The sequence below is a fragment of the Stenotrophomonas sp. YJH_SMC_119 genome, assembly GCF_059368315.1.
In genome coordinates this window covers 55,981-109,574 of sequence record NZ_JCAFRP010000012.1, presented here as the reverse complement: position 1 = coordinate 109,574, position 53,594 = coordinate 55,981, and the positions used below count along the sequence as shown (strand labels likewise).

General features: G+C 65.2%; 61 protein-coding genes and 6 tRNA genes (2 of these 67 only partly in view). 15 read left to right on the top strand and 52 right to left on the bottom strand.

Annotated features, from left to right (window positions below; genetic code table 11):
• The 4 genes from lpxH to AC5P6S_RS16840 form a co-directional block, all read right to left on the bottom strand.
• Window positions 1-533, bottom strand: the 5' portion of a protein-coding gene (gene lpxH, locus AC5P6S_RS16855) for a UDP-2,3-diacylglucosamine diphosphatase (protein ID WP_049460293.1). 214 nt of this gene lie to the left of the window's left edge; 533 of the gene's 747 nt are visible here — the first part of the coding sequence; the start codon lies at window positions 531-533; its stop codon lies beyond the left edge, outside the window.
• A 93-nt stretch (window positions 534-626) separates the two neighbouring features.
• The gene (locus AC5P6S_RS16850) at window positions 627-1,166 is read right to left on the bottom strand and encodes a phosphatase PAP2 family protein (protein WP_005408251.1); all 540 of its coding nucleotides are present in this window, start codon (window positions 1,164-1,166) and stop codon (window positions 627-629) included.
• Entirely contained in the window at window positions 1,147-2,292 is a 1,146-nt protein-coding gene (locus AC5P6S_RS16845; RefSeq protein WP_005408252.1) for a glycosyltransferase family 4 protein, read from the bottom strand. The genes AC5P6S_RS16850 and AC5P6S_RS16845 overlap by 20 nt, the downstream gene beginning before the upstream one ends.
• 142 nt (window positions 2,293-2,434) lie before the next feature.
• The gene (locus AC5P6S_RS16840) at window positions 2,435-5,359 is read right to left on the bottom strand and encodes a TonB-dependent receptor plug domain-containing protein (protein ID WP_005408253.1); all 2,925 of its coding nucleotides are present in this window, start codon (window positions 5,357-5,359) and stop codon (window positions 2,435-2,437) included.
• Between the two features lie 143 nt (window positions 5,360-5,502).
• On the opposite strand from AC5P6S_RS16840, the gene AC5P6S_RS16835 reads away from it, so the two are divergent.
• A complete protein-coding gene (locus AC5P6S_RS16835) occupies window positions 5,503-5,676 on the top strand; it encodes a hypothetical protein (protein ID WP_154344324.1) in 174 nt (57 codons plus the stop codon).
• A 77-nt stretch (window positions 5,677-5,753) separates the two neighbouring features.
• Here the strand turns inward: AC5P6S_RS16835 and ppx are convergent, their stop codons facing one another.
• From ppx to AC5P6S_RS16810, 5 genes are all read right to left on the bottom strand, one after another.
• The gene (gene ppx / locus AC5P6S_RS16830) at window positions 5,754-7,280 is read right to left on the bottom strand and encodes an exopolyphosphatase (RefSeq protein WP_005408255.1); all 1,527 of its coding nucleotides are present in this window, start codon (window positions 7,278-7,280) and stop codon (window positions 5,754-5,756) included.
• A gap of 271 nt (window positions 7,281-7,551) precedes the next feature.
• Window positions 7,552-9,639 carry a polyphosphate kinase 1 gene (gene ppk1 / locus AC5P6S_RS16825; RefSeq protein WP_005408256.1) on the bottom strand — a complete coding sequence of 696 codons (2,088 nt, stop codon included), beginning with the start codon at window positions 9,637-9,639 and terminating at the stop codon, window positions 7,552-7,554.
• 4 nt (window positions 9,640-9,643) lie between these two features.
• Complete coding sequence (phoR, locus tag AC5P6S_RS16820; protein ID WP_495204677.1) at window positions 9,644-10,975, bottom strand: phosphate regulon sensor histidine kinase PhoR; 1,332 nt, start codon at window positions 10,973-10,975, stop codon at window positions 9,644-9,646.
• A gap of 106 nt (window positions 10,976-11,081) precedes the next feature.
• Window positions 11,082-11,771, bottom strand: coding sequence for a phosphate regulon transcriptional regulator PhoB (phoB, locus tag AC5P6S_RS16815; protein WP_005408258.1), 690 nt, complete (start codon window positions 11,769-11,771; stop codon window positions 11,082-11,084).
• A gap of 116 nt (window positions 11,772-11,887) precedes the next feature.
• The gene (locus tag AC5P6S_RS16810) at window positions 11,888-13,534 is read right to left on the bottom strand and encodes a M48 family metalloprotease (RefSeq protein ID WP_049395719.1); all 1,647 of its coding nucleotides are present in this window, start codon (window positions 13,532-13,534) and stop codon (window positions 11,888-11,890) included.
• Window positions 13,535-13,676: 142 nt separating this feature from the next.
• Between AC5P6S_RS16810 and grxC the strand changes: the two genes are divergently transcribed.
• The 5 genes from grxC (at window position 13,677) to AC5P6S_RS16785 (ending at window position 17,640) form a co-directional block, all read left to right on the top strand.
• Window positions 13,677-13,967, top strand: coding sequence for a glutaredoxin 3 (gene grxC / locus AC5P6S_RS16805; protein ID WP_004154541.1), 291 nt, complete (start codon window positions 13,677-13,679; stop codon window positions 13,965-13,967).
• Window positions 13,964-14,356: a carboxymuconolactone decarboxylase family protein gene (locus tag AC5P6S_RS16800; protein ID WP_005412372.1), complete on the top strand. Its 393-nt coding sequence runs from the start codon at window positions 13,964-13,966 to the stop codon at window positions 14,354-14,356. The genes grxC and AC5P6S_RS16800 overlap by 4 nt, the downstream gene beginning before the upstream one ends.
• Window positions 14,357-14,677: 321 nt before the next feature.
• Window positions 14,678-15,682 carry an isocitrate dehydrogenase gene (locus tag AC5P6S_RS16795; protein ID WP_447898994.1) on the top strand — a complete coding sequence of 335 codons (1,005 nt, stop codon included), beginning with the start codon at window positions 14,678-14,680 and terminating at the stop codon, window positions 15,680-15,682.
• Window positions 15,683-15,934: 252 nt separating this feature from the next.
• Window positions 15,935-16,678 carry a cysteine hydrolase family protein gene (locus AC5P6S_RS16790; protein ID WP_044569566.1) on the top strand — a complete coding sequence of 248 codons (744 nt, stop codon included), beginning with the start codon at window positions 15,935-15,937 and terminating at the stop codon, window positions 16,676-16,678.
• Window positions 16,679-16,731: 53 nt separating this feature from the next.
• A complete protein-coding gene (locus AC5P6S_RS16785; protein ID WP_012479263.1) occupies window positions 16,732-17,640 on the top strand; it encodes a LysR family transcriptional regulator in 909 nt (302 codons plus the stop codon).
• A 68-nt stretch (window positions 17,641-17,708) separates the two neighbouring features.
• Here the strand turns inward: AC5P6S_RS16785 and AC5P6S_RS16780 are convergent, their stop codons facing one another.
• Together AC5P6S_RS16780 and AC5P6S_RS16775 are read right to left on the bottom strand one after the other, a co-directional pair.
• Window positions 17,709-18,329, bottom strand: a complete 621-nt coding sequence (locus tag AC5P6S_RS16780; protein WP_012479264.1) for a flavin reductase family protein — start codon at window positions 18,327-18,329, stop codon at window positions 17,709-17,711.
• A 91-nt stretch (window positions 18,330-18,420) separates the two neighbouring features.
• Window positions 18,421-19,179, bottom strand: coding sequence for a Bax inhibitor-1/YccA family protein (locus AC5P6S_RS16775; RefSeq protein ID WP_012479265.1), 759 nt, complete (start codon window positions 19,177-19,179; stop codon window positions 18,421-18,423).
• A gap of 180 nt (window positions 19,180-19,359) precedes the next feature.
• Between AC5P6S_RS16775 and AC5P6S_RS16770 the strand changes: the two genes are divergently transcribed.
• The 7 genes from AC5P6S_RS16770 to AC5P6S_RS16740 all read left to right on the top strand — a co-directional run bounded on the left by AC5P6S_RS16770 (window position 19,360) and on the right by AC5P6S_RS16740 (window position 21,042).
• A tRNA-Pro gene (locus tag AC5P6S_RS16770) sits at window positions 19,360-19,436 on the top strand.
• A 39-nt stretch (window positions 19,437-19,475) separates the two neighbouring features.
• A tRNA-Arg gene (locus tag AC5P6S_RS16765) sits at window positions 19,476-19,552 on the top strand.
• 173 nt (window positions 19,553-19,725) lie between these two features.
• Window positions 19,726-19,802: transfer RNA gene (locus AC5P6S_RS16760), tRNA-His, on the top strand.
• 79 nt (window positions 19,803-19,881) lie between these two features.
• Window positions 19,882-19,957: transfer RNA gene (locus AC5P6S_RS16755), tRNA-Lys, on the top strand.
• Window positions 19,958-20,153: 196 nt separating this feature from the next.
• A tRNA-Lys gene (locus AC5P6S_RS16750) sits at window positions 20,154-20,229 on the top strand.
• 220 nt (window positions 20,230-20,449) lie between these two features.
• A complete protein-coding gene (locus AC5P6S_RS16745) occupies window positions 20,450-20,818 on the top strand; it encodes a hypothetical protein (protein WP_495204676.1) in 369 nt (122 codons plus the stop codon).
• Between the two features lie 137 nt (window positions 20,819-20,955).
• A tRNA-Leu gene (locus tag AC5P6S_RS16740) sits at window positions 20,956-21,042 on the top strand.
• 59 nt (window positions 21,043-21,101) lie between these two features.
• Here AC5P6S_RS16740 and AC5P6S_RS16735 read toward each other — a convergent pair.
• From AC5P6S_RS16735 to AC5P6S_RS16685, 11 genes are all read right to left on the bottom strand, one after another.
• Window positions 21,102-22,346 carry a tyrosine-type recombinase/integrase gene (locus tag AC5P6S_RS16735; protein ID WP_329750754.1) on the bottom strand — a complete coding sequence of 415 codons (1,245 nt, stop codon included), beginning with the start codon at window positions 22,344-22,346 and terminating at the stop codon, window positions 21,102-21,104.
• A 65-nt stretch (window positions 22,347-22,411) separates the two neighbouring features.
• Complete coding sequence (locus AC5P6S_RS16730) at window positions 22,412-22,786, bottom strand: winged helix DNA-binding protein (RefSeq protein WP_005412378.1); 375 nt, start codon at window positions 22,784-22,786, stop codon at window positions 22,412-22,414.
• A gap of 741 nt (window positions 22,787-23,527) precedes the next feature.
• Entirely contained in the window at window positions 23,528-23,668 is a 141-nt protein-coding gene (locus AC5P6S_RS16725) for a hypothetical protein (protein WP_005412379.1), read from the bottom strand.
• A gap of 241 nt (window positions 23,669-23,909) precedes the next feature.
• Entirely contained in the window at window positions 23,910-24,530 is a 621-nt protein-coding gene (locus AC5P6S_RS16720) for an antirestriction protein ArdA (protein ID WP_049397877.1), read from the bottom strand.
• A 63-nt stretch (window positions 24,531-24,593) separates the two neighbouring features.
• Window positions 24,594-24,854 (bottom strand): hypothetical protein, encoded by a 261-nt coding sequence (locus tag AC5P6S_RS16715; protein ID WP_032961791.1) that lies wholly within the window; start codon window positions 24,852-24,854, stop codon window positions 24,594-24,596.
• Window positions 24,851-25,009 (bottom strand): hypothetical protein, encoded by a 159-nt coding sequence (locus tag AC5P6S_RS16710; RefSeq protein WP_153643621.1) that lies wholly within the window; start codon window positions 25,007-25,009, stop codon window positions 24,851-24,853. Before AC5P6S_RS16710 ends, AC5P6S_RS16715 begins: the two co-directional genes overlap by 4 nt.
• A 20-nt stretch (window positions 25,010-25,029) precedes the next feature.
• Window positions 25,030-25,455 carry a hypothetical protein gene (locus AC5P6S_RS16705; RefSeq protein ID WP_049397875.1) on the bottom strand — a complete coding sequence of 142 codons (426 nt, stop codon included), beginning with the start codon at window positions 25,453-25,455 and terminating at the stop codon, window positions 25,030-25,032.
• On the bottom strand, window positions 25,455-25,778 hold the full coding sequence (locus tag AC5P6S_RS16700; protein WP_049397874.1) for a hypothetical protein: 324 nt from the start codon (window positions 25,776-25,778) through the stop codon (window positions 25,455-25,457). Before AC5P6S_RS16700 ends, AC5P6S_RS16705 begins: the two co-directional genes overlap by 1 nt.
• A 52-nt stretch (window positions 25,779-25,830) precedes the next feature.
• A complete protein-coding gene (locus AC5P6S_RS16695; protein WP_049397873.1) occupies window positions 25,831-26,430 on the bottom strand; it encodes a DNA polymerase III subunit beta family protein in 600 nt (199 codons plus the stop codon).
• A gap of 64 nt (window positions 26,431-26,494) precedes the next feature.
• On the bottom strand, window positions 26,495-26,665 hold the full coding sequence (locus AC5P6S_RS16690) for a hypothetical protein (RefSeq protein ID WP_004154558.1): 171 nt from the start codon (window positions 26,663-26,665) through the stop codon (window positions 26,495-26,497).
• A 68-nt stretch (window positions 26,666-26,733) separates the two neighbouring features.
• The gene (locus AC5P6S_RS16685; RefSeq protein WP_153643622.1) at window positions 26,734-26,895 is read right to left on the bottom strand and encodes a hypothetical protein; all 162 of its coding nucleotides are present in this window, start codon (window positions 26,893-26,895) and stop codon (window positions 26,734-26,736) included.
• Between the two features lie 1,914 nt (window positions 26,896-28,809).
• Between AC5P6S_RS16685 and AC5P6S_RS16680 the strand changes: the two genes are divergently transcribed.
• Window positions 28,810-29,196 carry a response regulator gene (locus AC5P6S_RS16680; RefSeq protein WP_049397870.1) on the top strand — a complete coding sequence of 129 codons (387 nt, stop codon included), beginning with the start codon at window positions 28,810-28,812 and terminating at the stop codon, window positions 29,194-29,196.
• Between the two features lie 21 nt (window positions 29,197-29,217).
• Here AC5P6S_RS16680 and AC5P6S_RS16675 read toward each other — a convergent pair whose 3' ends face one another.
• The 22 genes from AC5P6S_RS16675 to AC5P6S_RS16570 form a co-directional block, all read right to left on the bottom strand.
• On the bottom strand, window positions 29,218-29,670 hold the full coding sequence (locus AC5P6S_RS16675) for a hypothetical protein (RefSeq protein ID WP_004154560.1): 453 nt from the start codon (window positions 29,668-29,670) through the stop codon (window positions 29,218-29,220).
• Window positions 29,667-29,975, bottom strand: a complete 309-nt coding sequence (locus tag AC5P6S_RS16670; protein WP_111174102.1) for a hypothetical protein — start codon at window positions 29,973-29,975, stop codon at window positions 29,667-29,669. The genes AC5P6S_RS16675 and AC5P6S_RS16670 overlap by 4 nt, the downstream gene beginning before the upstream one ends.
• A complete protein-coding gene (locus AC5P6S_RS16665; RefSeq protein ID WP_329750759.1) occupies window positions 29,972-30,418 on the bottom strand; it encodes a lysozyme in 447 nt (148 codons plus the stop codon). Before AC5P6S_RS16665 ends, AC5P6S_RS16670 begins: the two co-directional genes overlap by 4 nt.
• The gene (locus AC5P6S_RS16660; RefSeq protein WP_049397867.1) at window positions 30,415-30,606 is read right to left on the bottom strand and encodes an LPXTG cell wall anchor domain-containing protein; all 192 of its coding nucleotides are present in this window, start codon (window positions 30,604-30,606) and stop codon (window positions 30,415-30,417) included. Before AC5P6S_RS16660 ends, AC5P6S_RS16665 begins: the two co-directional genes overlap by 4 nt.
• 9 nt (window positions 30,607-30,615) lie before the next feature.
• On the bottom strand, window positions 30,616-32,280 hold the full coding sequence (gene terL, locus AC5P6S_RS16655; protein WP_329750762.1) for a phage terminase large subunit: 1,665 nt from the start codon (window positions 32,278-32,280) through the stop codon (window positions 30,616-30,618).
• Between the two features lie 8 nt (window positions 32,281-32,288).
• The gene (locus tag AC5P6S_RS16650) at window positions 32,289-32,534 is read right to left on the bottom strand and encodes a DNA packaging protein (RefSeq protein ID WP_032961803.1); all 246 of its coding nucleotides are present in this window, start codon (window positions 32,532-32,534) and stop codon (window positions 32,289-32,291) included.
• The gene (locus tag AC5P6S_RS16645; RefSeq protein WP_005412393.1) at window positions 32,531-32,800 is read right to left on the bottom strand and encodes a phage holin family protein; all 270 of its coding nucleotides are present in this window, start codon (window positions 32,798-32,800) and stop codon (window positions 32,531-32,533) included. The genes AC5P6S_RS16650 and AC5P6S_RS16645 overlap by 4 nt, the downstream gene beginning before the upstream one ends.
• 125 nt (window positions 32,801-32,925) lie before the next feature.
• Window positions 32,926-34,926, bottom strand: coding sequence for a hypothetical protein (locus AC5P6S_RS16640; protein WP_329750763.1), 2,001 nt, complete (start codon window positions 34,924-34,926; stop codon window positions 32,926-32,928).
• Between the two features lie 115 nt (window positions 34,927-35,041).
• A complete protein-coding gene (locus AC5P6S_RS16635; RefSeq protein WP_329750764.1) occupies window positions 35,042-37,327 on the bottom strand; it encodes a phage tail fiber domain-containing protein in 2,286 nt (761 codons plus the stop codon).
• A gap of 40 nt (window positions 37,328-37,367) precedes the next feature.
• On the bottom strand, window positions 37,368-40,532 hold the full coding sequence (locus tag AC5P6S_RS16630; RefSeq protein ID WP_329750766.1) for a hypothetical protein: 3,165 nt from the start codon (window positions 40,530-40,532) through the stop codon (window positions 37,368-37,370).
• A 6-nt stretch (window positions 40,533-40,538) separates the two neighbouring features.
• Window positions 40,539-42,713 carry a hypothetical protein gene (locus AC5P6S_RS16625; RefSeq protein WP_049434061.1) on the bottom strand — a complete coding sequence of 725 codons (2,175 nt, stop codon included), beginning with the start codon at window positions 42,711-42,713 and terminating at the stop codon, window positions 40,539-40,541.
• A 3-nt stretch (window positions 42,714-42,716) separates the two neighbouring features.
• Window positions 42,717-43,115, bottom strand: a complete 399-nt coding sequence (locus AC5P6S_RS16620; protein WP_049434063.1) for a virion core protein, T7 gp14 family — start codon at window positions 43,113-43,115, stop codon at window positions 42,717-42,719.
• A 32-nt stretch (window positions 43,116-43,147) separates the two neighbouring features.
• Window positions 43,148-43,621 carry a hypothetical protein gene (locus AC5P6S_RS16615; protein ID WP_049434065.1) on the bottom strand — a complete coding sequence of 158 codons (474 nt, stop codon included), beginning with the start codon at window positions 43,619-43,621 and terminating at the stop codon, window positions 43,148-43,150.
• On the bottom strand, window positions 43,618-45,750 hold the full coding sequence (locus AC5P6S_RS16610) for a phage nozzle protein (protein WP_049434066.1): 2,133 nt from the start codon (window positions 45,748-45,750) through the stop codon (window positions 43,618-43,620). The genes AC5P6S_RS16615 and AC5P6S_RS16610 overlap by 4 nt, the downstream gene beginning before the upstream one ends.
• The gene (locus AC5P6S_RS16605; protein ID WP_005412402.1) at window positions 45,750-46,340 is read right to left on the bottom strand and encodes a phage tail tubular protein A; all 591 of its coding nucleotides are present in this window, start codon (window positions 46,338-46,340) and stop codon (window positions 45,750-45,752) included. Before AC5P6S_RS16605 ends, AC5P6S_RS16610 begins: the two co-directional genes overlap by 1 nt.
• Window positions 46,341-46,439: 99 nt before the next feature.
• Window positions 46,440-47,393, bottom strand: coding sequence for a major capsid protein (locus AC5P6S_RS16600; protein ID WP_049434069.1), 954 nt, complete (start codon window positions 47,391-47,393; stop codon window positions 46,440-46,442).
• A gap of 26 nt (window positions 47,394-47,419) precedes the next feature.
• A complete protein-coding gene (locus tag AC5P6S_RS16595) occupies window positions 47,420-48,205 on the bottom strand; it encodes a capsid assembly protein (protein WP_049434070.1) in 786 nt (261 codons plus the stop codon).
• Entirely contained in the window at window positions 48,205-48,348 is a 144-nt protein-coding gene (locus AC5P6S_RS16590; protein WP_004154577.1) for a hypothetical protein, read from the bottom strand. The genes AC5P6S_RS16595 and AC5P6S_RS16590 overlap by 1 nt, the downstream gene beginning before the upstream one ends.
• A 17-nt stretch (window positions 48,349-48,365) precedes the next feature.
• A complete protein-coding gene (locus AC5P6S_RS16585; RefSeq protein ID WP_005412405.1) occupies window positions 48,366-49,922 on the bottom strand; it encodes a portal protein in 1,557 nt (518 codons plus the stop codon).
• Entirely contained in the window at window positions 49,915-50,067 is a 153-nt protein-coding gene (locus AC5P6S_RS16580) for a hypothetical protein (protein WP_005412406.1), read from the bottom strand. Before AC5P6S_RS16580 ends, AC5P6S_RS16585 begins: the two co-directional genes overlap by 8 nt.
• A 20-nt stretch (window positions 50,068-50,087) precedes the next feature.
• The gene (locus AC5P6S_RS16575; RefSeq protein ID WP_049434071.1) at window positions 50,088-50,267 is read right to left on the bottom strand and encodes a hypothetical protein; all 180 of its coding nucleotides are present in this window, start codon (window positions 50,265-50,267) and stop codon (window positions 50,088-50,090) included.
• A gap of 64 nt (window positions 50,268-50,331) precedes the next feature.
• Window positions 50,332-50,868, bottom strand: coding sequence for a deoxynucleotide monophosphate kinase family protein (locus AC5P6S_RS16570; protein WP_049434072.1), 537 nt, complete (start codon window positions 50,866-50,868; stop codon window positions 50,332-50,334).
• 95 nt (window positions 50,869-50,963) lie between these two features.
• On the opposite strand from AC5P6S_RS16570, the gene AC5P6S_RS16565 reads away from it, so the two are divergent.
• On the top strand, window positions 50,964-51,281 hold the full coding sequence (locus AC5P6S_RS16565; RefSeq protein ID WP_150359514.1) for a hypothetical protein: 318 nt from the start codon (window positions 50,964-50,966) through the stop codon (window positions 51,279-51,281).
• Window positions 51,282-51,284: 3 nt separating this feature from the next.
• Here the strand turns inward: AC5P6S_RS16565 and AC5P6S_RS16560 are convergent, their stop codons facing one another.
• The 8 genes in view from AC5P6S_RS16560 to AC5P6S_RS16525 are tightly spaced (at most 28 nt apart) and all read right to left on the bottom strand, a layout consistent with a single transcriptional unit that may run on beyond the window.
• Window positions 51,285-51,491: a hypothetical protein gene (locus tag AC5P6S_RS16560; protein WP_049397854.1), complete on the bottom strand. Its 207-nt coding sequence runs from the start codon at window positions 51,489-51,491 to the stop codon at window positions 51,285-51,287.
• Window positions 51,479-52,312: a hypothetical protein gene (locus tag AC5P6S_RS16555; protein ID WP_004154583.1), complete on the bottom strand. Its 834-nt coding sequence runs from the start codon at window positions 52,310-52,312 to the stop codon at window positions 51,479-51,481. Before AC5P6S_RS16555 ends, AC5P6S_RS16560 begins: the two co-directional genes overlap by 13 nt.
• Window positions 52,309-52,458, bottom strand: coding sequence for a hypothetical protein (locus tag AC5P6S_RS16550; RefSeq protein WP_160314061.1), 150 nt, complete (start codon window positions 52,456-52,458; stop codon window positions 52,309-52,311). Before AC5P6S_RS16550 ends, AC5P6S_RS16555 begins: the two co-directional genes overlap by 4 nt.
• Window positions 52,455-52,745 (bottom strand): hypothetical protein, encoded by a 291-nt coding sequence (locus AC5P6S_RS16545; RefSeq protein ID WP_049434075.1) that lies wholly within the window; start codon window positions 52,743-52,745, stop codon window positions 52,455-52,457. The genes AC5P6S_RS16550 and AC5P6S_RS16545 overlap by 4 nt, the downstream gene beginning before the upstream one ends.
• Complete coding sequence (locus tag AC5P6S_RS16540) at window positions 52,742-52,990, bottom strand: hypothetical protein (protein ID WP_004154585.1); 249 nt, start codon at window positions 52,988-52,990, stop codon at window positions 52,742-52,744. The genes AC5P6S_RS16545 and AC5P6S_RS16540 overlap by 4 nt, the downstream gene beginning before the upstream one ends.
• On the bottom strand, window positions 52,987-53,112 hold the full coding sequence (locus tag AC5P6S_RS16535; RefSeq protein WP_258013034.1) for a hypothetical protein: 126 nt from the start codon (window positions 53,110-53,112) through the stop codon (window positions 52,987-52,989). The genes AC5P6S_RS16540 and AC5P6S_RS16535 overlap by 4 nt, the downstream gene beginning before the upstream one ends.
• A 28-nt stretch (window positions 53,113-53,140) precedes the next feature.
• Window positions 53,141-53,506: a hypothetical protein gene (locus AC5P6S_RS16530; RefSeq protein WP_005412414.1), complete on the bottom strand. Its 366-nt coding sequence runs from the start codon at window positions 53,504-53,506 to the stop codon at window positions 53,141-53,143.
• Window positions 53,503-53,594: the final stretch of a hypothetical protein gene (locus AC5P6S_RS16525; RefSeq protein ID WP_050483582.1), read on the bottom strand. The gene runs 247 nt beyond the window's last position; only the last 92 of its 339 coding nucleotides appear in the window; its start codon lies beyond the right edge, outside the window — the gene reads right to left on this strand; its stop codon occupies window positions 53,503-53,505. The genes AC5P6S_RS16530 and AC5P6S_RS16525 overlap by 4 nt, the downstream gene beginning before the upstream one ends.

The following is a 53,594-nucleotide window of genomic DNA, read 5'->3' as shown; positions in this document are numbered from 1 at the left end:
ACGGTCTCGAACTGCGCGCGATCACCCTGCTTCATTTCCGACTGGCGGGCCTGGCTGGCTTCGCGCGCCTTCTGCGCGAACGCGATACGCGCTGCCAGTGGCTGTGACAGGAACTGTGCCTGGAACGCCGGGTCACGCGTCTGTGCACGGAACTGCTGGTAGGGAATGTCATCGGTGCACAGCAGGTCACCGTGCTGCAGCAGCACCGGGCGACCGTAGAGGTCGATCATGCACGGGTCGGGCAGGATGCGCAGGCCGGCACGGCGCGCGTAGTCCTCGCCAAGCAGGAAATCACGGTTGCCGCGGATGAAGTACACCGGCACGCCGCTGTCGGACAGCACCTTCAGTGCATCGGCCACTGCGTCGGCGGCGGGCGAGGGCGTGTCGTCACCGATCCAGGCTTCGAACAGGTCGCCGAGGATGTACAGCGCATCGGCGCCGGGCGCCTGCTCGCGCAGGAAGCGCAGGAACAGGTCGGTGATCTCCGGACGGCTGGGGTCCAGGTGCAGGTCGGAAATGAACAACGTGGTCATGCGGGCATTCTAGGGCATCAACGATGACGGTAGCGCCGCCGGCATCGTGGGGATCAGATCCCTCCCCGAAGCAAAACGGATCTGACCCCGGGGCTACACCGGCAACGGCAACCAGGCCAGGCTGGCCGAGGCCAGCCCGATGGCGATGCCGGTGGCGGCCAGCACATCGGACGGGTAGTGCAGGCCGAGTACCACCCGCGACAGCGCCACGCCCGCGGTGAACGGCACCAGCAGTGGCGCCAGCCACGGGTAATAGGCCAGCGCCACGATGGTGAACGACACCGCGTGCAGGGTATGCCCGGAAGGGAAGCTGAACTCGTCCAGCGGTGCCACCCAGGCACGGATGCGCAGGTCGGCGGCATACGGGCGCGGGCGCCGGGTCCAGCGCTTGAGGCCCTTGTACAGCAACAGCGCGGCCAGGCCGGTGGCGGCCATGTGCACCGATGCGCGCAGGCCGTCGAAGCCATCAAGCAGCACCAGGGCGCCCATCAGCACATACCAGAACACGCCATCACCGAGCCGGCTGATGACCGCGAACAGGCGGCGCACACGGCGGCGGCGGCAGTAGTGGTTGGCCCGCCGGCACAGGCGTGCTTCGCGGTCGGCCAGCAGTTCAAGCCGCGTTGTGCGCATGGCCGGTCCTCCGCGACTGGGCCAGTTCGGCCAGCAGGGCGTCGAATTCCGCCACCACCTGCTGCGGATGCAGGCGCTTCATGGCGCGTGCGGCGTTGCTGCCCAGCACGTGGCGCTGCGCGTCATCCGCGGCCAGTTGCACGGCCGCGTCGATGAACTGCTCGTCGTTGTCCACTGCGGCGCCATTCTCGCCATTGCGCAGGTACTCGCGCGCAGCGCCGTAGTCGAAGGCCACCGTTGCCACGCCGCTGGCCATGCTTTCAAGGGTCACGTTGCCGAAGGTCTCGCTGCGGCTGGGGAACAGGAACAGATCGCCGCTGGCGAAATGACGTGCAAGCGCATCGCCACGCTGGACGCCGCAGAAGATGAAGTCGGGATTTTCATGCGCCAGCTTTTCGCGGGCCGGGCCATCGCCCACCCACACGAAGCGGGCCTTCGGACGGATCTGCTGCAACCGACGGAAGGCCTTCACCGCCAGCCCGAGGTTCTTCTCCGCGGCGATGCGGCCAACGTAGATCGCCACCAGGCCGTTGCCGTCCACGCCCCACTCTTCGCGCAGGGCAGGGTCACGACGGTTCGGATCGAACTGCTGGCTGTCGACCGCGCGCGCCAGCAGGCGCACGCGTTCGAAGCCCTGTTCGCCGAGGAACTGCTGCAGTTCGCGGGTGGGTACCAGGGTTGCATCGGCCTGGTTGTGGAAGCGGCGCATCCAGCGCATCGCGGCGGCCTGCAGCCAGGCCACGCCGTAGTCGGGCAGGTACTCGTCGAAGCGGGTGTGGAAGCCACTGGCCACCGGGATGCCGAGGCGCCGTGCGGTGCGCACCGCCGACCAGCCCAGTGGGCCTTCGGTGGCGACATAGACGGCATCCGGGCGTTGCTGCTGCCAATGGCGACCGAGCCGGATCGGTGCCGGCATGCCGAAGCGCAGGCCGGGGTAGCGCGGCAGGGCGGCGCCGGGAACCAACAGGGTGCCCGGTGCGGAGTCCAGCGCTTCGTTGGCCTGGCGGGGCCGGATCAGGTCGATCTCATGGCCGGAATTGCGCAGTCCCTGCTCCAGCCCCTGCACGGTGAGGGCAACGCCGTTCACTTCCGGCGGATAGGTCTCGGTGACGATGGCATAGCGCATGGCGGGCCTCCGGGTTTCCGGCATGCTCGGGCCTGGCGATGTAGCCGATGTGACCGCTTTGCGACCGGCAGATGACGCGGCCGGAAGCGTACGCCACCACGGCCCCGGAGGGCCGTGGTGGGCACCGTGCGTGGTGCGTGGATCAGAAGCGCTGCTGGTATTTCATGTAGATGAAACGGCCGATGTCGAAGCCACCGTAGTAGGAGAAGTTGGCACTCGGCTGGCTGTACATGGCCGGGCCCTGGCGGCCGAACACGTTGTTGGCGCCGATCGAAACGGTGGCGTCCCACGGCAGGCTGTAGCGCGCCTGCACGTCATGGAAGGTGACCGATCCACGACGGTTGTAGTCGCGCGTACCGCTGAACCACGGCGCGCGCTGGTCGGGGTGGGAACACTCGTTCGGATAATCCTCCGCACCCAGGCAGCGTTCCTTGACGGCGGAGAAGTAACGCAGGCCCCAGGTCAGGCCGAGGTTGCCATGCTCCCAGCCCAGCGACGCGTTGGAGCGCACGCGGAAGCCGATGCCGCCGTTGGTGGCAATGCCATTGCTGGGGATGGCCGGTACGCCGGCTTCGTTGGTGGTCTTCTCTTCGGCGTTGACCACATAGGTGGACTTCCAGTCGGCGCTCAACCTGCCCCAGCGGGTTTCGACCTTGTGGCCGATCTCCAGGTCGTAGCCTTCTGCCTGGCGGAAGCCGCTGTTGCGGTTGCCGAAGTTGAGTTTGTTGACGATGCCCAGCTCCGGGTCGCGGGTGAAGCTGCTGCAGCGCTCGGCAATACCCAGCTCGTAGCAGTCGCGAAGGATGTCGTTGGGATGGTCGGAGACGATGGTGTTGTCGATGCGGATCTTCCACCAGTCCAGTGCGATGTGAAGCCCTTCGGCGAACGTCGGGCTCCAGACCAGGCCCAGAGTGCGGCTGGTCGAAGTTTCCGGCTGCAGGTCGGGATTGGAGCCGTTGGTGAAGGGCAGGGGCGTCTGTCCACTGCTGCCGGTGATGGGTTCATTGCCCTGGCCGAGCTGGCGGTAGGTGTCGGCGTTGGCGATGTCGGCAGCACAGCGCGCGCGGACCTCGGCACTGCTTGCGGCTGCGCCATGGACCGTATCGCAGGGATCGCGGAAGCCGGTGGTGAACGTCTCCGAGCCGCCGCCGTACAGGTTGGCGATGGTCGGCGCACGGAAGCCCTGTGCCCAGGTGCCGCGGACCAGCAGCTGATCGATCGGCTTCCAGGTGAAGCCGAACTTGCTGTTGAGGGTTCCGCCGAAGGTGGAGTAGTCCGAGTACCGCGTCGCCGCGCTGAGGGTCAGTTCGCGGGCGCCGGCGAGGTCGCGCAGCACCGGCACGCTCAGTTCCAGGTAGGCTTCGTCGACGCGGTAGCCGCCACCGGTGGGGCCTGCCGCCAGGTTGGTGGTGGCACCGGTCTGCGCAAGCGCATCGGGGATGAAGCGGCCGTCCTCGCGGCGGCTCTCGGCCCCCACGGCGAAGCCCAGCTCACCGGCGGGCAGGCTGGCAAGGCTGCCGCTGAGGTTGGCGAACAGGTTGCGGGTGGTGGTGCGGCCGCGGGTGAGTTCTTCCGGGAACAGCCAGTCCTGGAGCTCCGTGTTGCCGGTCAGGCCATAGGGATCGTCCTGGCCATACGGAACCAGCGGGTTCCAGGGTTTGCAGCCTGCGATCGGCGCATCCGGCGTTCCGCATTCGACCTTGCCGGTTGCCGGGTTGTAGAACGAAGGACCGGTGGCATCGGCCACGCGCTGCTTGTGCAGGTTGCCGGTGGCACGTTGGGTCAGCTCACTGCGGTTGTACTGGTAACCCGCTTCCCAGTCGAAGTCGCGACCGCCGAATTCGAAGTTGCCCTCGAGTGCCGCGACGGCCTGCCAGGTGGTCAGATCGCTGGTGCTGACGCGAGGAATCTCCCAGGTACGACGGTTCCAGTGCACATCGCTGGGCGTGTCGTAGCCGTGATGGCTGCCGAACGGATTGAACCAGCTGTCGGCCGACATCGGGGTGATGCCGGCTGGGCCGGACTGGAAGGGATAGCCGGCAATCTGGCGAGTGGTGGTGCGCCGGTTGTAGGCCAGCTGGGTGTTGAAACGGACCTGATCGTTCAGCTCCACGCGCGCATCGACGAAGATCGAATCGCGCTTGATCGGCGTCTGCAGATGCATCTGCTCGTTGCTGTTGCTGACATCGCCGGTGAACGGTGTGTTGTCGCTGAGGTGGAAGCTGTCCGGCCCGCCCGGCTGGCTGCCACGGTCGAGCGAATAGCTGCAGCCCCGGCTGTTGCTGCAGCCGGGGCCCTTGAAGCCGGTGATGCGACCCCACTGGCCGACCGTGGTCCAGCCGTCATCCGCGTGGCCGTCGGTATAGGTATAGGCACTGAAGCCGCGGTCCCTGGCCCAGACGCCCTTTTCTTCGACATGCTCGGCAGCAACGCTGATGGAAGCACGGTCATTGGACCAGCCGGCAACCACGTCGTACTGGGTACGGGCACCGTCGCCTTCACTGTATTGGCCGTGATAGACGTTGGCGGTTACACCCTGAACGTTGCGCCGGGTGATGATGTTCACCACGCCGGCCATCGCGTCGGACCCGTAGATGGCCGAGGCACCATCCTTGAGCACTTCCATGCGTTCCACCGCAGCGGCAGGAATGCTGGAGATGTCCTGAAAACCCGAAGTGGTCATGCCCAGCCGCTTGCCGTTGACCAGCACCAGGGTGCGCTGCGCACCGAGACCACGCATGTTCACGTAGCTGCCGCCGGCGGCTTCGCCGGCGCTCAACGGGCTGGCGCGGCTCAATGCCGGGCTGCCGGTCGCGGTCAGGTTCTGCAGGATGTCGGCAACGGAGTTGAAGCCCTGTCGCTCGATGTCGGCGCGGCTGACGGTCAGCACCGGCTGTGCGGTTTCCAGGTCGACCTGGCGGATGCGTGAGCCGGTGATTTCGATGCGGTCCAGCGTGGTGGCTTCCGGTGCCTGCTGCGCGAGCGCCGGAACGGCCAGGGTTGTGGTCGCCGTGATTGCAAGCGCACGACGGATCGCCAGCCCCAGTGCGGGAATACGGATGGTCATGGGTGTCTCTCTCTCAGTCTTCGAAGTCTTCGGTGCGCAGCCAAGCGGGCCGCGCCAACGCCACCGCAGGCGGTGGTTGTTCGAACCTAGTGAAGGAGGAGAGGGAGAGGTATGGGGAAAGGACGAAATCGCCATGGAGCGGCATGACGCTTTCGCACAAACCGGAAGTGAATCAATCGATTGATCTGATCGACGGCGGAGCGATGGACGATGCACCCTCGCCCCGACTCTGGACCGAAAGCGTCATGGCAATTGCAGGCAGCGACAACCTGCGCGGAAACAGAAAAGACCACGGCTCCGAAGGGCCGGGGTCGTAGAGCTTCAACAGCTTGTCGAACACACGCGGAAGAGGCCTATGGCGACGCGTCATGACGTGCCGCCCTGGCCGTAGGGATCAGGCCACGAACGGCCGGAACTGGATACCCAGCCCGGCGATGCCGTCGGTCTCGCCGATCAGGTCGGCGCGGAGCAGCGGGCGCGCATCGATGAAGGCCTGCGGCACGATCAGCGACAGGCGGTTGTCGTCCGCGGTCAATTCCAATGCCGGCAGCGGATCGTCCTCGTGGGCGCGGTTGAGCAGTACCGCCAGGCGCAGCAGGGCGGCCAACCGGCGTGCGGTCAGCAGCAGGCGCTCGGGCAGGGCGTCGAACGCGGTCTTGGTCACGCTGCGGCGATGGCTGCGTACCAGTGCGGCCAGCATCTGCTGCTCCTGCCGCGAGAAGCCGGCGATGTCCGAGTGTTCCAGCACGTAGCTGCCATGCACGTGGTAGCCGCTGTGGGCAATCATCAGGCCCAGCTCGTGCAGGCGCGCGGCCCAGCCGAGCATGCGTGCGTCGTCGGCATCGAGTTTCCAGCGCTCCTGCACCTGCTCCAGCAGCGACAGCGCGGTGTCCTGCACGCGGTCGGCCTGTACCGTGTCGATGCCGTAGCGCTGGCTGAGCGCGGCCACCGATTCGTCGCGCAGGTCGTTCTCACCGGCACGGCCGACGATGTCGTACAGGATGCCTTCGCGCATCGCCGCCTTGCTGACCAGCAGCTTCTGCAGGCCCAGGGCCTGGAAGGCGGCCTCCAGCACCAGGATGCCGCCGGCGATGATCGGGCGGCGGTCGCTGGACAGGCCCGGCAACTGGATGTCGTCGATCTTCTTGGCCTTCAGCAGCTCGTCGCGCAGCTGGGGCAGGGCCTCGGCGGTGATCGCGCCCTTGCTCAGCTTCATCGTCGCGCAGATCTCGCTGATTGCCTTGTGCGTGCCCGAAGATCCGAGCGCTTCCTGCCAGCCCAGTGCGCGGTACTTGCTGGCGAAGGGCTGGAACTCGCGGCCGATCTCGGCCAGCGCGTCCTTCCAGCGCTTCTTGCTCAGCTTGCCGCCGGGGAAGAAGCGGCGGGTGCTGGCGATGCAACCGGCCTGCAGGCTTTCACGCTCCAGGGTCTGCATGCCCATGCCGATGATGAATTCGGTGGAGCCGCCGCCGATGTCGATGACCAGCCGGCGCTGGCCGGGCTTGGGCGGTTGCGCGTGGGCCACGCCGAGGTAGATCAGGCGCGCTTCTTCGCGGCCACTGACCACTTCGATGGCATGCCCCAGCGCGGTTTCGGCCGGGACCAGGAACGACTGCGGCGAGCGCAGCTGGCGTACGGTGTTGGTGGCAAGCGCGCGTACCCGGTGCGGCGGCACATTGCGGATGCGCTGGCCGAAACGGGCCAGGCATTCCAGCGCGCGCTGCCGTGCGGCGGAAGAGAGCCCACCTTTGCCATCCAGGCCATCGGCCATGCGCACGGTCTCGCGCAGCCGGTCGATCACCCGCAATTGGCCGAGCGTGTAGCGCGCGATGACCATGTGGAAACTATTGGAGCCAAGGTCGATGGCGGCCAGCAGGTCGCCATCCTGCAATGCGGGCGGAGTCGTAGTGGTATGCGGCATGGGCGAATGTTAGCCGAAGGGGCGGTGTGCTCGTCACCGCGCGGCCTTCACATTTTGGAAGAGGGGAGTGCGGCAGGGCTGCGCCCTGCACCCGCCGAATCAACGGCAACAGCAAAAGCGAGCTATCCGTGGGTTGGCGGACCCACCCCGCCTTTGACAGATTTCTGCGATCTGATGGTGGGTGCCGACCGTTGGTCGGCACTGATCCTATCCCGCCCCAAATCGGTGCCTACTGCTCTTGGTAGGTGTCGACCTTGGTCGACACACCGGGTCAGAGCCCCTGCATCAATGCCATCTGCGCAGAATGCGGGGCTTCGTCGTGCGCCGGGGCACGCTTGTGGTAGATGCCGTCGGCATCCAGTTCCCAGGCGTTGAGGTTGTCGTCCAGGTAGTTCTGCAGCACCTCGCGGTAGACCCGCTTGGCCAGCTCCGGGTCGAGGATTGGGAAGCAGGTCTCGACCCGGCGCAGCAGGTTGCGCTCCAGCCAGTCGGCGCTGGCGCAGTACATCTCCGGTGCGCCGTCGTTGCCGAACCAGTAGACGCGGCTGTGCTCCAGGAAGCGGCCGACGATCGAGCGCACGCGGATGTTGTCCGAGATGCCCGGCACACCCGGGCGCAGGGTGCAGGCGCCGCGGATGATCAGGTCGATCTGCACGCCGGCCTGCGAGGCGGCGTACAGCGCGCGCACCACCTGCGGTTCGTTCAACGCGTTCATCTTGGCGATGATCCGCGCGGGGCGGCCGGCGGCGGCGATGCGCGTTTCGCGCTCGATGCGGCCGAGGATGCCGGTGTGCAGGGTGAAGGGCGACTGCAGCAGGCGCTTGAGCTTCATCTTCGAGGCCAGCCCGGACAGCTGCTGGAACAGCAGGTGCACGTCGTTGCCGATGTCCGCATCGGCGGTGATCAGGCTGATGTCGGTATACGCTCGGGCGGTGCCGCTGTGGTAGTTGCCTGTGCCCAGGTGTACATAGCGGCGCAGCTTGCGGCCCTCGCGGCGCACGATCAGCAGCATCTTGGCGTGGGTCTTGTAGCCGACCACGCCGTACACCACCTGTACGCCGGCTTCCTGCAGGCGATCGGCCAGGCCCAGGTTTGCCTCTTCGTCGAAGCGTGCGCGCAGTTCAACGACCACGGTCACGTCCTTGCCGTTGCGCGCAGCCTGGATCAGCGCATCGACAATCAGCGAATCCTTGCCGGTGCGGTACAGGGTCTGCTTGATCGCCAGCACGTTGGGGTCGATCGCCGCCTGCCGGATCAGGTCCAGCACCGCGGTGAAAGCATCGAACGGGTGGTGCAGCAGCAGATCCTGGCGCGCCGCGGTTTCGAAGATGCCGTCGCTGTCGCGCAGCGTGCGCGGGGTCATTGGCGGGTACTTCAGGTCCGGCTGTGCGATCAGGTCGTACAACTGGATGATGCGGTTGAGGTTGACCGGGCCGTCGATGCGGTACACCGCGTTCTCGGTCAGGCCGAAGTTCTGCAGCAGGGTGCGCACGATCTCGCGCGGCATGTCCTGCGCGATTTCCAGCCGCACCGCCGGCCGGTAGCCGCGATCGACCAGTTCGTCGCGCAGTGCCAGCGCCAGGTTCTCCACCTCCTCCTCGTCCACCACCAGCTCGGAGTTGCGGGTGACGCGGAACTGGTAGGCCCCCTGGACTTCCATGCCCGGGAACAGCTCATCGACGAAGGTGGACAGCACCGAGGACAGGAACACGAAATTCTGCGACCCGCCGAGCTTCTCCGGCAGCTGGATGATGCGCGGCAGCGAGCGCGGCGCACGCACGATGGCCAGATGGCCGGCGCGGCCGAATGCGTCGGTGCCCTTCAGCACCACCACGATGTTCAGCGACTTGTTGAGGATCTTCGGGAACGGGTGCACCGGGTCCAGGCCCAGCGGCGACAGCACCGGCATGATCTCGTTGCGGAAATAGGCGCGCAGCCAGCGCCTCTGCCGATCGGTCCAGGAGTGGCGGCCGAGCACGCCGATGCCGGCCTCCATCAGCGCCGGGCGCAGCGTCTCGTTCCAGCAGCGGTACTGCTGGTCGACCAGTTGTGCCGCGCGGTCGTGGATGGCGTTGAGGATGGCCTGCGGGCTCATCCCGTCCGGTGCCGGTGGCAGGCCGAATTCCTGCGCGTGGCGGACGGCGGCGGCGCGGATCTCGAAGAACTCGTCGAGGTTGGTGCAGGAGATGCACATGAAGCGCAGGCGCTCCAGCAGCGGCACCTGCGGGTCCATCGCCTGCGCCAGCACGCGGAAGTTGAAATCCAGCTGCGACAGTTCGCGGTTGATGTAGAGCGCCGGGTCGCGCAACGGATCGTTGTCCGGGCTCACGGGGAGGGGGAGGGATCCGAGGCTGCTCATGGCGTCAATCTTCGATGGAAGTCAGGGGGGCGGACTCGCGCGGGCGCACGTGGTCGGCATCGAAATGGCAGGAGAACACCGAGCCCTTGCCGACCTCGCTTTCAATCTCCAGCCGCGCGTGGTGCAGGCCGAGGATGTGCTTGACGATGGACAGGCCCAGGCCGGTACCGCCGCTTTCGCGGGAGCGGCTGCTGGAGACACGGTAGAAACGTTCGGTCAGGCGTGGCAGGTGGGTGGCCGGGATGCCGTAGCCGGAATCGCGCACCGCCAGCACCGCGCCATCGCCTTCGCGGCGGAACTCGACCGCAATGCGGCCGCCGGCGGGCGTATAGCGCACCGCATTGGTGACCAGGTTGGAGAAGGCGCTGTGCAGCTCCTTGGTCGATCCCTGCAGGTCGACGCCGGCCAGGTCGTCGATGCTGATCTGGTGGCGGCCCTGGCTGTGCGCTTCGGCCTCGCGGCGTAGTGTGGCCAGCATCGGCTGCATGGCGACGGTCTCTTCCTCGCTGTGCTCCTGCGACTCCAGCCGCGACAGGGTCAGCAGGTCTTCCACCAGCTGGGCCATGCGCTGGCTCTGCTTGCGCATTTCTTCCAGCATCGGACCGGTGCCCGGGAAATCCTCCGGGTCCATCATGTCCAGGTAACCGTGGACCACGGTGAGCGGCGTGCGCAGTTCGTGTGAAACGTTGGCGACGAAGTCGCGGCGCACCTGTTCCAGGCGCAGCAGCTTGCTGACGTCGCGGGCGATCAGCAGCCAGTAGTCCGAAGAATACGGAATCAGTCGCAGGTTCAGGCGGATCGCAGGATCGACCGGTGAGGGCACGTCCAGGATCGGCTCGGCGTTGCGGCCGCCGGCCAGCCAGTGCGCCAGCGGCATCGGCTGCAGGCGTTCGACCAGCGCCTCGCCGAGGTCGCCCGGATGATGCAGGCCAAGCAGGGCGGTGGCCGCTTCGTTGAACCACTGCACGCGCTGGCTGTTGCGGTCCAGCACCACCACGGCATCGGGCAGCGCGGCGGCAGCGGCGCGGTAGCTGCGCAGCATGTCGAGCAGGCGGCGCTTGCGAACGCGCATTTCCACCTGGTTGCGGTACAGCAGGCGGTCCAGCTCGTTCCAGACGCCGGTGCCTTCCTCGGCGGTATCCCAGCGCTGGCGCGCGGTCAGCCGGCGCAGCACGCTGCGCAGCCGCCAGTAATGCCAGGCCAGGGTGGCCAGCGCGCCCAGTGCGATGCACAGCCACAGGTGACCCGTGAACCACCCCACCAGTCCGGCGAACAGCAGTACCGCGGCAACGGTGGCCAGGGTCTTCAACCAGGCAGAGCGGATGTGGCGGGGCATTGCGATCTCGTCGTTGAAGTGCGGCGGTTCACTGGGGTGAACCGAGGGTTATAGCAGAGTTGCCGGCGCCGGCACCCGCGGGTGCGCGGCGTCGGCACGACGAGACTCAGGTCGCGGTGGAGAAGCGGTAGCCGGCGCCGCGCACGGTCTGCACCATGTTCTCGGCGTTGAACGGTTCCAGCGTCTTGCGCAGGCGGCGGATGTGCACGTCGATGGTGCGCTCCTCCACGTACACGCTGCCGCCCCACACATGGTCCAGCAGCTGGGCGCGGGTGTAGACGCGCTCGGGGTGGGTCATGAAGAAGTGCAGCAGGCGGTACTCGGTCGGGCCGATCGGCACCGGCTGGTCGTTGGCGAACACGCGATGGGCGGCGCCGTCGATGCGGATCGGGCCGACGGCCACGCTGCCGTCCTCGTCGTCCTCGCGGGCGCGGCGCATGACCGCACGGATGCGGGCCAGCAGTTCGCGCGCCGAGAACGGCTTGACCACATAGTCGTCGACGCCGGCTTCAAGGCCACCTACGCGGTCGTTCTCTTCACCGCGGGCGGTCAGCATGATGATCGGCACTTCGCGGGTCAGCGTTTCCTTGCGCCAGCGGCGGGCCAGGTCCAGGCCGCTGGTGCCGGGCAGCATCCAGTCCAGCAGGATCAGGTCGGGGACGCGGTCGGCGATGGCGGTCTGGGCCTCACGGGCATCGCCGGCGTGGACCGGTTCGTAATCGCCCTTGCGCAGGGCGAAGGCGACCATTTCACGGATCGCGGGCTCGTCATCGACGATCAGGATGCGTTTCTGCACGAGGACACCGTAGGGCTCGGTTACTGGAGTGGTGCCAGTAGACTACGGTTTGATGACATGTTTGTGACTACCTGGCCGGAACCGGCCTGGATTGCCATCGACCGGTCATGCAGCGCTCAGCGGCGGTCCAGATCCGGGTCCTGCACGCCCTGGCGGCGCAGTTCCAGCACGGTGGGCGTGATCGCTTCGATGCGCGCGTCCACACGGGCCCGGCCGACATAGTCCAGTGCCGGGTTGCGCTTGAGCGCCTGCAGCTGCATCAGCGATTGTTCCGGGCGGCCGCTGAGGAAGGCCGCCTCGGCATAGGCTTCGCTGGCGCGCACGCTGTCACCGGCCAGTTCGCTGGCGCGGGCGTACCGCTGCTGGAAGACCGGATCGTTACCACTTTGCGACAACAGCGGCCGCAGCATCGCCTGCGCACGCTGGCCGGCCTCGCGGGTGCCCTGTTCGTTCAGGATCTCGGCATAGGTCAGTGCCACCGGACGGCTGTTGGGGTGCTCGCGCAGCAACTGTTCGAAACGGCTGTTGGCCTGCGCGCCCAGTCCGGCACGCGATTCGGCCTCGCCCAGCCCCAGTGCCAGCCACAGGTTGTCCGGTCGGGTCTGCAGCAGGCTGGCCAGGGTCTGCCGGGCCTGCGTGGCGCCGCTGCGGCCGCCGCGCATGATCGCCAGGGCCTGGCCGTAGCGCTGGGCGTCGTTCAGGCCATCCTTCTGCCGCTTGGCCAGATCGGCATACTCGCGTTCCAGTTCAGGGGTGGAATCAGCGCTGAGCACACGCAGGCGCTCGCGCGCCCAGTCGAAGTCGCCGCTGGCGCCGCGTGCGAGCTGGCCCATCGGAATGCGCAGCACGCTGCTGGGCAGCAGCGGGTTGTTTCCGCGCAGCATCGGCTCGGCCAGGCTCGGGTCGGCCGGATCGACCCGCTCCCTGCGCTCGCCACTGGGGGTGCTGGTGGTCAGCAGCACCGTGTCCTTCTTCATCTGCTCGGCGCGGGCCTTGGCCTCGCTGATGCGGGTGATGTTGACCGGATGGGTGCGCAGGAACTCGGGCACGCTGTAGCCGCCCTCGTTGCCGCGCATTGCCGAGGCCATCCGCTCGAAGAAGCCGGCCATGGCATCCACGTCGTAGCCGCTGCGCGAGAGGGTGCGGATGCCGAGGCGGTCGGCCTCGGACTCGTTGGAGCGGGTGTAGTTGATCTGCCGCTGCTGCATCAGACCCATGCCGGAGCTGATCGCGGCCATCGTCGCGTTGCCGGAGGAGGTGCTGTTGCTGGCCTGCGCGGCCACCACCGCCGCCAGCATGCCGAGCAGGATCGGGATCTGGTCGCGTTGGGCACGCTCGACCCCGCGCAGCACGTGCTGCTGGGTGACGTGGGCGATTTCGTGGGACAGCACCGCAGCCACCTCATCCTCGCGCTCGGCGGTCAGCACCAGGCCGGCATTGACCCCGATGTAGCCGCCCAGCGTGGCGAAGGCGTTGATCTGGCGGTCCTTCATCACGAAGAAGGTGTAGGGCTGGCGCGGCTGGTCGCTGTTGGAGCCGAGGCGGGTGCCCATGGTCTGCAGCCAGTCGTTGACCAGCGGATCGTCCAGCAGGTAGCCATAGTTGCGCAGCTCGCGCAGCATCATCGCGCCGTATTCGGCCTGCCGGGCCGGAGTCAGCAGCTCGCCGGCCGACGAGCCGATGTCGGGCAGCTTCTCCTGGGCCTGGGCCAGCGGCATGGCCATGGCCAGGGTGACGGCGGTAGTCAGCAGCAGGGCTCGCAAGCAGGAGGTCCTCGGGCGGGGCGCGCCAAGCGTGGCAGGGCAGGGGGCAACCATTCGTTAATCCACAGTGTTGCGGCCGTGGCGTGGAATTTCCAGCGCACCGGTACCATATGTAGACCGTCGATCCATCGTGGAGTTTCCCGTGACAGCCCAGACCGCCGGCGGCGCCCCCGCCATCACCATCTATTCCACCGCCGTCTGCCCGTACTGCGTGGCCGCCAAGAACTTCCTGAAGAGCAAGGGCCAGCAGTGGACCGAGGTCCGCATCGACCTGGACCCGGCCGAGCGCGAGAAGATGATGGCACTGACCCGCCGCACCAGCGTGCCGCAGATCTTCGTCGGCGACGTCCACGTGGGCGGCTACGACGACATGATGGCCCTGCACCGTGAAGGCAAGCTCGAGCCGCTGCTGGCCGGGCAGGGCCAGGCATGAGCGCGGCCGACGACGGCAGCAAGGACCGCATCGCCGAATTCACCGACTTCCGCAAGCGCATGAACGAACGCATCCTGGGCGAACCGAACCAGGTGGTGCGGCGCTTCTTCGCACTGGACACGCAGACCTACCAGGCCGGCGCGCTGGATGTGAAGACCAAGGAACTGCTGGGCCTGGTGGCCTCAATGGTGCTGCGCTGCGACGACTGCATCAGCTACCACGTGGCCCAGTGCAAGGACGCCGGCGTGACCCGTGAAGAGTTCTTCGAGACCTTCTCGGTCGGCCTGGTGGTGGGCGGTTCCATCGTGATCCCGCACCTGCGCCGCGCGGTCGACTTCCTCGACCAGCTTGAAGGCGGCGCCAGCGCTCCGGCAGCGCACGAGCACTGAGGGTAGTGCCGGCCGCTGGCCGGCATCGCCTGAACTCGACCTGGCCGAGGTTGCCGGCCAGCGGCCGGCACTACCGGGCCCGCGAGGGGGCCTGTCCCGCGATCCAGCAGCCCAGGAGCCCCTTCTTGTTGAAGGGGCGCGCCGACAGGCGGGGGTAGAGGAAGAATGCGCGGGCAATTCTGCCTGAGCCAGGCACTGGGACCATGGTCTATTTGGGACCTCGGCCCCGTCTCAGGCATAATTGCCGGTGAAACTTCCTTTGCGCCGGCGTTTCCGGGCACGTCCGGACGGCGTTTTTCCCCCTGTTCGGAACATCGATCAATGACGCAGAAAATTACGGTCATCCGCGGCGACGGCATTGGCCCGGAAATCATGGACGCCACCCTGTTCGTGCTCGACCAGCTCAAGACTGGCCTGGAGTACGAAGACGCCGACGCCGGCCTGGTGGCCCTGGAAAAGCACGGCGACCTGATGCCGGCGGTGACCCTGGAATCGATCGCGCGCAACAAGGTCGCGCTGAAGAGCCCGCTGACCACCCCGGTCGGTGGTGGCTTCACCTCGATCAACGTCAGCCTGCGCCGCCATTTCGACCTGTACGCCAACGTGCGTCCGGCCCACACCTTCCCGAACACCAAGTCGCGTTTCGACAACGTCGACCTGATCACCGTTCGTGAGAACACCGAGGGTGCCTACCTGGCCGAAGGCCAGGAAGTGTCGGCCGACGGCGAGACCGCCTTCTCCGGCACCCGCATCACCCGCAAGGGCTCCGAGCGCATCGTGCGCTACGCCTTCGAGCTGGCCAAGAGCACCGGCCGCAAGAAGGTCACCGCCGTGCACAAGGCCAACATCATCAAGTCGACCTCGGGCCTGTTCCTGAACGTCGCCCGTGAAGTGGCCGCGCAGTACCCGGAGATCGAGTTCCAGGAAATGATCGTCGACAACTGCTGCATGCAGCTGGTGATGCGTCCGGAACAGTTCGACGTGATCGTTACCACCAACCTGTTCGGCGACATCATCTCCGACCTGTGCGCCGGTCTGGTGGGTGGCCTGGGCCTGGCCCCGGGTGCCAACATCGGCAAGGACGCGGCGATCTTCGAAGCCGTGCACGGCACCGCGCCGGACATCGCCGGCCAGGGCAAGGCCAATCCGTGCGCGCTGCTGCTGGCAGCCGCGCAGATGCTGGACCATATCGGCCAGCCGGAAAACGCCGAGCGCCTGCGCAAGGCCATCGTGGCGACCATGGAAGCCAAGGACTCGCTGACCGGCGACCTGGGCGGCACCGGCACCACCATGAGCTTCGCCAAGGCCATCGCCAGCCGCCTGTAAGCGGCAGGTCGATCGCGGTTGGATCCACAGCGGGGCGCCTTCGGGCGCCCCGTTGCGTTTCTCCGCCGGTGTAGCGTCGAGCCATGCTCGACTGATCTTCGTGTCGGCAACCGCAGAAAGGCCGTCGAGCATGGCTCGACGCTACAGATGTGGCCTGTGCGAGCTTCGCACAGATCATGTGCCTCTGTGGGGCTGGTTCGTGCGCCAGGCGCTCCGCATCCTGTGCTCCACACCCATCGCAGGAATCCGCACATGAACCTCACCACCTTCGGCCTGGCCAGCCTGATCGGCATGGCCGCCACCGCCCCGGTTGCCGCCGTTGATCCGGCCCATCCCACCATCCGCCAGATGGCCGGCGCGCCGGTCGCGACCTCGCTGGATGCAGCGAAGACCGCCGTGCTGGTGATCGACTTCCAGAACGAGTATTTCGATGCCAGCGCCGCACCGGGCTTTGCCGGTGGCCGCATGGTCATCCCCGACGGCATGGCCGCACTGCGCCAGGCGAAGCGGGTGGTCGAATTTGCCGGCGCCAATGGCATCGGTGTGATCCACGTGCAGCATGTGCTGCCGGCCGGCGCGCCGCTGTTTGCGCAGGGCAGCGTCAATGCGGCCTTCCATCGCGACCTGCAGCCGCGCCAGGGCGAGACCGTGGTGCAGAAGGACAACGTCAGCGTGTTCGCCGGCGCGTCCGCCGCCGTGCTCGACCAGGTGCTGAAGAGCGCCGGCATCGACACGCTGATCGTCACCGGCCTGCAGACCCACGCCTGCGTGGCCGGTGCCGCGCGCGATGCGGCCGCCGCGCCGCGCGGCTATCGGGTGATCGTGGCCTCCGATGCCAGTGCCAGCCGTGACCTGGACCTGGCCGGCGGCCAGCGCATCAGCCATCGCGCGCTGCATGAAGCCTCTCTGGCCCAGATCGAGGACACCTTCGGCGATGTCATGACGACTGACGCGATCCTCGCACTGCCGGTGCGCAAGGCTGGCGACGGCGCTTGATAAGCTGGCGGGGCCCGCATGCCGTGGGCCCCGCCAGACGGAGCTGCCCGCCGATGGATCACTTCGCCGCCCTGCGTGCGCTGCGCGCCATCGTTGACGCGGGCAGTTTCACCGCGGCCGCTGAACGCCTGGGGACCACCCACTCGGCGATGTCCCGGCAGCTGCGCCAGTTGGAAGAACACCTGCAGGTGCGCCTGCTCGATCGCAACAGCCGTCGGTTGTCATTGACCGAGGCCGGGCGCGACTACTACCGCGAGGCGGCAACGCTGCTGGACCGCCTGCAGGAGGCCGACGACCGTGCCCGCGCCGGGCAGGCGCAACCCAGTGGCCGCGTACGGATCAGCGTGCCGCAGGTGGTGGCCAGCCAGGAGCTGCCGCACTGGCTGCCCTCGTTCCTGCAGCGCTACCCGCAGGTCACGCTGGACCTGTCGGCGGATGATCAGCTGGTCGATGTGGTGGGCGGTGGTTTCGACCTGGCCCTGCGCATTGCGGCTTCATTGCCGGACAGCCAGCTGGTCGCGCGCGAGCTGGCCAGCTGCCCGCGCATCCTGGTCGCGGCACCGGCCTACCTGGCTCGCCATGGCCTGCCGCGACAGGCAGCAGATCTCGAACAGCACACGCTGCTGGGTTTCAGTCCCACGCCGTCAATGCCGCCCTGGCAATTGCAGGGGCCGCGTGGCGCGAGCGTGAGCGTTGACGCCGGGCAGCGCCTGCGCGTGGATGCCACCCCCGCCCTGTATGCCGCCGCGCTGGCCGGAATGGGCATCAGCCTGTTCACCGCGTTGACCGTGCAGGAGGACCTGCGCGCCGGTCGTCTGATCCGCGTGCTGCCAGCCTGGCATGCCGGCCAGCGGCGCTATTTCGCGCTGTATCCGCATGCACGCGCGCTCGCCCCCAAGGTGCGCGCGCTGGTCGAGCACCTTGCGGCGCACTACGCTGCAGCGATGGGTTCGGCGGGGTAGCCGCGCGGCTGCAGCCGTGGTGGTGATAGCGTCGGTGACTCTGCGGGTTGCCCCGCAAAGGGCTGGGATCAGGCTGGGCGGAACATGCGGAAGCGCTGTTCGGCGCCGATACGGAAGTAATCGGCGGGGCCGCCGCCGCGCAGGATCGGTGCCGCCGCCGCGGTGTCGTAGATGCCATCGACCAGCAACCGTGCATCGATATGCACCGCCACGACTTCGCCCAGCACCAGCCAACCGTGGGTGTCCTGTCCGGCGGCATCGCGCAGGCGCACGATCTGGGTGCAGCGGCATTCCATGCTCACCGGGCTCTGTGCCACACGCGGTGGCGCGACCTGCGTGGATGCCAGCGGGGTCAGGCCGGCGAGGGCGAACTCGTCGACATCCGGTGCAACCGCGCGGCAGCTTTCGTTCATGGCCTCGGCCAGGTCGAAGGTGGCCAGGTTCCAGACGAACTCTCCGGTGGCTTCGATGTTGCGCAGCGAGTCTTTGCGGCCCTGGCTGGAGAAGCCGATGATCGGCGGGGTGTAGTTGAAGGCGTTGAAGAAGCTGTAGGGCGCCAGGTTCAACGTGCCGCCCGCGTCCTGGCTGGAAATCCAGCCGATCGGGCGCGGGCCGATGATGGCGTTGAACGGGTCATGCGGCAGGCGGTGGCCCTCCGCCGGGCGGTAGCTGTGAAAGGTGTCGGGCATGGGGGGGCAGGGGACGTGTGGGCCAGCTCGACTCTACAAAAAAGCCGCGACCCTTGCGGATCGCGGCCTGTCGTTTACGGCGTGGCTGGACTCAGCGCTGCTGGATCTTCGAGAGCAGGCGCAGGAATTCCACGTACAGCCAGACCAGGGTCACCATCAGGCCGAATGCGCCATACCACTCCATGTACTTCGGCGCACGCTGGGCCACGCCGGTTTCGATGAAGTCGAAGTCCAGCACCAGGTTCAGCGCGGCCACGACCACCACGAACAGGCTGAAAGCGATGCCCAGCCAGCTGGCGTCGTGGATCACCGGCACGTTGATGTTGAAGAAGCCCAGCACGAACGAGGCCAGGTAGAGCAGGGCGATACCGCCGGTGGCGGCGACCACGCCCATCTTGAAGTTCTCGGTGGCCTTGATCACGCCGCTGCGGTATGCGAACAGCAGGGCGGCCAGGGTGCCGAAGGTCAGCAACACCGCCTGGAACACGATGCCCGGGTACTTCATGTTGAACAGTGCAGACACGGCGCCCAGGAACAGGCCTTCAACCAGCGCGTACATCGGCGCGGTCACCGGCGACCATTCCTTCTTGAAGATGGTGATCAGTGCCAGCACCAGGCCACCGATCGCGCCACCGATGGCGTACAGGCTTGCGCTGCCGGAAATCTGGCCGTACTCGTCGACCGACTGGCTCCAGGCGAACGCTGCGGTCAGCACGGTCAGCAGCAGCAGGAGGCCGGTCTTGTTGGCGGTGCCGTTGAGGGTCATCACCTGGTCGGGGTGGGTCACCACCGAACCGCTGGCGAGATCAAGGAAGGTCGACTCGGAAAGAGCCGGGTTGCCGCTGCGCATGCGAGTTCTCCGTGCGAATGAAGGTCGGGACGGCCATCCGGCCGATGACTGCGAGCATAGCCGATGACCACGCATGGCGCCGTGGCAGGTTCATGACCGGTCTCGCCTGCGTTGACAGTTCGCGATGTGCTTGGCCACAATGAACGACTCCCCGGGCCCGGCCCGAGGGGATTGCAAGACCGGGGTATAGCGCAGTCTGGTAGCGCGCCTGCTTTGGGAGCAGGATGTCGGGGGTTCGAATCCCTCTACCCCGACCAATCCCACATCACGTCGGATTGGACACCGTTCCGGTTCGGGCGCCCGTAGCTCAACTGGATAGAGCACCGGCCTTCTAAGCCGGCGGTTACAGGTTCGATTCCTGTCGGGCGCGCCATCGGCGAGCACCGGGATCGCATCGGCGGATGTGAAGAAGTGCTTGCAAAAGGGTAAAGACTCCACCAGAATATCGGACTCGCTTCGGCGGACCGGAACTTCGGTGACAGTCTCCAGGCAAAGGTTTGAGGTTCCAGCGTCAGCGGTATCGGCGATGGAGTGAAAGTTTCAGTGGTGGCTGTAGCTCAGTTGGTTAGAGTACCGGATTGTGATTCCGGTGGTCGGGGGTTCGAATCCCCTCAGCCACCCCACTGATTCAACCGCATCGGCGCAGCCGAAACGGTATTGCAATAAACAGAAAGCACGCTACAATGTGCGTCTGAGTTTCACGGGCCGTTAGCTCAGTTGGTAGAGCAGTTGACTCTTAATCAATAGGTCCAAGGTTCGAATCCTTGACGGCCCACCAAGACGGAAGCCACCTGGTACGCCAGGTGGCTTTTTTCTTATTAGTGTGACCCTTTCGTTTCGATGGATCACAGGTTGCAGGGCCCCGCCTGGCGTGGATCTGCAACGCAGCGGGATCGCAGTGCTGGTTTCAACGATGTTGAAGAAAGTGCTTGCACCCTCCGAGCGGATCGGGTCATAATTCGCGCCCCGATTTCGGGCTGTTAGCTCAGTTGGTAGAGCAGTTGACTCTTAATCAATAGGTCCAAGGTTCGAATCCTTGACAGCCCACCAGACGAAAGCCACTTGGTTCGCCAAGTGGCTTTTTTCTTGCCTGTATGCCGGGTTGCGCTTCATCCACGCATGGCGTGGATCTACTGAAGCGATGCTGAAATCAGGGGCATACGCGTCATCAGTGTTTTCAATGCTGTGCGCTGCTTCTCAGCGCATCGCGTCCTGCATCGCACCCAATGGATCTTCCGCGCCGATGGCGCATGCACGAAGGAAGATGTTGATGGCTGGTATCAATCGATTGCACCGCACGCTGTGGGTTCCCTTCGCGCTGATGGCGCTGGCTGCCTGTGCGCCGGCCAATGATCCTGCGCAGACCGTCGAGCGCGATGCTGGCACGGAGAGCACTCCGGCGCGCCCGGTCGGTGACGCCCTGCAGATGCAGCCGGCTCAGCCTGCGGAAGGGGAGGTCCTGCCCGACGCGGTGGACGTGCAGCGCAATGCGGATGGTTCGGTGGATGTGCGCAAGGCCACGCCGGAGTCGGTGGCCCTGCGCCGTATCGACGACGGGGGCGTGGAGATCCGCAAGGTGGATCCTGCGGCCGGGCAGGGAGCCGATGCGGCGCCTGCCGAGGCCAGGTCGCAGCACTGAACCACCGCTGCCCCGGCTGAGCGGCCGCTCGCCGGGGCGGTCCCCGCGCGCCAGTCGCGAGGATGGCCATGTTCAGCTTTGTGCAGGCCTTCCGCTTCCTGCGCCCGCCTGCGACAATGAACGCCTGTGCCGGCCACGCGAAAGTGGCGGAATTGGTAGACGCCCTGGATTTAGGTTCCAGTGAGGGTGACCTCGTGCGGGTTCGAGTCCCGCCTTTCGCACCATCTGGCCGAGCACAGATTGCCTAAGTGATTGAAAAATAAGCTGGCGACGGTCAGTTGTGCTATTGGATTCCCGCGTTGGCAATTGATCCCTGTCTCGGAACGTCACCTGTTCCGTTCGAGGCGGCGGGGAGGCGGAACTGTTCCAGCGCAGACATGCCCTGGAGCGACTGCTCGGCCAGTACCTTCGCGTAGACCGCTGAGGTGGTCTGGATGTCGCGGTGGCCGAGCCACTCCTGCACGAGCTTGATGTTGCCGGTCGCCAGCAGCAGCCGGGTGGCGCAGGTGTGGCGGAGCGCATGCGGTACGCACTCCTTCTCGGAAGCGAGATGTGTCCCCTTGATAGCCCATTGCCACAGCCGGTCGGCGCGCGTGCGATTGAGCATCGTGAAGGGGCCATCCGAGGTGGCCGCCAGGGCGTCCTTGCGCCGCTGTAGAACCTTGGCGACGCGGGCGGTGCAGGGTAGGGTGCGGGGACGCCCCTTCTTGAGCGTAGCGTGCCGCCAGAAGCGGACGTGGAGCCTTCCGCCCTGCTCGACTACTTCGGACCACCGGATGCCGATGGCCTGGCTCATGCGGCAGCCCAGGTCGGCGAGGCACACGAACAGGTCGCGGTAGTCCGCCCCGTCGCGTACCCGTGGGTGGCCTCCGGCAGGGCCGTTAGGGAGGGTGTCCCACTCCAGCAGCCGCGCCAAGATCATTTCCTCGTCCTCGACGTTCAGGACGAACGTGCGTGCGTTGTCCCGCTCGTCGGCCAAGCTGTACTCGGGCAGCTCTCCCAAGAACCGGCCGGCCTTCCTCTCGCGTTTCAGCAGGGCAAGGAGGCACTGCATCTTTCGGTTCACGGTGGCTGGAGCTGCCTTGTCGGCGAGCATCCGCTGGGCCATGTCGTTGACCGCGGCCTGCGTGATGTCGTTGATGGGCGTGTCCTCGCCCAGGTAGCTCTGGACCACCTTGCAGTTGGTACGCACGGTGTCGATGGACCGGAGCTTGCCCCAAAAGTTGCGGTCGTCCAGCGCCTCGTCCATCGCGTCCTTGAGGGTGCGCTGGCGGACCTTGGCCTTCGCCACGGCCATCTGCACCGACCGGGACTTGCCCCGAATCAGCTCCCGCAGCGCGTCCTCTGCAATCTCGGGATCGTCGCGCAGGGCGTCGAGGACCGCCTGCTCCTTGCGCTCGGCTGCCACGCGGTCGCGGGTGCCGGTGGACAAGCGCACGCGCCGGTATCCCTCCTGCACGTCGAGCATGTAGTAGCGCTTATCGGGCGCACCCGGCTTGGGCGCGGCCCCTTTGAGGCGAAGGGCCATGTGTATCTCCAGAAATGAAAAGGCCCGCACTAGGCGGGCCTCGGGGCACAACGGGGTGTTGGGGGTTAGGCGGCTGCGACGCGCGCCGTCACCTTGCGGTTGACACGTTCTGCGAGCGAAGCCAGCCAGTGCAGCGCCTTGGTCGTCGGGAAGATCAGGTTGCGCTTGCGGTAGGCGGGATCAGGGCGCTGCTCCAGGAAGTCAGGCCCCGGCTCGCGGTTACGCTTGATAGACGACAGGTCGAGCACATTGCGGCTCACTGCGGAGGGAGAGAGTCCGCCGAGGACGCGCTCAAGGTCCACCTGCTGAATGCCCGGCTCGTCCACAACGGCGAGCAGGGTGAGGATGCGGGTGGCGGTGATGTCCTCGTCGATCTCTTCCCGGAAGGCTGACAGTGCGGTTGTGAGAATGGCCGTCAGTTCTTTCTGCGAGAGATTCATGGTGCGCTCATTTTCCGTAAGGGGATGGTTCCCCCTTGGGAAACCATCAGGGTCTATCTTGGAGCCGCAATGTAAGGATTACAAGGCCCAAGCCAATGTTGATGGCATTCTTGCCAATTTTGTCCATCCAGAAACCACGCTGCCAGGGCGTGGGGGAGGGGTCGATTCCGATCTCATATCCAAAGGCTTTCACGAACAGGTCCAGGTACTTCTGCCCTGCGAAGGGGCCGTCCTGTCCCCTGCTCACGGCGTTGTAATGCGCCGCCACCCCCGGCTGCGCTCCACAAAAAGGTCTTACGTTTCAGTGTTTTAAGAACGGTAGTACAAGCATCACCGCCAGGGTCACGATGGCCCCGACCACGGATGCAAAAAACAGTCCTTGCCCTACGCGGACTACCGCGCTGGCTATTGTCCGTCTCACCGTACTCATAGACTGAGAACGCCCCCCCCTGGTCGTCTGCGGATGCGCAGCCCGACAGCAGCACGCTACCGTCGGGCAGACTACAGGCCACAATGATGGCGCGTCCGTAGGAATCAAGTACCACCGGAGAGATTGATCCCGACTCGTGCATTGAGTTCATGGCTGCGGGGTCTCAGTTGGGGCGGCGGGTGGGACCGGATAGGACACCCGCCAGCCACAGTCCTCGGGGACGACCGAGAACTGGACGCGCTCGTTGAGTAGGCCGAGCATCGCGCGGAGAGCGCCGCGCTTCTCGTTATGGTCGAAATTGATGGTCCGAATCATTCGGGCACCTCGTAGGTCCGTTCATGCAGGACCAAAACCTCCCGCTCGAATACCAAGAACGGGCCGAACTGGTGGACGCGGAGGGCCACGTTGACGATCACCAGGGTCGAGTTTGCGGTGAAATCTGCGTTACGCATATGTAAGTCTCCTGTTATGCAAGTGCTACAAATGGAACAATGAGTGCCAAATATCGAGATTGGCCTTATGATTAGGGCTGAAGGGCGTGATCGCCACTCCCGACCCCAAGGACCATTCGATGATTGACCCCCGCGTAGAAGTCGCCATTACGGCCCTTCACCTAGTCGTATGGGTGTGGACTAGCTCGGTGCCGGCGCATCGCACATACCTGTATTGGCGCAGGGTCTTGCGGAAGCGGCGTTAGCGGCTCCAGAAGTAGAAGCCGCTCACCTCAAACGCGTCACCGTTGAGCCGAATGTCGCGGCCATAGCTCTCGTAGTCGAAGTAGCGGGAGAGGGCGTCGGGCACGTCGTGAAGAAGCCTCGATTCGTCCACATAGTTCTCGGCAAAGTCGGCCCAGCTATCGAACTGGCCCGCGTAGGCTTCGTGGAACTGCTCCACGGTCACATCGTCGAGGCCCTCGTGGTCGCAGAAGGCCGTGTAGGCGGCGCGTTCGGTGTCGTTGTGCAACTCGTCCAGCCGCTCTTGCAATGCGCACAGCTTGTCCAGGTCGGGGTGCTCGCCCCAGGTATCCCCGAACACGTCGTCGTAGTCGTGGACGGCCCACTCCTCGGCGCTGGCGACCTTGCCGCTTCCGCCACACGCCGTGCATTCCGCCCCGCCGAATACTCGGGGGACGTATGTGGTTCCAGTACCGCCGCAATCCGGGCAATCAACGGTCACGTTCGGGTGCGGCGACTCGCGCAGGATGCGGGCAATCTCATCGCGCACGTCGTCGGCGTCGCGTCCCTCCAAGTTGATCCACTCGCCGTGCAGGACGCCAGCGTTATATGAGGCAAGGCAGGCAACGTATATTTGCATGGTGTGCTCCAGAAATGCGAAGGCCCGCACTAGGCGGGCCTCGGGATCAGCGGTGGTTGTCGGTCAGTGCGCCCAATCGGGCTTGACGTTCAGCAGGTAGGCGGCGGCCACTGCGCGGGCGGTGTCTTCGTCGGCCACGTCGGCAATCCACCACCAGCGGTCCTTACCAGCCCAGCGGTAGACGCCCCAAAACTGCGCGGCCATCGGTGCGCAAGGCTCGACGCTTCCATCGAACTCTTGGCGGGGACCGTAGGAGACCGATCGGTCGCCCAGGGTGACCAGCTTGTCACCGGCAGGTACAGCCAGCTCGTTGTCGTTGCTCATTGCGACAGGCCCTTTGCGTGCTCAATGGCGCGATCCAGCGCGCCGGGGATGTTGTGAAAAATGCCGTGGCGTGTCGAGTGCGTGAGGCCGATTTTGTAGACCTCAAAATGGTTCGGCCCCTTGCGCAGCACCCACGCTTTTTCGGTCTCGAACATGATGTCCTCCTCGCGGTAGCTCATGCGAAGCGGCCCATCTCGGCTTGGATCATTTCGCGTGCCTGCCGCTCAGCATCGGCGAGTTCGCAGCGATTCTTGGGGCGTTCGGCAAGCCACGCACCCAACGGTTCCGCGATCTCGTAGCCAAAGACGCCGGGATAGCCGTCAGGGGTGCAAAGCTCCTCGAACAGCTTGTGAAGCATCCGGGCCACATTGGTCAGGAACTCGCCCACTTCGATGGTCACAGGCACGTCAGCCAACTGCCACCCTGCCGCAAGCAACGCAAGGTCGATGGGGTCGAAGTCGGTATCCCTGATTGCCCGGTTGACCACGGTGGCGAACTCCTCGGCTTGCTGCGGCGTCATCGCGGTCGCCGCCAGTTGTTCGTGATAGCGCCCCGGCTGTGCCAGGAACACGTTGCGGGTTCCGTAGGTGCGCAGTTCCATCACAGCACTCCCAGCCCGCGCAGCACCGGCATCACCAGCGCGTTGGTCTCGTCGTTGTCGCTCCAGTCGCTCGCGGCGTCGTTCCCGTTCTCCCAAATCAGGAGCACAAACCCCGCCTTTGTTGCGTCCGGGCGGTAGAACCGCAGGTGATCGTGGTCGGTAGAGGCGAGGGCCTCCAACACTTCTTGCCGGTCGCGGCTGTGCCGCACCGTGGTTTCTTCGCCGTCGTAGACGCCGAGCGAGTAACCAGCGGCGAGGGCGGCATCCACCAGCGCCACGGCTATGCGCTTCGCGCTCTCAGGGGCGTACTTGTCGAGGTTCATGGCTTTCTCCGGGCAACAAAAAAGCCGCCTAGCGGCGGCTAATGGGTTCGGGTTAAGCGCGGAGCGCGTCGCTGCACAGGGCTTCCGGGTATGACGAGTCGCGCATTGGCATGACGATCAAAGACGCGCACCTGATGCTCGGATCGGTGATGCCGCCAATACCGAACATGGCCGCCACGTCGCCGCCAGTCACCGGAATCAGTGAAGTGGCCTTGCCGCCGAATGCCTTGCGAATTACACCGGCCGCCTTCACTACGCCTTCGAGGACGGCAGGCGCGAATCCGGACAGCTTGAGTTCGTTCGGCTTGGACACCGCAGCACGCCAGTCCGGGTAGGTTCCATCAACGGCAGCAAACTCAATGGCCTGGCCTCCGCGCTCCGCCTTGAACCGGCTGGCATCGCCCACGGCGCTGAAATAGACATCGCCCTTCATCTTGGCGACCAGCTCGCACGCATTGCGCGGCACGATGATCTTGCCAATGTCCCACGGCAGGCTGGTACGCACCACAAGCATGCGGTGGCCGTCTGTAGCAACGATGATCGCACCATCGGCGTGCGACTCAATCAGCACGCCATTCAAGTAGAAGCGAACGTCATTCTTGGGTGCCACATGCAGAGCGGCGGCGATCAGGGCGGAAGGAATTTTGTTCATAGCTTTCTCCGGGCAACAAAAAAGCCGCCTTGCGGCGGCTTCGGTGGATTGGGATAGGGCGCTGTTAGAGGAACAGCTTGGTCAGCGTGACGATGCCAGCCACAAAGGCCGTGGCGACCACCAACGGATACCACCGGGTCTCCATCATCAGCTTGTCGCTCTCGCGGTTGATCTTGCGAATCTCAGCGGTGAGCTTGCGCACTTGCAAGTCCTCCAGTGGTCCATTGGTGCTCATGGTAGCTCCAAAAAAGACCCGCCGTCACACGTCGGCGGGGTGTGGAAAACCGGGTTGACGAAAGGGGATCAGATGACAACGGGGGAGGGACAAGGCGCAACTTGGGTGCGGTTCCTGTTCGCCTGGCGCTCCCGCTCGTTGAGTCGGGCGCGGTGCTCGCGGATGCCGCGGCGGATGCAACCGGCCACGTAGTAGTCGCGGGCGGTCATATCAAACGGGATCATCGTCATGGGTTGCTCTCCAGTGAATCGGACCACCAAAACGCCCCATCACAACGGTAGGGACGCTTTGGCGGTCAGACTCATGCTTGTAAGGCATGGAATCTGACCGTCGCCAGCTTCCGGGAGCGCCTCCAGCTCGCCTAGGAATCCCGTACAGATGGCCCCGCTCTTTCTGGCGGTGACCCGGTATCCGTGGCGGCCTTCATCGGCCCTTACACTTCCCGGCGCGGCTAGTGTTCCCAGCTCCCCGCGTTCTGCCGTGGGCGGCGCTCCTGCCTGCCCCTTTCCTACTGTCCCGACCGCACCCTGCGACCGTTGTTCGATGGTGGGCATTATGCCCGTTTGTTCCCGGTTTGTCAATCACTCCCGGTAGTGGGAGGATTGAGCCGGACGTTACCTGCGGTGCGCTCAGGGGCCTTTGGGGCTAGTCCTCAGTGCTGGCGGGATAAGCTCTAGGTGCTGTCGATCCATCGGTCGCACGTCTGTCGCCGCCTTTTCCGCTGCCGCCGTGCTGCTGGCGACGGGTATAGATTAGATCAATCCCCGCATGGCTGTCAATACCCCGATGGCAACGATTTTTGGATGGTCGCAGGGAGCGCCTAGCGCGCGCGTGGGGAGCTTCTATAGGCGGGGCGGTAGGGATGCCCGTGGCGGGCCTTGCGTGGGCCGTGGCGGCGCATTGGCTGGCCGTGGTGGGCGGCAGGTGGGCATAGGCTGGGGCAGGGTGCGCCGAGGTGGTAGGCAGGTGTGCCGAGGTGGTGCCGAGGTGGACGCGTGGCGGTCAGGGCAAAAAGACAGATAGGGACAGACAGAGGCGCGAACGTTTGAGCGCGGATGTCCGCAGGTTGCCCAGGTATCGCATGGGATTGCCTAGGCACTGGATACCTAATCCGGTGGTTCACCTTTGGAATCAGCAGGTTAGCCGAGGTGGTGACGCCGCAGGTGACGCGAAGGGGGGGCGCATCGTGCCTTTGCGCTACAGGGGGCGACCCCCTACGGGGGGTGATCGCGCGGTTCCAAGTAGTTGGATACCCCTTCGGAAATTTGCCGCAAACGTTTCGACCCCCTCAGTCGCGCGAGGAGGGAGCCTCAGTCACACCGGAGCGCTTCCGCGTTGCCACGACAGCGAACCAGGCGAGCGACCCAAGTCCCCATAGGACGCACACAGGCACAGCCCAGGTCATCCCTCGGTTGTACGCGAGGATCGCCAGGAGCGGGTTGATGGGCGTGACGCCCGCGATGAGCAGGATCAGGAGAAGTCGGTGCATGGGAGTTCCGCCGCAGTGGCACCCAAGGAGGACAGAGGAACACCCCAAGAGTGCATAGGAGGACTGTAGTTCTACTTGGTGGTGAATACCAATGAATAGAACTCTACAGTCCCACTATAGTAATACTTAGGTCTATCTAATGATAACAGCTCTGTCAAGCCCCCTAGGAGATGACGGTCTGTGTGGTCCGGTAGACTTGGCGTTTGCCCTAGACAGCTCATCAAGACCACATGGCATCGCTCAATAGCATCCTCACCCGGTTCGCGGCTTCGATCACGCTGGCTTGTGTAATCCTTGTGGGAGTACCGGCTCTGTATCAACATGTAAAGATGCGAGATGCGGACGCCGTGGCGGAAAGAAGCCGCGGACTTATTAACGACGATAACACCGCCCCAAGCGTTGTGGAGCAGCAGGTGCGTATCCTTGATTCCGCGCTTACTGAGTCGGCGGGATGCGAGTACATGAGAGACCTGTTACTCCAGTTCCTTGTCGGAATACCCTTGATCGTATGGTTCGTCGCCTTGGCTGTAATGTGGTGGTTCAAGGAAGACGACTTGACTCTCTAGCTGAACAGTTCAGGACGCTGCAAATCATCAGCGCGATATTCCCCTTCAATAGTTATAGGGTACGGGCCGCTACGCATGGGAGGTGTCAGATGGCTTCGCGGGTAAACGGTAAGGGTTGCTTGGGGTCGCTACTGGTCTTAGAAGATGACCCCGACCTGTCAGAGATGTTGCAGGAAATCCTGGTGAATTTCGGCTATGAGGTCGAGGTTGTTGCTTCCTCCGCGCAAGCTTTAGACCAACTGGCGGCAAAAGTGTTCCACGCGGCAATCTTAGATATTCATATCGAGGATGGTGGCTCCATGTCGGTCGCTGACTGTCTCTTGTCGAATCGAATACCCTACATGTTTGCCACGGGGCTTCCCAATCCTCAACTGCCCACCATTCACCAATGGGCTACCTTTCTTCAAAAGCCGTATCGCATAAACGATCTCATGGGGGCCTTGGAACGGACGCGTCAGATGGGGATTCCAGTTTAGGCGCATCCTTGCGCCGTTAAGTCATGTCCGTTTTCTAAGGAAGCGCTTGTTGAAAGTGTCGTAGGTCTGCACCGGTGGACCGCTGTAGAGGTCCGTCGAGCAGGCCATGAGGACTGCTTCGGTCGCGTTGTGGCCTGCCTTCATGGCGGCCAGGGCAATCGCACCACCACTACCGGCGACGAGGAAGTCGCGCCGGAGGTCGAGAGGGAGACCGTCGTGGTAGAAGGCCACCGGGTTGTCCCGCAGGCCGACCACGAGGATCGTGTACTCGCCCTTGGTCAGTTCGTCGAATCCCTCCGACAGCTCGCGCACGGCTCGCTGGATGTGGGAAGTGGTGCCCGCGCCGAACACCACCAGGTCGCGCCCGGTGGTGTCGGTGGTGCGGTAGAACTTCTCCTCCTCGTACCGCAGATCACCAGCGGTGACCTGCGAGTCGATAGCAACGAGCCGGCCGTCAAAGGCCAGCGTGGTCACTGCTTGATGTGCTCCCGCCAGTAGCTCGGGGTGAACGCAGCCCACTCGATGTCGCTCACGTCATCCCACAGGCGCTCCGCGGCATTCCGCAAGTGCTCCCACAGGCCGCCGAGGACGACGTAGGGCAGCGCCAGGAACACGGCGACGAACAGCCAGCCGGTGTAGGTGCGACGGGAGGTCTCGCGCAGGCTCTCCAGGAGCCACTGCGAGGCGAGGGCAATGCGCAGCGCTACGTACCCCTTGGCGCGCTCGTAGGCGCGCACCAGGCGCTCGCTGGCGCGGTTGTAGATGGTCTTGATGGTCACTTGGAGTTCCAGAGTTTGACTTCCGCCTCGCGGCGGTCGATGAGGCCGGGCAGGTCCCTCAGCACACCCCTGACGCGACCCTTGGTCCATCGGCGGAGCTGTGCGGGCACCGCCGCGTAGTCGCCCGCGTTGAGCACGCGGAGCAGGGTGGAGCTGGCGAAGTTGCCCTCGCCAAGGTTGAACACGAAGTCGATCAGAGCGGCTTCCTGCGGCGCGCTGAGGGGCACGCGTACGTATCGACGGACGACCGTAGCGGCCTTGGAGAGATCAGCCTCCAGCAGTTCCACAGCGCGTTCCTCGGTGATGCGGAGGCCGGGCCTCACGTCACTGCCGGTGTGGCCGTAGCCGATGGTCCACTTGTCTGCGGGGCACAGGTAGGCCACCAGGCGCAGACCCTCCGACTTCATCGTCAGGGGGCGCGCGAGCTGGACAGCCTGGCTCACACCGGGGCGTAGGGGTTCGACTGGCCGCCCTGGGTGTGGCAGCAGGGAGCGTGGTTGCAGTCGCACGGCGTTACCGGCGCGGGTGCGCTCGGGTCGTCGTTGTCGTCGTCGTTCTTGCGGCGCAGGAACAGGTACAGCAGGGCAGCGGCGGCGAGCGCCATCAGCCACGCAGCGAGCGTGTTGGACATAGGGTTCTCCTACAGGGTGTCGAGGTAGTTGTCGGACGACGGCGCGTGGCCGGTCACGGACTGGATGAAGGAGGCGTACTCGCGGTCGAGCAGCTCCTCCAGGTAGCGCTGCTCCTCCTTGCTCACGTCGCGGGAGAGCTGGTCGGCCCAATACTTCACGGCCATTGCCAGGGCTTCCAGGCGGTCGTCGTGGCGCAGTGCGCCGCGGTCGCGCGTGATGCGCGTGAGCTGGTAGAACAGTTGGTACTTCTGCTCCGACTTCTGATCGGCGCGGAGGATCGACGAGTCAACGATCAGGCGATGCTGGTTCAGCACCGGCTCCATCACGTCGATGATGCGGTTCTCCTTGGAGGTGCCGTAGTGCTTCACCTCCTCAATCGAGCACGGGTAGACACGCGCCAGGACGCCCGAGAGCATCTTGGCGAACATGCCGTCACCGAAGTTCGCTTCGATCAGGACAGCAGAGACCTTCTCGGCGCGCGCGATGTGCGCCAGGGTCTCCAGCGTGTCGTCGTCGTAGCCGCCCTTGGTCGCACCAGCGCGGCGGGCGTAGAGCATCCCGCGCAACATGCCGACCACGGCGTAGCCGGTTTCGTCGCCACCGCGACCCGAGGGGTCGATAGCGAGCACCTTGCCGGTGAACTCCTCCATTTCCGGGGCCAGGTACATCGGCCGGTACAGGCGGTCGCCAGTGAAGCCCACGGACGGGATGTCACTGACGATGTACTCCGGGCCGCTGCTGTAGACCACGCGGATCGGCGCGACCTCTCGGTCCACGTCCATCACGATCAGGTCGGACAGCTTGAGCGGGTACTTCTCGGCGTCGGACAGCGACGCATCGAGCATGAACTGGAGCATGAAGCCGGAGCGTCCATAGGACGCCTCGCGCTCCATCAAGTCCTCGTCGGAGAACCGGACGGACTCGCAGTTCTTCCAGGCGAGCTTGGGGTTCGCGTCGAACGCATCGGCGATCATCGGCGCGAGCCGGTCGCCGTACACCTGGCGGTGCTTGGTGTCCTTCGGGTAGCGCGCAGGCCAGATGCGGATGACGTAGCCGCGCTCGGGGAGCTTGTTGTAGAGCGACTCCTCGGTCTGAGGCGTGCCGAGGTAGATGATCTCGCCGCCCGGCTTGAGCACCGCGTCGAACTCCTTGACCAGCTCGGCGAGCTTCTCGCGCTGCACGACGGTCATGGAGTTCTTCGGGACTTCGATGTCGTCCGCGATGATGGTGTCGGCGCGGGAGCCGGTGAGCTGGCCGTTGATACCGACCGACTTCACCGAGGGCGACTGATCGGGCTGCGCGGGGCCGACATCGAACGCCAGGTTCGAGTTGCGCTGGTCGGGACGTGGGCGCAGGTGTTGCAGCTCAGGCAGGGTTTCGATCAGGCGCTTGACGAACACCGAGAACGCATCGGCGCGTTCCTTCGATGCCGAGACCACCATGATCTTGTGCTGGGGGTCTTTCCAGAGGAGCCAGCAGACGTAGGCGGCCGTCACCCAGGACTTGCCGACGCCGCGGTACGCCATGATGACGCGACGGCGCGGGCCGGTTTTCAGGAACTCGCAGATGTCGTACTGGATCGGAGTGGGGCTTGGTAGCCCCAGCTCCTTCCAGACGTACCAGGCGAAGTTGCGGAAGTCCTCGAAAGGGTGACGAACGTGGAGGCTCGTCATGCCCTCCATCAGTTCAGCCGCCCATCCTCAGCGGGATCGAACGGGAACTCGGACACCTTGTCGGCCAGCTTGCCCAGCGGTGAGCCGGGAGGGGTGGCTGCAACGTCGATGCCGTTGTCCTTGAGAAACTGCCGGGCCACGTTGAGGATCGAGGCCAGGCCCTTCGCGTCCGACTCCATCGAGTCGATGGTGTCGGCGAGCTTGTCCGCGACTGCGGCGTGCAGTCGCTCCAAGGCATCCTTGGGGGCGGTCACTTGTTGACGACGCGGTTCAGTACGGTCTCCAGCGCTGACGTGCCGAGCGACGCCAGGATGCACGCGAGCGCGACCTGGGCGACGAAGGAGACGCCGGGGATGAAAATGACGATGGCACCAGCGGCAAGGCCGGTAGCGCCGGAGAGGATTGCGCGGCCGAGCGCCTGCTTCCAGGTGATCGGATCGTTCGACGTGAGCATCTTTGCGATGCCCACGATGAGGCCGACGCCCGCGAGAGCGCCGACCAGCTTCACTTCATCGTGCATGGTTTCTAGGTGTAAGGGGGGGGGGGGGGCGGGACTGCTCGGATCGGAGCGGCGTCAGTGTTTGTGCGGCGTAGTCGGCGTCGAAGTACAACGCGCGACCATTTGAATTTCCCATCGGGATAAGATCAATACTCGCAGTCGGCTTCGACGTAGGTGCCAACCGCCGACGTAGCCAAGCCGTCCATGCTGAACCATCGTTCTGAGCCTCGGTGATTAAGTGTGGCGGGCGCGATGGGCGCACCGAGAACTTTCAATTTAGGGACAGTCCTCTTCTGGACTTTGTAGCTCAGGCTCGTGAAGTAGGCTCCTTGGCTGTTGGCGACGAATCCGATCAACTCGTAGTAGCGCTGACAGAGCAGAAGCTCGTAGCCGGGGCTGCGATACTCAATCGGCGTCGCTTTCTCCCCTTGCTCAATCTGGAACTCTCCAACTGTAATGGTGCCGTTCTGGATGCCAGCCTGACCACCACAAAACTCAAGTAGGAAGTGAATGTAATCATCGCCAACAGTTCCGACGTTTTTCCCATACGGATTCGGCAGGTCGAACGTCACCTCCACTCGCTGCTGGGTGGTGGTTAGCGTGATTTCACCGCCTTGAAGGATGACGGTGGGGGCAGGGGAGCCGCCTGTGCCAAAATATTGCTGAAGTACAACGCCCACCTTCATCCCATCCACGCTGCTGTTGGCGAGGAACGACACGGTGACCTTGCCGGTAGCGGAGCGCACACCCTCAATCATCTGGCCGCCCCAGCAGGCGCTATTCGCTGCGGCAGAGGCGTTGGATACAGTGACTAACTGATAGATTTTCCCGTCAGGTGGTGCGTACCGGGTAACATCACCTGTGCAATTAAGGGCAGCCACGTAGAAGCGATCCGCAAAGTAGGCCGTTGGCCCGAGGCTTCCACTACCAACCCCGACGCGGCCCGCTGTGCGTCGCTGCCATACACTGAGATTTCCGTTGATGAGCATATTCCTGCCCTGAATACGGAAACCCAGCTCATCGACTTGGGTCTGTCGTGCGGCACGCTCGGCATCGACTCTAGCTCCAAGGTCTGCCGCATTCTGGCGCAAATCGTCCAACGCCTTATCGAGTCCATGAACATGGTTGAGTTGGTGTTGGTGTACGAGATCGGCCTTAGCATCCAAGGCCGCGAGTACGGCATGGCTGATCGGCTTCTCCAAGTCCGAAGTATTGTCTACCCTATCCAGGCCGACCTGAGATTTGGTGTGGGTATGTTGGCTAGGCGGATAGGTCAAAGGCTTGCCGGATACGTGAGCATCGAAGTCAACGTCATTACGCGTAGCGAGGCTTCCCAGGCCAACGATATCGCCCGCGACAAGCGTGACGGAGCCTTGCTTGCCCGCAACACTGGTTACCTGGTCGGTGTTGTCGATCTTCTCCCACGTCGTTCCGTAGAGTGCCTGATCTCCAGAGTGCCACTCCGTGCCGCCTACCTGGCCTTCGCCAACTACTTTGTAGAAATGACCTTTCACCGGCTCCGGTGGGAAGCTGCCAGAGCTAGCGTCCCATGACCCCATGTAGACGAGCGACCCGGTAGCAGTGGCTTTGGCCTGAGCAGCCCAATGCTTCGCTGAGTATTCTCCCGGAGCGACTTGGGTTCCCTGCGGCGCATTTGCGTACAGGTTGGCTTTGTCCCTCGCCTCCTCGGCCGATACCTTGGCGAGCGCGGCCGATGATGCAGATGACTCTGCCGATGCGGCCGATCCAGACGCCGCGACTGCATGGTCGGACGCGATAAGTGCCGAGGTTGTAGCGGAGGACGCCCTGCTGGCCGCTGTGTCGGCAGACGCCGAGGCGCGCGCGGCTTCCGCGGCTGCCTTCTCTGATCCACTCTCGGCGCGAGTTGCGGACTCTTTCGCGGAAGACGCTGCGTGTTCTGCCCGATCTGCGGACGCCTCTGAAACCTCCGAAGCGAGCGTTGCTCCGGCCGCCAGCGCCGTGACAACCGACGCAATGTCGCGTACCTGGGACACAGAGCCTGCGAGGTCGTCGGTCAGTGCCGCCACTTCCTTCCGAAGCTGCGGGAATGAGGGGAGAGTGTGGTTGTTGCCCAGGCCGTCCGTCACGACGACGGTGCCTTCCTCCTGAGTCAGCAGCGCGATCATCTGATTCTCGCGCCGATTCCATCGGTCTAGCAGCGTCGAGAGGCGCGAGGCCAGCTCGGCGTTGGAGACGTAGCCGGGGGTAGTGCTCATGCGGTGCTTGGGTTCTCTCTGAGGGTTATCGGATGCCGAAGGCGAAGCCGCCAATCGACGTGATGAGGTAGTTCGGGTAGGCCGGGGCGTCGTAGCCGTGGACCTGCGGAGGCGGGCTGGATGCGCGACACCGCACGCGGAATGCGCGGGCACCGCCTGTCCATGCGCCGGACGCCGAGAGCGTCACCGACTGCTCGTAGGTGTAGAAGTTGGACGCGGTGAAGGTGTTGCCGTCGCCGCCCATCTGCTGAATCAACGCGCGGTACATCGGCGGCTCGTGCGACGCGATGACGACCCACACGGAGTCGCGCAGCTCCTCCAAGATGACGTGCAGCCCGTAGACGCGCGTGTTCGCGGTGACGGTGACCGACACGGAGGGGGTATGACCCTCGCCAGCCAGCACCGGAGCGCCGAGCCAGAACTCGTGGATCGCCACCCAATCGCCGAGCGGGATGAAGTTGTTGCCCGCCTGGTAACAGAGGCTCGTTGCCCCCGTCCACCACACGCCGGTCGCCGACTGGAACTGTCCCACGATGTTGGGAGCATTGACGCGGCCTCGGAAGAACGCGCCGCCGTTGCGGTCCACATAGAACACCGCGTTGTTGGCGTTCTTCGCGCCGGAGCCGACCCACAGGGGCCAGTCGCCGAGATTGGAGATTTCCACGCGGAACTCGGCAGCGTTGACGATGTTGCCGTTGCCGTCGAGAGTGTGGGTCTTGAACGTGCCGCCGTTGATCGTGCCCGCGTTCGCCGTAAGCGCGGCGAGGGAGTTCACCCTGATCTTGTCCGCAGTGATCGTCCCGTCCACCACCAGCGCACCCTGGATGCCCACGGTGGACTGGCCGCCGACCGTACCGATCACGAACGGATACTTGATGCTCGCCAGGGAGCCGCCCGAGGTGTACTGCGGGTGGACGAAGGCGAAGCGATCCGCGGTGACGATGAAGTCGCTGCCGGTCTGCGGGTTGGCGGAGAGGGCGATACCGGCGACCACGGGGACGCCGTTGATGGTGCCCGCGTTGATCTTGACCGAGTAGTTGGCCTGCCACTGACCGTACATGCCGGAGTGCTGCCCGGCGACCACGTTGAACTCCTGCCGGATGGTGGCGAAGTCGCCGTCCTTGAACGCCTGGACCTGCGTGGCCGCGATGGCCTGTGCCTGCTCGGCGGTGATCTTGGTGGTGTTGAGCTGCTGCACCAGCGCGCCGGTCGGAGAGGTGACATCCAGGTCGGCCTTGCGCCAGCCGGTGCCATCCCAAATCTGCGTCAGGTACGCGCCGGTCTGCCCGGTCTTGACCCAAAAGGTCGGAACCTTGAAGCCGCCAGCGGGCGGGGAGGGCTGCGCGTCCGAGAAGATCGTCGGCGCGGTCTCGGTCTGGAGCGTGGTGATCTGCGAGGCCAGCGCCTCGTCGGCGTCGGCCAGCAGCTCCGTCTCCTGCGTCAGGGTGGTAAGCTGGTCGCCATGCTGCGCGAATACGGCCTCCAGGCCGCCCACGCGGGCTTTGGTGGCAGTCACCTCGGCCATCACCTGGTCGCGGACTAGCGCCGTTGAGGTCTCAATCTGCGCGCCTAGGGTGACCGTGGAGGATGAGCGCGCGCTCGCCTCGTCGGCGATAGCTTGGTTGAGTTCGAGGTAGCGCGCCTGGGACAGTGATTCGCCGTCATCGACGCGCGCGTAGAGGTCGATGAGTTGCTGGGCGACCACGCGGCTCTCCTTGGAGATCAGCGCGATCTCCTCGCGCGCCGTGCTGATGCGGTCGCTGTGCTCGCGCTGCGTGTCGAAGAAGTCCTCGGAGCGGAGGATTTCCTCCATCAGCGCCTCGGCATTCGTGTCGATCAGCTCGATGCGCGTCAGTAGCTCCTTGAGCGCCGGGGATCGCAGCAGTTGGTCGGTGATCGCGTTGATGTCCGGCTCTGTGCCGCCGCCGCTGCCTGGAGGGCCACCGGGCAGGCCGGAGCCGTTGCCGAACTCCTGAAGTTCCTGATGGGCGTAGAGCAACTGGCGGAAGGACTTTACCAAGTCCCGCGCCGGAAGGTTTGCACCATCCCGAAAGTTGACGAGGAGGGTTTCGCTCGGCGTGAATCGCCGAACAGTCACAGTGTAGGGCGCGTCGAGCACGCCATCCTGCGACGGAATCTCGATGGTGCTTGCGTCAACCCACGAGACGGAGACAGCGCGGGCCGCGTCCGGTTCACCGACGAACGCCCGGATGTGCTCGCGGGCGATGTACGGGAACGGCACGGTGAACCGCGTAGGGCCTCCCTCGTAGGTGTAGAGCACGAAGGAAAGGCCGCGCGATAGTTCGATCATGCGTCCTCAAAAAAGGTGGAGGCCCCGAAGGGCCTCCTGGTTACGGTCGGTCAGTCCCGTCCTTGCGGTCGGGGAATTGCTGTAGGGCTTGGTCCGCGATGTTGCGGACGCCCGTCATGTTGTTGAACCACCAAATCTTCCAGAAGTCGCGCATCTGCTTCTCGGTGATCTCCTCGTCGTCCTTGATGGCCGCGCCGATCATCCGGCTGCTGCCGTAGACCTTGTTGAACAGGTCGATGGACGGGATGCCCATGACGCCGTTCTCCAGACCGGTCGAGCGGTTGTTGGCGAACACCGGGTCGTTGCCCAGCGTGTCCGCCCACACCATATCGGTGACCGCAGGGATCACGTTAGACCAGCTCGATTGCGCGACGGCGTTCTTGTAGAAGTTCGCCTGCGTGAGCTGCTTCTTGCGCTGCTCCTCGTTGCCGATGGTGTTGAGGTAGGTGCGAGCCGCCCAGCCCATGCCGGCCGCCGAAGTGGACAGCACGACCATCGCGTAGGTGCGCCAGTCGTCGTAGTGATGGACCGAGTTCAGGAAGTGGCGGGTGTAGCTGTTGACCATGAAGCTGCGGAACTGCGTCACGAGCCGGCCGGTGGTGCTGTGCATCAGCTCGATGCTGTCCGAGGCGTCGCCTTCGAGAACCTGGTGCCGCGTCACACGGAACAGGAACGAAGCCATGCGCTCGCGCGTCTGGAACGGCAGCTTGTCCGGGTCGATCTGCTCGATCTGCTTCTTGCCCTTGAGGTAGCCGAACACGTCGGCCTGGGCCTTCGCGTCGAGACCCCAGGTGCGCAGGCGGGCCACTTCGGCGTCCGACAGCTTCTTGGCGTTAGCCATGTCCAGCAGCCGCAGCAGCGTGGCGCGACCAGCGATGCGTTGGAGCATCGTGTTGATCGGGGCCATGCCGGATGCGACCGAGGTGACGTGCGTCGCCATGTTCATCGCGTTGTCGATCTTCTCGCCGTGCTTAACGTTGAACGTCTGCGGCACGAGCGCGTCCTCGTCCAGGCGCAGGAACGGCGGGTTGCGCAGCCAGTCGGTGCCGGGTGCGAACAGCCGCTCCATCACGCGCGCCTCCTGCGAGGACAGCTTGCCGTCAGCGCCGCGCACCAAGAAGTCGCGGGCGGCACCCACGGAGTTCCAGAAGTTGCGGAGACCGGCATGCGCGATGGTCGGGCCAAGCTCGGCGAACAGCGAGAAGCCGACCTGGTTCATGACGCGGGCGAAGTTCCAGTTGCGCAGGAACCGCGCGTAGCGTGCGCCACGGCTGGCGGGATCAAGTTCGGTGCTGCGGCCGAAGGTGGACTTGAGGCCGATGTCGATCAGGCGCTCGATGTCCTTCACGTCGTCGCCGGACTTGCGGGCGTCGCTCTTGAGCTTCGACACGAAGCGGTCGAGCTGTGCGCGGTTCTTGATGCCAGCCTTCGACGATAGCGCCGACCAGCCGGTGATCTCGCGCATGTAGCGGGTCATCACCGAGTCCACGTCGTTGTCGAACAGGTCGGCCATCGAGACCTGCACGTCCTCGCCAGCCTCGTTGCGGATGGTGGTGGAGTAGGTCTCGTCGAGGTCGATGCGCTTCTTCGCGCGGTCGAGCTTGCCCGACTCGTAGGTCTTGCGCTCCAGCTTGGACAGCAGCTCTTGCGACCGCACGGGCGAGACGCCCGCCTCGGTCAGCATGTTGCCGATCTCCTCGACCGAATCGCTGTCCAGCGGGCGGACCAGCAGGTCCATCCCGTCGCCCTCGAAGTTCGCCTGAGCGCGCTTGAGGTAGGAGCGTGCAACCGCCCCGAGCAGCTCGTCGTCGATCTCGTCGCCTTCGTCGGCGGCGGCCTCCCATGCGCGACGCATGGCGGGCTTGATGAGCTGGTCGATCACGTCGTCCTGGTGGAGCTGCATTTCGCCGAACAGGCGCTTGAAGCCCTTGCCGCTCCAATAGCGCGGCAGGTAGTTGCCGTTCTGCGCCACGTTGGCGAAGCCGTCGAGGTTGCTGTCCTGCGCCAGCTTGAGCGCATCCCGCATCGCCTTGGCGACGCTTCCGGCAGCCTTGGCGGCTTCCGGTGACACGTCCGGCGCACCGCGCACGGCACGGCCGACCTCCTCGTTGAACTTGGCGCGCTCGGAGAAGTTCCACCAATGCGTGCCCGTCCGTTGCTTGTAGGCGTCCCACGCGGCGTTCACTCCGCTCCGCCATTCCGTCTCCATGACGGCCAGGTGGCGCTTGGCGAACTCGCTGGTGGACTCCTGGACCGCGACGGAGCGATCGGTGTAGCCGACGCCATCGCGGAACAGCAGGCGGCCCGCCTCGCGCACCAGCGGCGACTTGGCGCTACCCATGCGGGCAGCAAGATCGCGGCGGACGGTGGCGAAGTGGGGCGTGATGTGCGCGTTGACCAGCGCCTTGTCGGTGAACTCCTGCTCGAATGCGGTCTCATTGCGCAGCGGGAGGACGCCGGGCGTCGGGTCGGTGGTGGCGGTGCCAGCAACGCGGGCGGCCGACAGCGAGTCGTCACCAGCCAGCCGCTTCACCACGTCAGGCTTGACCTCGCCATCGAACAGGGCACCCCGGCGAGCGCCGAGGGCACCACCGAACGCGAACGACAGGGCGGCGCTCTGCACGCCATCCGCGAGCGTCTGCTCGGGGTCGTAGGTGGAGGTTGCGGCCGACATCAGCGCGGAGGTGCCCGCAGCCTGTAGACCGGAACGCACCGCGTTGGCGAGGCGTCCGGCCTTGGCTGCGTACCCCAGGCCGCCCGTGGCGAGATCGAGGCCGGTTGCCGCCGGGTCGGTGAAGCCGAGGGCGATCTGTCCGCCCAGGCCAAACTGCGCCAGGTCGTCGTCCGCCATCTGATTCATGAAGGCCACGGATTCCAGATAGGAGAGGTGCTCGTCGGACGTGGCCCGGCCGAACAGCTCCCACTGCTCCGGGCGCAGGCCCATCGACTCCCAACGCTTGCGCGCGTCTGCGGGAATGCGATAGCCCTGCTGCGGCTCGTAGCCCAGCTCGGTGATGAAGCGGTCGATGAAGCCGATGCCGCCCTTTGCCTGGGCAGCGCCCCATCCGTCCCATACGGTCGTCTGATCCTTCCGGCGCTGCGCGGCCTCTCGCTGCTCCTTGCGCTCGCGCACGGCTTGCACGATGGGCTGCTGGGTTGCCGGCTTGACGATGTTCTCGTCTGCGCCGGGTAGGGATTCAAACATGCGGTCTTACTTCCTCGTCAGGTACTCCAGGAAGTCCTCGGGGACTGCCGGGGTGGTGGTGGTTTGCTTGGTGCCCGCGTTGGGGACCAGCGGCTTGGTGAGGTCGAACTTGGGCAGCTCGAAAGCGGCGGCCTCGGCGGCGCTGGCGTCGCGCTTGGCGATGGTCGCGGGGACTTCCGTTGTCGCCGACTGCGAGCGCAGGTCGCGGATGTTCCGGGACTGATCCGCCCAGGTGGTGCGCTGCTCGACCCGACGACGCGCCTGGGATTCCGCAAGGTCTCCCTTCCAGCGCTGGTGCTGTGCCGCGATGGCACGCGGGTCGAAACCGATGGCGCGGCCGGTGTCAGGGTCAGGGATCAGCCAGTTGTCGGGGCCGACGATCTGCCACTGCCCAGGATTGCGGGGATTGGGCAGGGCCGACAGCTCATCCGGGTCGCGGCCGAGCTTGCGCGCGACCGTCTGGATCAGCTCGTCTACCGCTGGCTCGGCACCCTGCGGCATGCCGATGTTCGGCACGCGGCGGCCGTTGACGGTCGTGCGCTGGGCGTCGATCTGACCGACCGCTGCACGGATGGCGGCTTCGCCGGACACGCCGCCACGAGAGGCGATGCGCTCGGCTTCCTGGCGGATGCGGTGCAGCTCACGCGGGTCGCGCGGCTTGCCGTCGATCTCCAGGTAGTCCTTGATGCCGGACTTCCAGGTGTCGTTGATGACCGAGCGGGCCTCCTCGACTTCGCGCTTCGGTTGCGTCAGGACGCGAGCGGCCTCCTGGTGCGACTGACCGCTGCGCCGGGTGTCGTAGAGGTACTGGTCCAGCATCGCGGCAGCCTCGCCGCCAGCGACCGTATCGGCGTACTTGGGCGAGACCTTGCGGAGCTGTTCGTACAGCGTCGCGGCGTTCTGGAAGTTCTCCTGGAACGCCGGGTCGGCGCGCTTGAGGATGCGTTCGAGCTGAGGGATGACGATGCCCTGCCGTGCCCACTTCTGGAGCACCTGGCCGCGTGTGGCCTGCGGGGTTTCCTCCCACTCCTTACCGGCCTGCTTCTTGAGGTCGGCGTCGCTGATCTCGTAGGGGTTGCCCCCGGCGACCAGCTTGCGGATGCGCTCCTCTCGGGCGCGCTCCTTCGCTTCCTGCTCCCAGCGGCGGAGAGTCTGCTCCTGCTGGTTGTTCCAGTAGCGCTTGAAGGACTGGAGGTCGCCGCCGCTCAGGCCGAACTTGCTGGCCCAGGTGTCGATGGTCTTGTGGGTGAGCTGGCCGCGATCCGCGAGGCCCTGGAGCGTCCACTCCGCCTCGGCCATCGCCTGCTTGCGTGCCTCGTCCTCGCGGTGTGCGATTACGCGGGCACCAGCGGCAGCCGCCGCGCGCAGCTCGTCGCCGTGCTCGGTGTTCATCAAGCCTGGCTGGCCGTCGCCGCGGTCCTTCTCCAGGAACGCCAGGATCGACTGAGGATCGCGGTTGCCCGCAGCCAGCTCCTCCTTGGCGGCCTCGACGTAGAGTTCGTCCACGTCGCGCTTGTTGAGGTAGGCGTACTCCTCCTGATCCAGCATCGCGTACAGGCCGTTCATGCCCTCGGAGGTGAGGAACGTGCCGCCCTTGATGCCGTCGCGGATGATCGCGGTCAGCGACTCCTTCTGCCGCACCAGCATTTCCCGCATCGAGTCGGCCTGCCACTGCTGGCGGACCTGCTGCGCGGCGCGCATGGCGACCGGCATCAGGGCCTTGCGGACCTGCGGGTCTTGGAACTCGGGGTTCTGCGTCAGCGCCGCCATCCGCTCCTTGATGAGCGGCTCGATGTCGGTGCCGGGTTCGGCCTTGGCGATCTCCTTGGCCGCTTCGATCTGCCAGTCGCGGACGCGGATGATGCCGTCAGCCTTGAGGTAGCCGCGACGCCATGACTCCGACTGCTGGGCAACGAAGTCCTCGGCCTGCCGGGGCGTACCCTCGGCGTCCTCCTGCATACGTTGGGTCGCCGCGGCGGTGTACTGCTCGCGGCTGTTGGAGATCATCTGCGAGTTGACGGAATCCGAGACGCGCGTCAGCACCGCAGCGGCGGTGCGAGAGAGGGCACCGGCACCAGCGGAGGACGCCTGGTCAGCCTGCACCGCCAGAACGGGGCGCTCGGCGAGACGCTGCGGCACCTGCGCGCGGCGGATGATCTCTTGGGGTTTCGTGCGAGCCACGGGTTACTCGTCTCCGGGGATGGAATAGCGCTTGTAGGTTTGGATGTTGCTGTAGGCGTTCGCGCCTGACTGCATCACGCCGCCCATCGCCTCGGCATTGCCGGTGCGGATACGAGCGCGTGCTTCGGAGCCGCTTTCGACGACTCCGTTCCTGCGGTTCTTCTCGATGAGGGCCACGTCACGGCCAGCCTGGGCCATGATGTCGTTCGCCAGCAGCTCGACCGAGTTGCCGGACACTGCCGCTTCTGCTGCGGAGGCGCGCATCGCGGATCGCAGTGCGCGGGCCTCCTCCATGCGCTGTTGGGTGCGCTCGGCGGCCTGGTCGTTGATCTGCTCCTGCTGACGCTCCGCGGCTTCCTCGATGGCCTTGTTGTTCTGATTCTGGCCGTACATGGTCGCCATCGCGCTGACTGCGGCGATACCGACCTGGACTGCTACGGGGTTGCACATGGGGTCTTGGTTACTCGGACGAAGGGTGTCTTGGCGAAGCCGTAGGCGGACTCGACGCCGCTCTCGCGGAAGCCAAGCCAGCCGAGCCATCGCCGCGTGGTGACGGCGTGGACATCGACGAAGTTGAAGATGGTGCCGAAGGTGGCCGCCCACTCGTCGCTGATCCGCCGAGCTTCTCGGAGGAACGTGCGGCGGAACGAGGGAGCCACCAGGGCGTCGGTGCCCAGCAGCCAAACCGAGGCGATACCCTCGGCGTGCTGGGTGAAGCCGAAGATGCACACGGGAGAACCGTCGTGCATCGCGGCGAAACTGCGGTCGCTCGCGGTCACTGCGTATGCGAGCGCCTGGAGCGGGGTGTGACCATGCGAAGCCGCCACCTCCAGGATGTCCTCCTGCCGCATGTTCTCGGCGACGTGGAGGATGTCGCTGGCGGTGGGGCTTCGATAGGTCAGGGTCATACTCGGCTGCGGGAGACGAACATGCCGCGCCACTGTGCTGACTGGAACCAGCACTGGAACGGCAGGCGGTTGACGAGGTGCATGCGGACGCTGTTGGCGTCACCCAGCACGGGGAACCGGCGAGAGCCGGAGTGGAACGTCGGGGCGCTGGTGCGGAACACCGAGTCGTTGAGGACGCGCGCGGTGTACGCACCGGAGTGCGACGCCACGTAGGTCTCGACTCGGCCGTTGCCGTGTTGCTCGACCTCCAGCTCGAAGTACGCGCCGTCCTTGTAGGCGACCTCGATGTCACGCACCTGCGTGCGGCCCACCAGCACGGCCTGGTTCTGCCCGCCGCGAACGATGGGCTTGGTCAGCGTGAGGCGGTGCTCGTAGTCCATGCCGACGACCACGCGGCCCTCGGTGTGGTTACCGGGGAGCGCGAGGCGGGTGCGGGCGTTGTCCCAGCGCGCCTTGGTGATGTCGAGGTACGCGCCGGGGTCTTGCCAGTCGTCCGTCTTGAGGACGGTGACCGTCATGCCATCGGGCACGATGTAGGGTAGGTCGATCCAGGTCTCGTTGCCGAACTGCTGATAGGTGGGCTGCACCACCAGCATGCGGTCGAGCAGGAAGTTGTAGTCGCCCGTGGCGTCCGCGTCGTGCTGGTTGAGCACCATGCGGAACTTGAGCAGCTCGCAGCCGCCTCCCGGCGCTTCCGCGACGGCGTACAGCACGTCGTTGATGGCGTGCATGTGGACGATGCGGCCGACGCCGGAGATTGACCAGCGCGTCCATGCGGACTGCTGCTTCTCGTCACCGATCCAGCGGACGAAGTAGACGTAGAGCTGCGCGTCGGTCGGCTCGTCAGGAGCGAAGAACACGCAGTCGGCACCACTTGCGCTCGCCATCGCTCGCATGCGGCCCGGCATCAGCTTGGGCACATGCGCGGTCACGTCGGCGGCGTCGCCGGTCACCGACAGGTCGTCGATGAAGTATTCGCGCACGCTTGCGTATGCGCCGCTGTCCTCGGTGAAGTACAGCGACTCGCCCATCAGCTTCGGCCGGATGTACGGCGAGCTGCTGTAGCTGTTGACCGGATCGCTCTTGACGTTCTTGGCGGCCAGGTACGGCTCGGCGGTCAGGAGGAACTGGCCGCCCGCAGCGGCAAGGAACAGGGCCGACTGGAACGGAACTGCGTGGTAGAGCGTGGTGACGCCGTTCGACCCGCTGACGCTTACGTCGATGGGGTCGGCGTCGAGCACCTGGGTCACCGAAGTGCGCCAGAGGTTGAACGGGTCGGAGACCTCGGACATCAGCACGTTCTCCCCGGCCAGTAAGCCCAGGCGGTCCCGGTGCTTGAACACCTCGCGGATGCGCTGGCCGTCGATGGACGGGAACGGGTTGCTTTGCTCGTCACCCGCGAGGCGAGCGGTCCACTCCGGTCCACCGAAGGAGAACCAAAAGCCGTCCGCATGCACCGGATCGGGGATGCGCTTGAGGATGTGCGGCATCGTCTTGGCATCGAAGCGGTGCTTGATGCCCGGCCGGGCGACCTCCAGGTAGACCGAGGAGGACTGCTTCTGGACGTAGTAGTCGTCGAACTGCGACTCGGACGAGCCGATGATGTTGTAGATCGCGCCGGTCGGCACAACGGCCGAGCCTTTGTCACCGGGCTTCGGCAGGTCGGACATCGTTTGCGCCGATCCGTACAGCGAACCGGGCGACAGCTCGTCGCTCTGCTTCACGTCTACCAGCCGGTTGACGATGAAGGTGGTGTCGGAGAACGTCGCCAGCGCGAAGCACGACCACGCACGCTGTCCCTGGGTGTCCAAGTAGTTGAGCGCGTCGCCCGTGGCATTGACGGTGTATTCCTTGCCGGTCTCGTGGTCGAACACGCGGATGCTGCGGTGACCCACGGCGACGATGTAGCGCTCGTTCTCATCGCGGACGATGGAGTGGAAGGCACAGTCGTGATCGAGGGTGACGCCAAGTCCAGCAACGAACTCGGCGGGCGGGCGCTTGCCCGCGCCCATTGCGGCATGCAGCCAGGCGTTGATCGCCTTGGTGAGCTGGTTCGGCGAGCGGACGGTATCGTCCTGCTGCGACTCGCCTCCCAGGAACGAGGGATAGTCCCCCGTGATTAGCGGCATCAGCGGTCCCAAATATCAGACACGTCCGTCGAGCCACTGAGGAAGTTGTGGCCGCGGGCGTAGGTGAAGTCAGCGTGCTCCTGCGCGAAGATGAGGTATGCCTCCTCCTCGTGCTTCTCGGTGAACACGTAGAGCTGGTCGCTACCCAGCACGCTCGTCTGGAACAAACGCGCAGCGCGCACGGCGATGTAGCGGCGGGCCGACTCGGGCAGCTCCTCGTAGGCGAGGAACCAGGTCACGAAGTCGGCGGTGGGTGCCGACGAGAACGTGTCGGCGAGGGTGAGCGGGTTGATGAGGCGCGTGCCTCGGATCACCAGCGGCTCGCTTCCGCGTGCGGGGACGAGCTTGAGGATCGACTGCGGCGGCAGCACCTTGCCTTCCGCGTTGAGCGTGAAGGTGAACGACTCGCTGGTGTTGAACCACCAGCCAGCGGTTTGGACCTCGCGGCTCACCGCGCGGAGGGTGTCGCGCGCCTGCGAGGCGTACAGGTTGCCGAGCGCTTCGAGGTCGCTGATCGGCGCTTCGCCGATAGCACCGAGCAGCACATTGACGGCTTCGAGTTCCGTGGTCGGAGTGAGTTCGAGGTTCATGGATTCGGGGCAAAAAAACGGGGGACACCCATGTGGATGTCCCCCGTAGATGGAGAGAGATTGAAGCGCCGCGGGATTTGCCCAACGGCGCTGTATTGCTTACGGAGCCTTCGACAGCTCGATGGCACCGCGCGGAGCCAGGATGCCGTGACCCAGCGCGTACTTCGCCAGCATCAGGGTGCCCTGCTTCTCGCCCTGGTACACGTCCTCCAGGGACAGGTCCAGCAGCTTGAGGGTGCCGACCGCCGAGCGGTGGAAGATCACGCCCACGGTGTCCGCAAAGTTGCCGCGGTACTTGGCAGGGATCGAGGCCAGGGCCGACTCATCGACACGCGGCATCGCGTTGATCTTCACCAGCGGGATGCGAGCGACCGAGGAAATGATCGCCTGGCCGTAGGAGCCGTTCGATTCCGCGTTGATGTCGCGGTCGATCAAGTCCTTGTTCTCGGTCAGCAGATACCACTGAGCCGGGGCCAGTGCGCCAGTGAACTCCTGCGGGTTGTCCGGCAGCAGCTTCTCGTCGAACAGCATGCGGGCGTTGCGGAACGCATCGGCCAGCACGGTCGGATCGGAGGCCATCGTGGCGGCCTTGATGATGGCACCACCCGGCTGGCCTTCGACCTTGCCTTCGGTGGTGCGAGCGGCCAGGATCGCGCAGCGCAGCTCGTTCTGCATACGCTTGAGCGCCAGCTCCGCACCCTGCTGACGGGTGTACTCGGAACGCACGTCGTAGTGGTTCATCGCCTCGTCGATGTTGGCGATGAAGGCGTGCGAGATCAGCATCGGATCGAGGGTGATGATGGTCTCGTTGTGCTCGACCACCATGCCCTTGATCTCGGTGCCGGGCACATGGTACTCGGAGCCGATGGTGCCGACGTTCGGGAACGAGGCGGACTTGCCGCTCTCGATGTTGCGCACCGACACGCGGCCGTCCAGCTTGTAGTTCTCGACGAAGCTGGTGATGGTTTCAGCAGTGTAGTTCTGCTTGAACAGCGCCCAGGCGTCGCCGTTGGCCTGGGCTTGACCCAGGCGGGAGGGGATTGCGTCCGACATTTAGTCCTTGCTTGAGGTTGAGTGGATTACTTGAACAGCGGCGACACGGCCAGGCGGGCGGAGACTTCCGCGCGGTAAGCCGGATCACGGTGGTAGCGCACATCGCGCATCGCTTCGACGACCTGCGCCTGCGACTGGAACGGCTTGGGACCGGCATCGGCGTTCGCCGCGGTCTTGCCGTTCAGAAGGCGGCCGTTGCCGCCACGGAGGGCGACGAGGCCCTGGACTGCCAGCGCTGCGCGTCCGGCGTCGCCGGACTGCACCGCTTCGTTGAACGCCCGCTTCTGCTCGGCGCTCAGGTTGGTCTTGGCCCACTGGACCAGGCCGTCGTAACCGGCCTTGCCGCCTGCAGGCGAGTAGACGGCGTTCTCGTAGGTCTGCACGCGAGCGCGCAGGCCATCGACGTACACGTCCACCAGCTCCTTCGGATAGCCCGCGTCCTGGAGCTTCTTGTAGCTCTCCTCGGACAGCGAGCCGTTCGAGTTGAACTCGGTGGCGAAGTCGTCCAGGTTCAGGCCAGCCCGCGCCAGGGCGTCACGCGCGTCATCCGCGGTGGCGTCGTCGATGGTCGCGGGGCCGCCCTTGCCACCCTTGTCGTCGGCTGGCGTGCTCAGTTCTGCGTAGGCGGCTTCCAGCTCCTCCACGGTCTTGTACTTGCCGCCGAACAGGCGCTCGCCATCGGTGCCACCCTGCGCGCCCGGTGCGGGCTGCTGGGTGTCCTGGGAGTTCTGCGGCGGCTGCTGACCTGGGGTCGGCTGGCCGTTGATGCCGTCAAGGCTGACGGTCACTTCGGACTTGCCCGGCTGCGACATTACTTGTCCTCGGGCTTGTAGTTGACGATGACCAGGCCGTTCGTCTTGCGGGTGATCTCGGCCTTGCCCTTACGCTCGACGCTCGGAGCCTTCGGGGCTTCCTTGGTCGGCTTGGCGGGCTTCTCGGTGGTTTCGTTCGACATTGCGTCCTTCTCGGGGGTTACGGGGTTTGGGTCATCGCTGAGGCGATATTCGGAGCGGCACGGACCATCGCCTCCTGCGCCGAGGCGTCCTGCTGCTCGGCAGCAAGCTCGTCGTCGGAGCGGATCAGGCCCTTGGTGGAAATGTCGGAAGCGGCGGCCAGTCGGGAGATCGCCTCGCCACTGTTGAGGCGGCGTGCCTTCTCCTCTGCGCCGACAAGCGCATCCACTGCCTGACCGAACTCGATCAGCTTGTTCAGGTCGTGGCCGCGGCCGAGGGCGGCGATGCCTACGGTGATGCGCGGCTTGATGAGTTCCTGCGGCAGCTCGGGCAGGCGACCCTGCTTCTGGAGCTTGTGCAGGCGGCGGCGGATCAGCGGCAGCAAGAGCTGCTCGCCCGACATCGCCATGAAGCCGCTGAGGGCGTCGTCGAGTTCCTGGGTGAGCACCCGGATTTCGTAGGCGGTCACACGCTCGCCGGGGCGCTGCACGGCGGACTTCACGCCAAAGATCAGCTCCAGCGAGTTCGCCAGCCCTTCGGCCTCCTGACGCACGAAGTTCAGGTCGTAGGCTTTCTGGAGCTGGAGCGTGGTCACGTCGCTGGCCTCGCCACGCAGCACCGCGCCGGACTCGGCCTCGGTGAGCTGGCGCTCGCGGATCGTCGAGGTCGGCTTGAGGAACATGATGATCTTCGCCAGGGCGGCGGCACCCTTACGGATCGCCTTGCGCAGCGCCTCCAGCGACTCGAACGCGCCCACGTAGTCGTAGACCAAGCCCTCGCCGTAGTCGTCCACGAGGGACGGCGGGGCGCACAGGGGAATCCACGGGCAGGCGTCGATGGGGTAGGTGCCCACGGTCTCGGGGACTTCGACGCCCTCGACCTCCTGGACCACTTCCCACTCCTTGCCATCTTCCGAGCGACGCACCCAGGTGTAGAGGTTCACGTCGTCGTTCTTGGTCTTTTCGTCGCGTTCCTGGGCGAGCTTCTGCATCACCGCCGCGCGGATCGAGTCCGGCAGCATGGCCGGGGCGATCTTGTCGAGCGTGATGATCTCCAGCACGTTGCCCAGGCCATCGCGGTCGGTCACGTAGGAGGTCAGCGGGTACAGCTTGGGCTTGCCCTCGTCGGGGTCGTAGAGCAGGAAGTTGCCGAGGACGATGGCGTGCTTGGCCGCCTCGCTGAGGACCGGGCGAACGCCGCTGGTCTCCAGGTCGTTGACGATGACCCGCTCCACGTCCACCAGCGCGGCCTCCAGTTCGGAGGTCTCCACGCCAGCCTGCTCGGCGATGTTCTCGGCGACGGCCTGGTCAGGCGCGAGCTTGAATACAGAGGCGTTCGGCGGGAGCCACGCCAGCACGATCTTCGAGGCCAAGGCGTTGACGCACTTCGGGCCGGTGTCGATGTAGGCGGAACCGGGGGTACGCGATTTCGCGCCCTCGTCCACCCACAGGCGGGGCAGGGTGACCTTGGCGCAGCGCTTGGCGCGCGTCTCGGCTTCTTTGCGGTTGGACTTGAGATCGCCGTAGCGCTTCGCGGCCGTCTGCTTCTCGGCCGAGGTCTGCTTGGCGTCAGCCATTCGGGATGGTCAGTCCTTGGTACTGCGTTGCGTTGTTCAGGTCCAGGCGGACCTTGGACTTACGCCGCTGATCGGCCGCGTGGCCGGTCGGCTGGGTGTCCTGGCGGGTCAGCAGGATCGGGTCTTTCTCCTGCTGGTCCGGCATGTTGGGCTTGCTGCACATGGTTAGCGGGCGCGGTGATCCATCTGCTCGACCTTCCGCAGCGCCTTGAGCCGCAGGATCAGGCGACGCTCGCCCTGCCGGAGCAGGAACTCCTCCTTCGGCTGGGCGGGGTCGTAGATCACTTCGGGGTGCAGTTCGTCCAGGAGGTCGATCAGGTCGTAGGAGTGCAGAGGGATTTGCATAGAACTCCTGGGTTATGAATAGGTGGGGAAACTGTCGTTTCCCCCGATGATGACCACTAAACCCTTAGAGTCGGGCCAGCGATTCCGCGACCATCCGCAGGCGGTGGATCGGGCCGTTGTTGTCGAGCACGGTGTCGATCAGGTCGCCGTGGACGCCTGCCTCGGAGGCATGCGCCGAGACCGGGGCCGCGCTGTCGCGGAGCACCTGGACCACCTGGCCGCCCCACTCACGGATGAACTGCGCTTCGTTGTCGAAGCGAACGTCCGACACCACGACGCCAGCAGCGCCGTCGCGGCGGGCCTGACGGATCTTCTGCGCGACCACCTTGACCCACAGGTCGCGGTCGATCATTTCGCGGCCCCACTCGGTGCCCACGGTCTGCATCAGGCGGCGCGGGGTCTGCCCGTTGAGCCAGTCGAGCGGCTCCTCCTTGAGCGGGCCGTCCTCCATCGCGGACACCGGCAGGCCGGTGATGTCCGCCACGAAGGCGCGGATCGGGGCCGCGAAGGACAGCTTCACGAAGCCGTGGTCGCTGACCAGGAACTCGGCCAGGGTGTCTTTGCCGCTACGGGCGCGGCCGGTAATTCCGATGATCTTCATGGGGACTCCAGAAAAGGAAAGGCCCGCACGAAGCGGGCCAGTTACCAACAGGGATGTTAATGCCGCATACTCAGCGGTCAGAAAAGGAGCCGCTTATGGACGGGATCGAGTACGCCGAATACGAACAAGTAACGCACACGCAACAGAACTACGCAGACAGGATTTACGGCTTCGTAGCCGCTGAGGCGAGTTACGAGCATTCCCCTCCCGCTAAGGCTCAGCAAGACCACGACAATCTCGTCAATAGGGTGCAGTCGCTGGTAAATCTCAAGGTGGTCGGCGGGGAGACCGCTGACGGCAAACCGACAGTCACAGTGTTTTTGCATGACAAGGTTGTGCGTCCGGTTGCAGCGGATCACGTCCGGGACGAATTAATTGCTGATTGGGAGAACGCTAGGGCCAAGCGGGGCTAATCGTCACGCGAGCGAGCGTGCGACCAGCCAAGCAACGCCGACAGCGCCGACAGCAGCGGGCCACAGCTTGATACTGGCGGCGTCGCGGTACATGGCACGTTCGAGGGTGTTGAGGCTGCGCCACCACAGCCAGGCAGCGCCGTAGGCGACGAAGGCGAACAGCACGGCCAGCACGGCGACGATGGTGATGAACAGGATCAGGGTTTCCACAGCTTCACTTCCTTGGTCTTGGGGTTGTAGTCGCCGTAGCGCAGGATTCGCGCGAGGCGTGCTTGGCGGATCGCATCGTGCTTCGACAGCGGCTCGGTGCCGCCGCGGGGGATGCGGGTGGTGTAGGTGGTGACGACGGTGTTCCACAGCGCGCCGAGGTGCTCCTCGACGGACGCATCGCGGTACGCCTCGTGGATTGGCATGAGCAGCTCGTCCGCGCCCTTGTGGCCGATGCCGGGGAAGCCGGGGTAGTTGTCCACCTGGTCGCCCGTGAGCACCTGCTTCATCCAGAACAGGTCAGCGTCGTGAGCCGAGATCGGCCGGACGCCCACGTCGGGACGGTTGGGGTTGTAGAGACGGATGCCGGGGATCGTCTGCATGTCCTTGTCGATGGACACGACGATGCGGCTACCTGGCGCGCGCTTCGGATTCGGGTGCGAGGCCAGCAGGCCCAGCACGTCGTCACCTTCCAGGTTCTCGATCTCCACGATCTTGTCGCCGAACTCGTCGTATACGAACTCGTCGAGCACGTACCACAGGGCAGGCTTGTCCTTGCTGGCGCGGTTGAGCTTGTAGGTCGGGTCGATGTCCTTGCGGAAGTTGTGCTTCTTGCAGGACAGGGCCAGCAGGTAATCACGCGCGCCGAACTTCTCGACGATCTCGTCGATGTAGTCCTCCAGCTTCGCCTTCGCGCGCTCGGGCTGGATCGCTTCGACCTTGTTGCCGTCGCCGTTCCAGTCGATGTTCGCGGTGTTCGAGAACGCGAGCTGGTAGCGCAGCACGTCGGCGTCGATCAGCAGCAGGGGGCCGCGCTTGTTCATGCGTCCACCCACTGCCATCCCAGGAACGCCAGCGCGAACCAGCGGTGCAGCCAGTTCGGACGCTCCTTGACCTGCACGAAGAAGTTGCCGCCGATGACCCAGGAACCGGCCGCATGCGGTGGCCGATAGGTCACGTAGGAAGTCATGGCCGCTTCTCCGGGTGACGCTCATACCACGCCTGTAGCTCGGCGGCGTAGCGCTTCATTCCGGCCTGGTACTCCGGGCCGTCGCCGAGCGGGTACTCGTACTCGTCGCAGACGTAATCGCTGGTGGGGATGTACGAGAATCCGCCATTGCTGTTTGGGATCAGCATCAGGCCACTCTCGGTGTGTCCTTTCAGGCACGAGCCGTAATCGGCGCGTGGCGGCCAAGGCTTCATGTCGCACGCAGCGAGGCCAGCGCACAGCGCCAGGATCAGAAGTGCGCGCTTCATGCCATGCTCTCGTGTACGGCGACCCAGCACTTCTCGCCAACGCGGCGGATGAAGTAGATCGCGGTGTTCCACTCCACGGGGCGCAGCATGCGCTCCGTGCAGCACGGGCACTTGGCGTTGTAGGCGTGAACCTCGGGCTGGTGTTCGAGCACAGCCACGCGGTAGGTAGTACACGGAGCGATCAAGCGGACATCGCCGTCAGCGGGGCCGCCAATGAAATGCACGCGAAGCTGATTCTCGTTCATCGGTTCGATTCCTTGAGGACTTCCAGGGCGCTCGCCTTGTCGGCGTTGCAGCGCAGGAGGCCGTCCTCGGCGTTGCCGCCGAAGCGGTAGAGGTCGTAGGTGGTGGTGGTCGGGTCAGCCATCACGGCGTCGAGTGAGGAGTGCGTGCCCTCAATGACGGTCGGCTGGAGGAACTGCTCCGGCACGACTTTCGAGGTGTGCGCGGCGCAGCTCGTCAGGAATGCGGCGAGACAGGTAATCGCCAGTTTCCGGGTCAGCATTTGCTGCAATCTCCACAGAGCGGTTGGTGGTGGCGCGGGCGTTCCGCAGCGCTGCATCGAAGGCAGAGCGGCGCACGGCTTCGCGGTTGAGGGTCTCGACGGTCTGCTTGAGGTCGGCCAGTTCCTTTGCCGACTCCTCCAGCTCCGTCACGCGCTGGGCCATTGCGGTGTACTTCCAGGCTGCGAAGCCGCCAGCCGCGAGCGCGGCAACGACCAGCAGCGCCGCGAGGGCGCGCAGGATGTTGGTTGGGTTCATCGGTTCTCTTGGACGTAACAGGCGACTCGCAGAAGCTCCGAGGGAGTCGCGTCGGACTTGATCTGATTCGCGCGTGCGGAGATCACGC

Coding starts and splice junctions, on each gene's coding strand:
- AC5P6S_RS16630 (WP_329750766.1), bottom strand. CDS start 40,532: ATGTTTGAATCCCTACCCGGCGCAGACGAGAACATCGTCAAGCCGGCA.
- AC5P6S_RS16690 (WP_004154558.1), bottom strand. CDS start 26,665: ATGAGCACCAATGGACCACTGGAGGACTTGCAAGTGCGCAAGCTCACC.
- AC5P6S_RS16640 (WP_329750763.1), bottom strand. CDS start 34,926: ATGATCGCGCTGCTGACTCAGGAGGAAGGCACCGTCGTCGTGACGGAC.
- AC5P6S_RS16615 (WP_049434065.1), bottom strand. CDS start 43,621: ATGACCCTGACCTATCGAAGCCCCACCGCCAGCGACATCCTCCACGTC.
- AC5P6S_RS16795 (WP_447898994.1), top strand. CDS start 14,678: ATGACGCAGAAAATTACGGTCATCCGCGGCGACGGCATTGGCCCGGAA.
- ppx (WP_005408255.1), bottom strand. CDS start 7,280: ATGCCGCATACCACTACGACTCCGCCCGCATTGCAGGATGGCGACCTG.
- AC5P6S_RS16780 (WP_012479264.1), bottom strand. CDS start 18,329: ATGCCCGACACCTTTCACAGCTACCGCCCGGCGGAGGGCCACCGCCTG.
- AC5P6S_RS16570 (WP_049434072.1), bottom strand. CDS start 50,868: ATGAAGATCATCGGAATTACCGGCCGCGCCCGTAGCGGCAAAGACACC.
- AC5P6S_RS16730 (WP_005412378.1), bottom strand. CDS start 22,786: ATGAATCTCTCGCAGAAAGAACTGACGGCCATTCTCACAACCGCACTG.
- AC5P6S_RS16620 (WP_049434063.1), bottom strand. CDS start 43,115: ATGGCGACCATGTACGGCCAGAATCAGAACAACAAGGCCATCGAGGAA.
- AC5P6S_RS16595 (WP_049434070.1), bottom strand. CDS start 48,205: ATGTCGCAGCCGGGCAAGTCCGAAGTGACCGTCAGCCTTGACGGCATC.
- AC5P6S_RS16635 (WP_329750764.1), bottom strand. CDS start 37,327: ATGATCGAACTATCGCGCGGCCTTTCCTTCGTGCTCTACACCTACGAG.
- terL (WP_329750762.1), bottom strand. CDS start 32,280: ATGACGAGCCTCCACGTTCGTCACCCTTTCGAGGACTTCCGCAACTTC.
- AC5P6S_RS16725 (WP_005412379.1), bottom strand. CDS start 23,668: ATGCGTAACGCAGATTTCACCGCAAACTCGACCCTGGTGATCGTCAAC.
- AC5P6S_RS16605 (WP_005412402.1), bottom strand. CDS start 46,340: ATGAACCTCGAACTCACTCCGACCACGGAACTCGAAGCCGTCAATGTG.
- AC5P6S_RS16745 (WP_495204676.1), top strand. CDS start 20,450: ATGGCTGGTATCAATCGATTGCACCGCACGCTGTGGGTTCCCTTCGCG.
- AC5P6S_RS16610 (WP_049434066.1), bottom strand. CDS start 45,750: ATGCCGCTAATCACGGGGGACTATCCCTCGTTCCTGGGAGGCGAGTCG.
- AC5P6S_RS16660 (WP_049397867.1), bottom strand. CDS start 30,606: ATGTCCAACACGCTCGCTGCGTGGCTGATGGCGCTCGCCGCCGCTGCC.
- AC5P6S_RS16565 (WP_150359514.1), top strand. CDS start 50,964: ATGGACGGGATCGAGTACGCCGAATACGAACAAGTAACGCACACGCAA.
- AC5P6S_RS16535 (WP_258013034.1), bottom strand. CDS start 53,112: ATGGCTGACCCGACCACCACCACCTACGACCTCTACCGCTTCGGCGGC.
- AC5P6S_RS16850 (WP_005408251.1), bottom strand. CDS start 1,166: ATGCGCACAACGCGGCTTGAACTGCTGGCCGACCGCGAAGCACGCCTG.
- ppk1 (WP_005408256.1), bottom strand. CDS start 9,639: ATGAGCAGCCTCGGATCCCTCCCCCTCCCCGTGAGCCCGGACAACGAT.
- AC5P6S_RS16545 (WP_049434075.1), bottom strand. CDS start 52,745: ATGAAGCGCGCACTTCTGATCCTGGCGCTGTGCGCTGGCCTCGCTGCG.
- AC5P6S_RS16840 (WP_005408253.1), bottom strand. CDS start 5,359: ATGACCATCCGTATTCCCGCACTGGGGCTGGCGATCCGTCGTGCGCTT.
- AC5P6S_RS16720 (WP_049397877.1), bottom strand. CDS start 24,530: ATGCAAATATACGTTGCCTGCCTTGCCTCATATAACGCTGGCGTCCTG.
- AC5P6S_RS16685 (WP_153643622.1), bottom strand. CDS start 26,895: ATGACGATGATCCCGTTTGATATGACCGCCCGCGACTACTACGTGGCC.
- AC5P6S_RS16735 (WP_329750754.1), bottom strand. CDS start 22,346: ATGGCCCTTCGCCTCAAAGGGGCCGCGCCCAAGCCGGGTGCGCCCGAT.
- AC5P6S_RS16600 (WP_049434069.1), bottom strand. CDS start 47,393: ATGTCGGACGCAATCCCCTCCCGCCTGGGTCAAGCCCAGGCCAACGGC.
- AC5P6S_RS16555 (WP_004154583.1), bottom strand. CDS start 52,312: ATGAACAAGCGCGGCCCCCTGCTGCTGATCGACGCCGACGTGCTGCGC.
- AC5P6S_RS16645 (WP_005412393.1), bottom strand. CDS start 32,800: ATGCACGATGAAGTGAAGCTGGTCGGCGCTCTCGCGGGCGTCGGCCTC.
- AC5P6S_RS16785 (WP_012479263.1), top strand. CDS start 16,732: ATGGATCACTTCGCCGCCCTGCGTGCGCTGCGCGCCATCGTTGACGCG.
- AC5P6S_RS16580 (WP_005412406.1), bottom strand. CDS start 50,067: ATGCCGGACCAGCAGGAGAAAGACCCGATCCTGCTGACCCGCCAGGAC.
- AC5P6S_RS16715 (WP_032961791.1), bottom strand. CDS start 24,854: ATGAGCAACGACAACGAGCTGGCTGTACCTGCCGGTGACAAGCTGGTC.
- AC5P6S_RS16575 (WP_049434071.1), bottom strand. CDS start 50,267: ATGCAAATCCCTCTGCACTCCTACGACCTGATCGACCTCCTGGACGAA.
- AC5P6S_RS16590 (WP_004154577.1), bottom strand. CDS start 48,348: ATGTCGAACGAAACCACCGAGAAGCCCGCCAAGCCGACCAAGGAAGCC.
- AC5P6S_RS16790 (WP_044569566.1), top strand. CDS start 15,935: ATGAACCTCACCACCTTCGGCCTGGCCAGCCTGATCGGCATGGCCGCC.
- AC5P6S_RS16550 (WP_160314061.1), bottom strand. CDS start 52,458: ATGACTTCCTACGTGACCTATCGGCCACCGCATGCGGCCGGTTCCTGG.
- AC5P6S_RS16705 (WP_049397875.1), bottom strand. CDS start 25,455: ATGGAACTGCGCACCTACGGAACCCGCAACGTGTTCCTGGCACAGCCG.
- AC5P6S_RS16845 (WP_005408252.1), bottom strand. CDS start 2,292: ATGCGCTATGCCATCGTCACCGAGACCTATCCGCCGGAAGTGAACGGC.
- AC5P6S_RS16700 (WP_049397874.1), bottom strand. CDS start 25,778: ATGAACCTCGACAAGTACGCCCCTGAGAGCGCGAAGCGCATAGCCGTG.
- AC5P6S_RS16800 (WP_005412372.1), top strand. CDS start 13,964: ATGAGCGCGGCCGACGACGGCAGCAAGGACCGCATCGCCGAATTCACC.
- AC5P6S_RS16530 (WP_005412414.1), bottom strand. CDS start 53,506: ATGAACCCAACCAACATCCTGCGCGCCCTCGCGGCGCTGCTGGTCGTT.
- AC5P6S_RS16585 (WP_005412405.1), bottom strand. CDS start 49,922: ATGGCTGACGCCAAGCAGACCTCGGCCGAGAAGCAGACGGCCGCGAAG.
- phoR (WP_495204677.1), bottom strand. CDS start 10,975: ATGCCCCGCCACATCCGCTCTGCCTGGTTGAAGACCCTGGCCACCGTT.
- AC5P6S_RS16710 (WP_153643621.1), bottom strand. CDS start 25,009: ATGTTCGAGACCGAAAAAGCGTGGGTGCTGCGCAAGGGGCCGAACCAT.
- AC5P6S_RS16540 (WP_004154585.1), bottom strand. CDS start 52,990: ATGAACGAGAATCAGCTTCGCGTGCATTTCATTGGCGGCCCCGCTGAC.
- AC5P6S_RS16695 (WP_049397873.1), bottom strand. CDS start 26,430: ATGAACAAAATTCCTTCCGCCCTGATCGCCGCCGCTCTGCATGTGGCA.
- AC5P6S_RS16680 (WP_049397870.1), top strand. CDS start 28,810: ATGGCTTCGCGGGTAAACGGTAAGGGTTGCTTGGGGTCGCTACTGGTC.
- AC5P6S_RS16835 (WP_154344324.1), top strand. CDS start 5,503: ATGACGCTTTCGCACAAACCGGAAGTGAATCAATCGATTGATCTGATC.
- AC5P6S_RS16775 (WP_012479265.1), bottom strand. CDS start 19,179: ATGCGCAGCGGCAACCCGGCTCTTTCCGAGTCGACCTTCCTTGATCTC.